Origin of the sequence: Dialister micraerophilus DSM 19965 (assembly GCF_000194985.1) — a bacterium.
GTDB lineage: Bacteria > Bacillota > Negativicutes > Veillonellales > Dialisteraceae > Dialister > Dialister micraerophilus.
This window is the reverse complement of sequence record NZ_GL878519.1, coordinates 883,898-941,568: the sequence shown is the minus strand read 5'-3', so window position 1 is coordinate 941,568 and position 57,671 is coordinate 883,898. Positions and strand designations below refer to the sequence as shown.

The window sequence follows — 57,671 nt, the reverse complement described above, 5'->3', positions numbered from 1 at the left end:
TTACGGAAATATTTCTTTCCTTACAAATTTCCAAAAGCGGCAACGCAATACGTTCATCACAATCTTTTGCAATAAACACATGCTTAACTTTACCTGTATCAATCGCTCTTTCCGTTTCTTTTAATCCGACTACAAAATCGGATGCACTTAACTCTTCCAAGCTCATTTCATCACCTGTTTTTTGCACATCAAAATCACATACAATGGAATTATAGCATTACACTGAAATCCTGTCAAATATTTACACTCATTTTATTCAGTATTTATTGATAACTTTTTTACAACGTATCCGTGTGTGTCATTAATGCTTTTTTTCATTATCATTTTTTTACATTTTCCCCAAAATGTTTTATTTATCTTAAAAGTTCTGTATAATTAAGTTAATATGGTATTGTTTGACACAAGGAGTAATCATGACTAAGAAAAATATTGTGATTTATTGCGGTTGTCATCCTGGAAATAATTCCGTTTTTTCAAAAGTTGCCGAAGACGTAGGTACTCTTATAGCAAAAAAAGGTCATAACCTCATTTACGGAGGAGGAAAATCGGGCCTTATGGGAATTGTTGCAAATTCCGCAATGAAATCAAAAGGATTTGTAACCGGTGTTATTCCGGAAGTTTTTGTCAAAAAAGAACAAGCTCATTACGAGCTGCAAAAACTTTTCATTGTAAAAAATTTATCACAACGCAAAGAATATTTTCTCAAGCATGGTGATATTTTCATCATATTACCCGGAGGACTGGGTACTCTTGAAGAATTGGCAGATACCGCTTCATATATACGAACATACAAAGATTGTCTTGAAAACTACCCTATATATGTTTTAAATATAAACGGTTTTTACGATCCGCTTCTGAAATTATTTGAAACATATACACAATATTCATTTATTCCGCGCAATGAATGGGCAAATATCATTTTTTGCAATTCCGTAGAAGAACTGAATATACATATTTCAAAATTTGAAAATAATTGAAAGGAAATTTTATGAGAAACAAAGAGCTTACGGAAAAAGGTGAAAAAATCAAACAGAAAATAATTGATGTAACATCAAGAATTTTACGTAACGAAGGTTTCAAAAAAGCGACAATACGAAGAATTGCAAAGGAATGCAATACAAATATCGCATCTGTAAATTATTACTTCGGGTCAAAAGAAGAGTTGATAGGTGCCGCTTTGGAAAAAATGATTTTCAACTTTGAAGCCATAGTAAGTTACTTGGATAAAACAGATTTGCCGGTAAAAGAACGTTTAAGAAAATACATACTCGGATACTTCAAATTGGCTCATCAACATCCTGCACTGTTCCGTTCAATTTCAACTCCTTCAAGCAATGATGCAAAAGACACCTACTTCATTTACTTGAATTTATTACATAACCAATCATGGGATAAGTTTTTAAGAAATGTAGGAGAATTGTCAAAAATTAATTCTCAACCTGATTTGGAGATGAAATGTATGCAAATTTTTTCGGCAATGGAGTATCCCATAATAGTTGAAATTAATCGCAAAAATTCATTTCTGTCAAAATATATTAAAAATAATGAGCAATTGGAAAAATATGTAGAAATATTACTCCAAAGTATTGCGCACATATAAAAATACAGCAGATAAAATCTAATGTTTTATCTGCTGTATTTATTTTTACATAAATATTATAAAAAAAGGAAATCTCATTACAAGATTTCCTTTTTTATCACTTTTTATTCTTCGTGATTCATTTCGAATTTATCTGCAATAAATCCGTAGAAAGGCCAGCCCAAGAATGTAACCAATGCACCATATGTCATAGCTTCAAATCCGGATGCATAGCATGCATACAAGCTGTAAATAATTCCTAAAACTGCAGCTACCATAGCTTTGGATGTTTCACCGCCGCTACGTTTTGCGACCTTCATAATTATCAATACTGCTGCCATGGACATAATGTATGGCACCAAGTTTGTAATAACTGCCAAGTTTGTCAACTGTTCGAACTGTTCATTCAAACTCGGGCTGATTGTCATCAAGGATAACAATGTTTGAATTATGCCCAAAACAATCATTCCTGAAATCGGAGCGCCGTTGCTGCTTACTTTTGAGAATATCTTCGGAAAGTATCCTTCATCCGCAGATGCTTTGAATACGTTGGCTACTGTAAACTGCCAGCCGAGTAAAGAACCGATGCAGGCAATTGTCATAAGAGCCATTGCAGTCTTACCTGCAACTCCGCCCCACATTGTAGCAAATGCTAATCCGAAAGGCGCATTACTCTTGACAATTTCCGTTGCCGGAAGCATACCGAACATAACGTTTGTTGAAACGATGTATACAACTGCACAAAGAAGTGTTCCTGCCAATACTGCAAAAGGAACGGATTTTTCAGGATTTTCTACTGCGTCCGCATTTGCACATGCAGATTCCAATCCCAAGAAGGACCAGAGTGTCATTGTAATAGCATTTACTGCAGCTTCGCCTATCGGCAAGTTGTTGTAATTCCAGTTAGCTGAATACTGATCTCCTGAGAAATAGAACCAACCGCAAATGGAAATAGCGAAAATCGGTCCGATAACACCCCAAATTGTTACTGAGCCGATACGTCCGGTGATACTTGCACCACCGAAGTTGGCCAATGTGGTCACCCACAAAACTGCAATTGTTGCAAGACATGTCATAAGCGGATCCAATGAAATATTAAAGAATGTAGAGCCGTAACCAACCGCTGAAATAGCGATAGCAACGTTTGCAATTACCAAGGAAATACCATATGTAAATCCACACATAAAGTTACCGGATTTTCCGAAAGCGTATTCAGCGTAGCCGCCCATTCCGCCGCCTTTTCTACTGTACATACCGCACTTTGCGAATGCAAATGCCAAAAGCATGGAACCTACAGCGGTAACTACCCAAGATACAATTGACAAACCGCCAACCTGTGCTAACTTGGACGGGAGCATGATAATGCCGGAACCCATCATGTTAACAGCAGTAATAATTGTCAATTGTCCTACGCTCATCTTTTTAGTTTCAGACATAATTTAAATCTCCTTTAAAAAACAATTCGTGCTGCCCGGCTCTCACCGAGCAGCATGAATGTGCATCTTTCTATATTTTACGAAATCGTTTCGTATTATCTATTATTTTACGAAATTCTTTTCGCATTCTTTCTTCAATACATAGCCGTATGCGTGCTTCTTGCCGTCTTCACCCATCTGAACGTATACGCCCTGAATTTCCGGTGCGAATCCCGGCAACATGTTGATACCTTCAACTAAGTCAAGGAAGTATGTGCAAGCGGTCTTTGACCATTTTTCACCCGGGTGTACACAGAGTACTCCTGGCGGATACGGTAAAGCACCTTCCAATGCGATTCTTCCTTCAGCTTCTTCCAAGTCTACCAATTCACCGTGTGCACGCATGAATTCATACTGTGCTACTTGTGGTGTCATTACGTATTCAGGGAAGTAGTCTTTCAAGAACAACTTCTTCTGCAAAGTGAATACTTTTCTGTCTTTGTAGAAGTCATGCATTTCCTGACAAATCTGACGGATTGTGTATCCTCTGTACTTGTCTTCATTGTTCTTGTAAACTGTCGGCAATACTTCGGACATCGGAGCATCTTCGTCAACCAATTTTTCGAAACGAACGAGTTTAGCTACGAGGTCGTCCATCTTTGTCTTGTCTTCTGCCGGAGTCATGAGGAACAGTATGTCGTTCAAGTCACATTTTTCCGGAATAATTCCGTTGTCACGGAGGTAGTTTGCAAGAATGTTGCCCGGGATACCGAATTCTTCATATCCGCCGTTTTCAATGTCAATACCGCAAGTTACAAACTGTAATTTCATCGGGTCGATGAAGTACTGACCTTTACCGTAGCCTTCAAATCCGTGCCATTTAGCGCCGGGTTCAAATGCCCAGTAATTAATGTCGTTTGCCATCTTTTCGGTGTCGCCGTCTTCCCACTTCTTACCGTAAACTACCGGCGGAACGAGCGGACGGATGTAGTGGCAGTTACGTAATACCTGTTTACGTGTTTCAATAACTGTCTTGACAGCTTCTGCCCACAATTCTCTTCCCGCTTTACCCTCATGCATCTTGGCGTTTACATCCAATGCTGCAAAGAGCTGGTACAACGGAGATGTTGAAGCGTGCATCATGAATGCATTGTTCAAACGTTTGTGCGGAATGTAACGAGCCTGACCCTTAATATGGTGGTCTTTCTTATGAATCTGTGATGTCATAGAGAAACCGGCCTGTTGTTTGTGAACAGACTGAGTTACGAAGATACCCGGATCTTCCGGTCCCAAATCGAGGAGCAACGGGCTGCAATCCTTCATCATAGGGATGAACTGTTCATATCCTACCCAAGCGGAGTCGAACAAAATGTAATCACAGAGGTGACCGATCTTGTCAACAACCTGACGAGCGTTGTAAATACAGCCGTCATATGTACCGAGCTGTATAACTGCCAAACGAATCGGACGTTTAGCCTTAGCTTTTACCGGATCCTTTTCAGCAACCAGCTTACGAATGTATTCTTCATTGAAGCAATGTTCCAAAATACCACCGATGGAGCCGAATGCGTTACGAGCAGTTTCCAGATATACCGGAGTTGCACCTGCTATAACCAAAGCACCATGGTCGATAGATTTGTGGTTATTTCTATCATAAAGAACGATGTCGCCCGGAGCCAAAGCTGCATTCAATACAACCTTGTTGGAGCTTGATGTACCGTTCAATACGAAGTAAGTCTTGTCTGCGTTGTATACAGCTGCAGCGTGTTTCTGAGCTGCGCAAGCAGGACCTTCATGAATGAGCAAGTCTCCCATAGCAACGTCTGCGTTGCAGAGGTCGGCTCTAAATGTGTTTTCGCCGAAGAAATCATAAAAAGCACGTCCGGCCGGATGCTTACGGTAGAATGCACCGCCCTGATGGCCTGGGCAATCAAACTGAGCATATCCGTTTTCAACATATTTTTTCAAATCTTTGAAGAACGGCGGTAAAATGTTAGCTTCATAATTATCAGCAGCACTGATAATCTGACGTTCAAACAAAGCATGATCGGTTTCCTTCAAGTCAATTACACGGAATACCTTTCCGATTACTTCATCACTGACATTTTCACTACCGGTTCTAATCAAGAATACAGGGATGTCGAATGCGCCAATCTTCTTATGAGTCTTAAGTGCATCTGCATCTCTATCAGTAAGTACTACTGCTGCCACATCAGTAAAATCAGTCGATTCAATGTCAACAGTTTCACGACCACATACAGCTCCGAATAATTCGAGAGCCTTTTCAGTGTAGGCAATTTTCAAATGCGTCACAATAAATGACCTCCCTCATCAATAAAGGTTTAGTTTTACAGTAATTTGCGCGCGCTACCGTTCCACTACGTCTAAAGCAAATAATTATTGCTTTATCCATAATCATGATAATCAATATTTACTGCTTTTACTAATACTGAATATGTATTCTATTTAGTTATCATATCTTTAGCATAACAAAATAGGTATTTAAAAAAATTGATAACTTTTTCATTCTATGAATAATCTTACATAAAAGTAAAACTGTTAAAGTTTTTATATTTTTTAATTCAAAAACCGATACTCTACATCAACATAAAAAATAAACACCGACAATATCGCTATGCCGAAATTTTTATTCAATTAAAAACTGAATTTGCAAATTTAAAACAATAAAAGAAAGCAGGCTTTAATATTAAAATTAATTCCATTTTATCTATCTGTTTCTCACCTTTTTGTTATTAATTTAACAAAATTATAACACTATATATATCAATACGTTAAGATTTAATTTTAGCAAAAGCACTTGAAATATTTGTTTTTTATGAAATACTTGCCGATTAAAATATTTATATTTCCCTTAATCAAATTATTATTAAATTATATTTCAATGTGTGATTATATAGACATCTGTATATAAATACAAAAGCGACTTTTTTAGAAAAGTCGCAAAAAACACATATAATTATTTTTTATAACCCTGACATTCAAAATAATGATGACTGCTTTCTTGTACGCTTTATTTCAAAAGGTTTCAATTTCAAACCTATCTTTTCCATCATCTCAGAAGGATTTGAAGAATTGGTTTCAAGTAAGGCATGACGTACAATCCATTCACATGCACGTGCATCATCCAAAGCCTGATGATGATTGAATTCAAAATTCAAAAACTCTGCAACGGTATTTAATTTATGATTAGGCAATTTTTTCCACAAAATACGTGAAATTTCCACAGTATCGCCCCAATAAAAATTTATATCCGGCAACTCGTAGCGATCTATAGTATTTGCAAGTACACCGAAATCAAAAGGCGCATTATGTGCAAAAGCAACCGTACCGTTTAAAAGACCGGAAATTTTATTCCAATAATACGGAAATTCCGGTTTATCCTTTACATCTTCCGGATGAATTCCGTTCACACGTATACATTCTTCATCAAAATTTAAATGCACAGGACGTATAAGATCGTACCATTCATCTGTCAATTTACTTCCGTCACTTATTACAATACCCAACGAACACGCATTCCCTTTTCCCCAAAATGCAGTTTCAAAATCAATAGCCGTATATTTCATATAGTACCCCTTTTTTATATCTATAATAATATTTTATCACATAGTAACTAAACATATATTATAGTTTTTATATTGTAATATGTGGTAAACTTATATAAGAAACTTCAGAGTTAAAGAGAGGGCTTTCATGAAATTAAATTTTACTACACTTATTTATTTTAAAAAAATAGTTAAACATAAAAATATTACTAAAGCTGCAAAAGAATTAAATATTGCGCAATCTTCACTGAGCAGAACTATAAAAAATTTGGAAAAAGAATTAAAGGTTCCGCTTTTAATGTATAACGGTTATGAAATGCTGCTTACACCTTACGGAGAAAAATTTTTATCACACGCCAATACGATACTTAATGAAATTTCAGTTTTTCAAAAAGAAATAATGATGATTGAAAAACATTCACAAAAAACCGTATCACTTTCAATACGTTCCGCCTCCAAACTTTTACCTGAATTTTTATCACAGTTTAAAATACAATATCCTGAAATTAACATAAAAATTTATTCTGTTTCAGAAACTTCAATCAGCGACCATAGTAAGGATATAGTAGATCTTGAAATTTATTCGGCAATAAATCCTAAGAAAGAAAAAAATACAATTTCACTGTTTACCGAACCGTTATTACTCGCAGTACCAAGCAGCAGTTCTCTTGCAACAATGAAAGAAGCAAAATTAAAAGACTTCAAAGAACATAAATTTATTTGTTCCTATCCGAATCAAGCTCTAAGAGAAATTGTAAATTACTATTGTAAAAAAGTAGGATTTAACCCTCAAATTGCAATCGAAAGCGACAGTCCGGAAACAATCAGTGAATTTATACGTGTAGGACTTGGAATCGCACTCATACCCAAAATTACATGGAGTCGATTCTGCAACTCCGAAATAACTCTCATTCCAATATCCGATCCCGTTTGCACAAGAGATATAATGCTGAAATGGAAAAACTCCGACAATATATCCGATTCAGCATCGCTCCTGAAAAATTATATTTGCAACAACTTCCCTGAATACGCACACGGTAACCTTATAATAAGTAATAAAAATGATTAACAGATATATCAAGAGTAAGAATACATTTTCTTACTCAATTTTTTTATAAAAAAATCACAACCGCTTTAGTTTCACCTTGCAAAAAATAGATGAAATTTACTAAGCACCCTACAGTTATTAAAATTTATACACCTGAAATAACCTTATATAAGCATAAAACATAAAAACAACATCGGAATTATACAACCATATTCTCTTATTTACTGAAATAAATAAATAATATACCATATCAATTACAAAATAAATTTTGAAATATTAAAACCAAAATGAATCCTTATAGAAATTTCTCATCATTTATAAATGCTTGAATTAATCATATTCGTTAATTGATTTACTCCGGCATTTACAAAGAAAATCTCAATAATCACAATAATAAGAAATATTCGTATAAATAAAAAAAGACCATCATTTCTGATGGTCTTTAATTTTCTTGCATAGACTGTTAGTCTTTTTTCATTTCGAATCTGTCTGCAATGAATCCGTAGAATGGCCAGCCTAAGAAGGTAACCAATGCACCGTATGTCATAGCTTCGAATCCGGATGCGTAGCAAGCGTACAAGCTGTAGATTACACCGAGAACTGCTGCAACCATGGACTTGCTCATTTCGCTTGTTCCACTCTTGCCGGCTGTCTTCATGATTACGTATACTGCCGCCATAGACATGATGTACGGAACCAAGTTGGTAATAACTGCCAAGTTTGTCAACTGTTCGAACTGTTCATTCAAGCTCGGGCTGATTGTCATCAAAGCCAAAAGTGTCTGAACGATACCGAGGATAATCATACCCTTAATCGGCGCACCTGCGGAAGTAACTTCTGTAAATACCTTCGGGAAGTATCCTACATCTGCAGATCCCTTGAAAACGTTTGCAACTGTGAACTGCCAGCCGAGTAAGGAACCGATACATGCTAATGTCATCAATCCCATTACTGTCTTACCTGCAACTCCGCCCCACATTGTAGCAAATGCCAATCCGAAGGGAGCGTTACTCTTAACGAGTTCTGTTGCCGGAAGCATACCGAACATAACGTTTGTTGAAACGATGTATACAACTGCACAACCCATTGTACCGATAAGAACTGCCATCGGAACTGCCTTTTCCGGGTTTTCTACTGCATCTGCGTTTGCACATGCAGATTCCAATCCCAAGAAGGACCAGAGTGTCATTGTAATAGCGTTAACTGCTGCTTCTCCGAGCGGCAAGTTGTTGTAGTTCCAGTTAGCTGCGTACTGATCTCCGGAGAAGAAGAACCATCCACAGATAGATATAGCGAAAATCGGTCCGATAACGCCCCAAATTGTTACTGAGCCGATACGACCTGTAATGCTTGCACCACCAAAGTTTGCAAGTGTTGTAATCCAAAGTACTGCAATTGTTGCTATACATGTGCTAATCGGGTCTAATGTAATATTTAAGAATGTAGAGCCATAACCAACCGCGGATATAGCGATAGCAATGTTTGCAATAACTAATGAAATACCATATGTGAAACCACACATAAAGTTACCGGATTTTCCGAATGAATATTCAGCATATCCACCCATACCGCCGGCTTTCTTACTGTACATACCGCATTTTGCGAATGCGTAAGCCAATAATGTGGAACCTACTGCTGTAACCAACCAAGATACAATTGACAATCCACCTACCTGTGCCAACTTGGACGGGAGCATGATAATACCTGAACCCATCATATTAACAGCAGTGATAATCGTTAACTGTACAACGTTCATCTTTTTAGCTTCTGCCATGATATAAAATCTCCTTATATATATCTTCCGATCCGGCCTTTTCGGCCGGATCATCAGATATTTTAACACTTAAAATTCAGATTATTTCTGGAATTTCGGGTCATATTCTTTCTTCAAAACGTAGCCGTAAGCTCTCTTGCTTCCGTCCGGTTCAGTTTCGAGGTATACACCCTGAATTTCAGGTGTGAAGCCCGGTAACAAGTTAATACCTTCTTGCAATGCAAGGAAGTAGTTAACACATGTTTCAGACCATCTTTCACCTGGATGAATTGTCAGAATTCCTGGCGGGTACGGGAGCGCACCTTCCAATGCGATTCTGCCTTGAGCCTGATCCAACGGAATCAATTCGCCGTGGTTAGCTACGAATTCGAAGTTTGCCTGCTGAGCTGTCATTGCCCATTCAGGTAAGTAGTCTGCGTGGAAGAGACGTTCCTGAAGAACGTTAACTTTTCTGTCTTTGTAGAAGTTGTGCATCTTCTGGCAGAGCATCTTAATTGTGAATCCTTTGTAAACATCCTTGTTTGCTGCATAGATGTTCGGAAGTAATTCTTCCATCGGAGCATCTGCTTCGTACAACTGTTCGAAACGAACGAGCTTAGCAATCAAGTCATCCATCTTGGACTTGGTTTCAGCCGGTGTAAGAACGAAGAGAACTGCGTTCAAGTCCGTCTTTTCCGGAATAATTCCGTTTTCACGGAGGTAGTTGGCTATAACGTTAGCCGGTACACCGTTTTCTTCATATTCGCCTGTTTCGATGTTGATACCTGCTGTCAAGAACTGAAGTTTCATCGGGTCTACAAAGTACTGATCTTGGCCGTAGCCTTTGAATCCGTGCCATTTAGCACCCGGTGTAAGTTTCCAGTATTCCAAGTCGTTTGCCATCTTTTCGGTGTCGCCGTCTTCCCATTTCTTGCCATATACTTCTTTCGGGAGTAACGGACGAACGTACTTGCAGTTACGCAATACAGCCTTACGAGCTTCAATTGCGTTCTTAACTGTATCTACCCACATACGAATTCCGGCTTTGCCTTCGTGCATCTTAGCGTTTACGTCCAAGGATGCGAAGATCGGGTAGCACGGTGATGTGGATGCGTGAAGCATGAATGCGTTGTTTACACGTTTGTGCGGAATGTAACGGTCCTGTCCCTTAATGTGACGGTCTTTCTTGTGGATCTGAGATGCCATTGAAATACCTGCCAACTGTTTGTGAACGGACTGAGTTACGAAAATACCAGGGTCATTCGGGCCGAGTTCCAAGAGCATCGGGCTGCAGTCTTTCATCATCGGAATGAACTGTTCATATCCTACCCAAGCAGAGTCGAAGAGGATGTAGTCACAGAGGTGACCGATACGATCTACTACCTGACGAGCGTTGTAGATACATCCGTCATATGTTCCGAGCTGAATAACTGCGATACGAATCGGACGTTCTTCCTTAGCTTTTACCGGATCTTTTTCGGCAATGAGCTTACGAATGTAGTCTTCTTCGAAGCAGTGACTCTTGATACCACCGATGGAGCCGTACGGGTTACGAGCGTCTTCCAAGAATACCGGAATAGCGCCTGCCTGTACCAAAGCCCCCTGAGAAATTGATTTATGGTTGTTTCTGTCGTAAAGAACGATGTCGCCTGGAGCGATAGCTGCATTCAATACAACCTTGTTGGAGCCTGAAGTACCATTTAATACGAAGTAAGTCTTGTCAGCTTTAAATACGCTGGCTGCATACTGTTCAGCATCACATGGAGCACCTTCGTGAATCAAGAGGTCACCCATCTGAACGTCAGAGGAGCTTAAGTCTGCTCTGAAAAGGTTTTCCCCAAAGAAATCAACGAAAGCTTTTCCTGACGGATGCTTACAGAAATATTGTCCACCGTGGTGACCCGGTGTAGCATAGTTACCGAAACCTGCTTCAACGAAGTCCACCAATGCTTTGAAGAATGGCGGCAAGAGTTTGTTTTCATATGTTGTAGCCGCATTTTCAATCTGGTCGTTGTAGAACTGAACTCCGGATTTATCCAAGTCAATTACGCGGAAAACTTTTGACAATAATTCATCAGAAATTGGTTTTCCTTCTTCTGCAATCAAGAATACCGGAATCTTAAATTCTGCAACTGCCGGTTTCAACAAAGCTTCATCATCAGCTGTGATGATAATTGTTGCAATGTCCAAAAAGTCGGTTTTAGCTAAATCAACGATTTCACGTGCTGTTCTAATTTCAAACAATTCGCGAGCTTTATCCGAGTAGGACAATTTCAATTTTTTCATCGTACTCCTCCTTGAAATAAAACACCATATTTTATGCGCATAAAACAGATAAGACTTTCTTAAGAGTTTTCTGAAAACCTCATCTGTACTTAAAATATCATAAATCATCACCCCCTGACTAATACTTTTAAATATTGCTTTTTAATCATCTTTTATTTTTATTACAATAAAGACAATACAAACGGTGTATAAATATAATCAATAGAAATTCATTATGATTTAATCATCGCAATAACATTCTATGCATTGCAAATTTTAAAAAACATCCTTTTCTCCCTCCGACAGTGCCGTTACTTACATTTTTGATAATCTTGTTTTAATAAATATCGGTTGAAATTGTTTCTTTACATAACTTAAGAGTTATAGTTATTCTCAATTTTAATTCATACGGTATACTTTATTTTATTATTTTTATGCACTCTTCTTTTCACGATAAATTCATATGCGATGCGAGCTTTTTAATATTGAATTTACAAAACAGCCTCTTTACAAATAAGAAGACAGTTCTTTGTTTTTGATAAAAAATGCGGGAACGAAACTTGCCAAAGTTCCGCAAATTGTCATAATCGGAATTACAAGCATTCCCTGCCAAAGCGGAGACGTGTCCATAACAATCGCCGCTTCATTTGAAATCATATGAGCAACAAGCAAAGTCGCCGCCCATGCACCGAGCCAACCTAGAACCGATCCGACGAAAAGAAGAATCGCCTGTTCTCCGATAACAATTTTCACGATGCCTTCGTTTCCGGCACCCAAAGCTTTCAAGAGAGCAAATTCGTGCACTCTGTTTTTACCGTTTAAGTACATTACCGAAAGTGTAATAAGAATGCAAAACGTTATAAGAAATGCAATCAGAATTTCCCAAAACTCCTTGCTTTGTCCTATTGTATGGTACAAAGAAATAACCGGTTGAGAAGGAAATACAAGTTGTACTTCTTTATTATTTTGATATTCGGCTAAAAGTTGCATCGCTTCTTTGTAACCTTCGGGACGAATCAGAAGCGCGGTGACTTCACCTTTTTCCATCCATGCTGGCAAATGATGAACTTCCCACACATCGCGTATATCGGTAAAAATTGCAGTGTCGTAAGGACCTCCGAGGGGAGCCAGTATCCCGGCCACTTTATTTTCACCGGCATGTTTTTTGCCTTTTTTCGCAATTCCGTGTATCGATGCGAAAGTATCTCCGATTTTAAGACCGGAAAGACGTGCGGCTTCACTTCCCAAAACGACTTCTCTTTTTTCGGAGAAAATTTTTCCGTTTTCAATTGTAAGCCACGGTGCTTTTTGCAAATCGGGTTTGTATTGAAAAATTTCTTTTTCTACGCCTACGATAGGAAATCCGCGATAGTTGTCGCCGAACGCCAAAGGATAAACCGCATGAGCTTTTCCGCTTTTTCTTATATCTTCAACGGTTTTATAAGAAATGTTTCCTAAAGGTCTGTCTTTTAAAAACACCGTACTCAATACAAGCTGATAAGCCGAACCTTTCGATCCGGCTATAATGGGAAACGGTTCGACCGCACGATTAATTCCGCGATACAAACCGCCTGTCATTTGTAAAAGAAAAACGGGGAGAGCCGTGACCGCAGCAATGAAGAAAAGTATTATGCAATGTTTCAATGCGCGGCGCCAAAGAGAAAGGAATGCCAATTTCAGGTACATGGTACACGCTCTCTTTCCAAAACAAATTTACGAGAAAAATATTTTTGCACTTGTCGATCGTGAGTCGCACATATGAGCATGCATTCACTTTCTTTTTGATAATCGAGAAGCAGTTTCATAAGAATGCGACCGTTTTCCATATCAAGCGATGCGGTGGGTTCGTCCGCAAGAATAAGTTTCGGCTCTTTAATAATTGCGCGAATGAATGAAACTCGTTGCTGTTCTCCTCCGGAAAGTCCGGAGGGTTTTCTTTTTCCGTAACCTTCAAGTCCTACTTTCTCAAGCCAATTTTCTATTTCTTTTTTCGTTTTCTTTTTTCCCGCCATCTCCGCAGAAAGAGAAATATTTTCATAAACGTTTAGATACGGAATCAGAAGTGCTTTTTGAAATATATATCCTACGAATGTCGCGCGCCATTTTTCTTTTTCTTTGCTTGTCATCGTTTCTACGCTTCGTCCGTCGATGAGAATAATTCCGGATGTCGGAGAAAGGAGAGCGGAAAGACAGTGCAAAAAAGTTGTTTTTCCACTTCCCGACGGTCCTATGAGTGCCGTTTTTTCTCCTTTTTCCAGCTTGAACTCTTTAACCAACAAGGCTTTTACCACATATCCCGAAGAATCGGAGAATGTACGAGTCAAATTACTTACTTCAATCAAGAGTTTCTCCTTTCCTTTCATCAATATGTAGAAATATCGTATGCTCTTATCCTGAGTTGACTGACGAATCCGGTTTCATAATCTATTTCACTTCCTATTTCCAAAGTTCCGGTTACGGAAATCGGTACGTCATAGGGAAGTGCGGTAATCGAATTCTGTACTTTAACTACGATAATATTGTCCGGCCAATCAGCGTCGCTGCTGCAAAAGGGACAGATTGCCATGGGCACTTCCGTCAGTACGAAAAATCGAATTGTCGGTGTAAGCGGCGGAGCCATGTACCCCGTAACGGTGACTTCACGCCCTTCCAGACTTTCGAGTTTTTGCGAATAGATTAATGCGCCAGATGACCATCCCGCATACATTTCATCGAATTCTAGTTCGGTCGCGGATGCCGAGAATTTAAAACATAGAAGCAACAGTATCGTCAGCAAAAGTAAAATTATATTTTTTTGAAATTTTGTCATTTTAAGTTTTTATTCGCATCTATTCCGAGCGCGCGGAGAATTCCGAAGAATACTTCCGTGTTGTCCATCATACCCTTGAAGTATTCGGATCCCGGACCACCCGCATTGAGAAGAATGTCGTCCGCGGAGTGCACTTCCTGAGGATCTGATTTCGGAATGTTTGCCGGTACAAGCTCCGGTTTTCCGCCTAAGGGAATGCGTGCCGGATTTGCTTTCGAACTTGCCTGCAATACTTCTTTGTATTCTACTTTATCTCCTGTACGTACCGCTTCTTTCACGGTTTCATTTATTGCAAGCGCCGGAGGTGTAGGAACTTCCATGAAGTGATAGTTTTCGTAGTAACTCGGGTGGTTTGCGTATTGTACCGCCAAAGTTACGTCCGGATCGGGATTTTCAGGGAATCCGTCGCCGTCCAAATCCTTGAATGTCGGTAATATGGAATCTGCATAAATACGTACCGCTTCGGCGCCTTTCTTGCCGTCTTTTTCATGGTATGTACCGCTTATGGAAATACCGTGAGCATGGTCCGCAAGCACGATAATCAACGTATCGTCGCCGCGTTTCAAACTCCAGTCGCGCGCATATTCTATCGCTTTGTCGAATTCGATTGTGTCATATGTAGCTCTGTGCCAGTCCATATCGTGTAATTGTTTGTCGATGGAAGCGCCTTCTATCATCGCGAAGAAACCGTTTTCGTTTTTGGATAAAATTTCCAATGTTTTCTTCGTCATGTCTATTAAGTTGGGCTGATTTGGGAAATTTTTCAAAACTTTCGGATTTTTAAACATTTCTCTGTCGATATAAACGTTCATTGTAGATGTATGGAAGAGTCCCAATAGCGGTTTATCTCCCGATGCGTTCAAAAGTTCCTCTTTGTCGGAAGCGAAAGTGTAACCTTTCTTCTTGAATTCTTCAATTACATCTATATTGTCTTTACGTTTCGAACCCGGAAGATCTTTCGGAATGTATCTGCGAGAGCCGCCGCCCAAAATTACATCGGGACGATGATAGTCTTCCAAGTAGTCTTTTGCAAGATAATCCTGATTTGCACGTCTTCTTGTATGTCCTACCATTGCGGCCGGGGTCGCGTCGGTTGATTCCGCCGTCGTTACAAGACCGATTGACATACCTCTTGTTCTTTTCAAAATTTCCGCTATGTTTTCAACTTTCGGGTCGTCAAAAGGATCTTCGGTGGAGTTTTCATATACGCCCATTGCATTTACCACGGATTTATGTCCGGTGGCATAAGCGGATGCCGAGTTTGCCGAGTCGGTAACGAGCGAATCGTAGCCGCTTGTCGTAATAACGGCGTTGTTTTCAAGTTTTTCCATTGCAAGATAATCATTGTACTTTCCGTTCGTCATTCCTTTTGAAATAATTCTTGCAATTTGTCTTGCCTGAAGCGACATGCCGTCACCTATGAAGAGAATTACGTTTTTCGCTTTCTTGTTCGCTTTTTCGGAAACTACGGAATAATCCGCGTTTGCAGTGTATGTTTTTCCGTTTTCATCCGCCTTCACGGTTACAACGGCTTTACCCGGTTTCTTGAAAGTTACGTCGTTTACTCTGAAAGAAGTAACTCCGTTTCCCAAATCTTTTTTTACAAGCGGTTTTTCGAAAAATTTATCCGCTGAAATGCCGTTAATTTCTATTTTTACATCTCCCAACGGTTTTTCCGTCGCCACTTCCACGTCAAAGTCGAAGCGGGCGCCCGCCCAGAACTTCGCCGTGTCTATCGGTAAAATTCTTATGTCCGCAGCGGATATTCCCGCTACATTTCCCAAAGCGGACATACAAGCCAATATACCGCACAAAAGAAGTTTTTTCTGAGTTTTTCTCATATCGCATCCTCCTAAAAATAACTCTCTTTATTCAATATACAAACCGTTTATCAAAATCCAATCAAATGCATGTATAAAATTTGAAAATTAAATTAAAATTATTCAAAAAGAAATGCTCTATTGTAAAATCCGTATAAATTTCAAAAATAAATTTATGTAATTCATACATATAAAAAAAGTTTTAGTTTCATCTTTTTACACAATTGCAAAAATCAAATTCAGAAAATTCATTTCACGATTATTATATTTTCACACAAACAAAAAAGAGTAAGGTTTCCCTTACTCCTATTCTGCAATCAAAAAGAGTAACCGATATCGTATCGGTTACTCTTATTATTCTTATTTTTCAGTTTCTTCGTCTTCACCGTAACCTTCCGGCTTCATTGTCGGGAAGAATATTACGTCACGAATGCTGTGTGATCCTGTCATAAGCATAAAGAGACGATCCAATCCGATACCCAATCCGCCTGTCGGAGGCATACCGTATTCCAAAGATCTGATAAAGTCTTCATCCATCGGATGTGCTTCGTCATCGTCACGGTCTGCAAGCTGAATTTCGAAACGCTTACGCTGATCAATCGGGTCGTTAATTTCCGAGAATCCGTTTGCAAGTTCACGTGTAAAGATGTAAGATTCAAATCTGTCTGTGAATCTGTGGTCGTCCGCACTGAGCTTGGACAACGGTGAAACTTCAATCGGATGACGTGTAATATGAATCGGCTGTACGAGCTTGTCTTCAACGTATTCATCGAATACATCTGCCAAAATCTTACCCGGACCTTCGTATTCACCGTATTCTACATTCAAACGATCTGCAATTGCACGTGCTTCTTCCAATGTCTTTGCAGCGTCGAAATCTTCGCCTGTGTACTTCTTTACAGCTTCCGACATTGTAAGACGCGGCCACGGAGGAGTTACATCCAATTCAACACCTTCGTATACGAACTTTGTAGAACCGTAGCAAATTCTTGCACATTCCGCAACAATTTCTTCCGTCTGATGAATTGCATCTTCGATATCACCGTATGCCTGGTATGATTCCATAGCTGTAAATTCAGGATTGTGCTTTGCATCCATACCTTCATTACGGAAGTTACGTGTAATTTCAAACACTCTGTCGATACCGCCGACAACCAATCTCTTCAAGTAAAGTTCCGGTGCAATACGTAAGTACATTGTCATGTCCATAGCGTTCAAATGTGTAACGAACGGACGAGCATTTGCACCGCCGTACAACGGCTGCAATACCGGTGTTTCAACTTCCAAGAATCCGTGATCGGTGTACCACTTACGAATAGCATTGAGCATCTTCGTTCTCTTGATAAATGTATCCTTAACTTGCGGGTTGCAAATCAAGTCTACGTATCTCATACGATAACGCTGTTCCTTATCTGTAAGTCCATGCCACTTTTCAGGCATCGGACGTAATGTCTTAGTTAAAATTGTGTATGTGGAAACACGAATCGTAGTTTCTCCGGTATGTGTCTTGAATACCGTACCTTCAACTCCGATAATATCTCCCATATCCAAGAGCTTGTACAATGCCCATTCATTTTCTGTAAGTTCATCCTTACGGAAGTAAAGCTGAATGTCGCTTCTGTCATCACGAAGTACTGCAAATGCAGTCTTACCGTGGTCACGAATAAGCATCAAACGTCCGGCAAGTCTTACATGTTCACCGGATTCTTCCAATGCCTGAGCATTTTCCAAAACGTCTGCAGCACGATGCGTGAATGCAAACTTCTGACCGAAGGGGTCATATCCTAATGCACGAATCTGATCTAACTTTGCAATTCGAATTTCTCTTTGTTCATTGGTATCGTTAACTCTGTTATTTGACATAATAAAAACTCCTTTATTTACAATACATAACTAATCAAGTGACTAACGTTCTGTTGAACGTGTTTTTTTCATATCCGAGTTTAATTTAATCTGAGCCGTAAGGCTCATTTGACTTTCGCACCGTCGATACCTGTTATTTTATACTTAATAATACCTGTAGGAGCATCAACTTCCACGATATCTCCCAACTTTGAGCCCATAAGTGCACGTCCTGCCGGAGATTCGTTTGAAATCTTACCTTCAAACGGATCGGATTCCGTACTGCCTACAATGGTCACGGTCTCTTCGGAACCGTCACTCATATCCTGTATGGTGACAGTTGATGCCAAATCCACTCTGCCGCCTTTTTTCTTTTGAGAAATAAGTACTGCAGTTCTGATCTTCGTTTCAAGTTCCAAAATTCTACCTTCAACGAAAGACTGTTCATTCTTTGCATCATCGTATTCGGAGTTTTCCGAAAGATCTCCCATTGAAATGGCTTCTTTTAAACGCTGTGCCACTTCGCCACGTTTTTTGGAGCGAAGCTCGTCCAATTCTTTTTGCATTTTTTCAAGCCCTTCACGGGTGACAAGCGTACGTTGCATATCAGCCATAGCAATTTCTCCTTTTCATTAAGAATACTTTCGAATCATCGACCGTTAATATTGTAGTTAAGTATAAACAAAAGAGCCTCAAAAGTCAACAAATATATTAAAATCCGCCGGTTTTTATTAATATGAATAAGGTCTTTAATACATTTTCCGACATGTTTATATGATTCATTTACGTTGAACGCTTACATTGAAAAATATTTTTTCATTTTTCTTTACATTTATCGCTTTTTTTCGTTTTTACTTCGTATTTCTTTACTTTACTCAAAATTAAAATGAAAATATTTTTTTGATTTCAAATGTTTTATATTTTGCATATATATGCAAACAACGAATACTTTTCTCTCTTCTTTTTCTTTATTTTCGCACAAAACGGATATTTTTTCTTATAAAAAAATTTTTATATTTGTATAAAAAAATATCTCTTCAACTTTTCATACGGTTATATTTTAATATTAAGCCTTTTATGCTCGTTTTAAGCTGAATAAAGCTATTTAAGGTTTTTTTAACACTGAAATATTTTTCAGATTTTATTTATTTTTGTATATTCTTTCCGTTTTTCTCGCATGTTTTTAATTTTTATTGCATAAAAATTCCGTTTTATAACGCCTTTATTCTTTTGACTTTTAAATTTGTCTTCCCATTTCTTCCAAATTCTCTATTTTCTGTTCTCAAAAAAAATTTAAAATTTTTTATTCATTTTTCTCCTCAAAATAAGTATTGTATCAACTTTTTTTATATGTTATATTGCTTTAGCAATAACGTGAATTAGCGATACTCTCTATTTGATTATTTCGCTTTTCGCATACCGGAAAGAAAGAAGGATGATATTATGGCTAACGCAAAAAAAATGGGTGTTTTACAGCTGACTACCGTTACTGCTATCAATATGATGGGTTCGGGAATAATTTTGCTGCCCTCCAAGCTTGCCGAAATAGGTACTATTTCAATATTTGCTTGGATTTTGGCTTCTTTGGGAGCTACTATTTTGGCTTATGCTTTTGCAAAATGCGGTATGTACAACAAAAAAGGCGGCGGTTTAGGGGGTTATGCGGAGTACGGTTTCGGTAAATTGGGCAATTTCCTTGCCAATTTCACTTATACGATTTCTCTTATTATCGCAAATATAGCTATTTCTATAGGTGTTGTAAGTTATGCTTCTTATGTGTTCGGTTGGAATCTTTCGCCTGTAGGATCTTGTTTGACTACTATAGTTGTTCTTATACTTTCGGCTTCCATAAGTTTTTTGGGGTCAAAAGGTACCGGACGTTTCGGTTCAATAGGTGTAATTTGTGTAATGATTCCTATTATAGGATTACTTTTGTTCGGATTCACTTCTTTCAGTATGGACACTTACATGCAGGCGTGGAATCCTAGAGGATTACCGTTTATCGTAACATTGAAAGATTCTATTGCAATTATTCTTTGGTCTTTCTTAGGACTTGAAACTGCGTGTGCAAATTCCTCTGCTGTTGAAAATCCTGAAAAAAACGTTCCTATCGCAGTTTTATCCGGAACATTGCTTGCAGGTATTATGTATACTTTGTCTACTGCAATTATCGGAGGTATCGTACCTTATACGGAACTTATCGGTGCAAATGCTCCTTTCGGACTTGCTTATGCGGCAATGATGGGTAATACTACCGGTCATATCGTTTCTTGCATGTTGGTAGTTTCATGTTTCGTTTCTTTAACTGCTTGGCAATTCACAATTGCCGAAGTCGTACGTAATTCGGCATCGCTCGGACATTTCCCGCATTACTTGCAAAAAGTAACTTCAAGAGGCGCTCCTTATATGTCTATCTTTACCGTACTTATCATTCAGCTGGTTTTGTCTTTGATGACTATAAGTCCAACTTTGATTAATCAGTTCAACATTTTGATTAATTTGGCGGTAACTATAAACCTTATACCTTATGTACTTTCCATGGCCTCCGTTCCTGCGATGCAAAGAATAGAAGGTATAGAGAAAAGCAAACGCGGTCTGACAAACTTTTCCGCATTTATCGGCGCAGTATATAGCATTTATGCAATTTACGGTTGCGGTTGGAGTATAATCGGTGACGGAGTAATTGTCGCAATTATAGGCATTATAATTTTTTATATCAAAAAGAGATTTCACAACAACGTAAAAATTTCCCATGTATAAGTTAAAAGTCGTTCACATTTGACGAGTGAACGACTTTTTTGTTTCATATATTAATTTGTACTTTTAAATTTTCCGTATTTTCTTTCCAAGTATATAAGTCTTGCAGTTAGTAATGTTGCAGATGCACCGACTCCGCTTACAAGTCCTTGCCAATATGCAAAAGGTCCGTGATTAAATACGTGATCCATAATCAATCCGACAGGAAGACACACGCACCAATATGCAATCACCATCATAATAAACGGTATTTTTACATCTTTATACCCTCTCAATATACCTTGTATCGGAGCAGCTACGGCATCAAACATTTGCCAACACGCGCAATATACAAGAAATTGTGCAACCAATTCCAAAACTTCGGCTTCATTTGAATACAGTCTTGCTATATAACTTCGAAATGCTATTGTCGATATAAGTGTAATTACCGCAATTGCAAGTGTAAGTACAATTCCGCATCTTCCGTATTTTTTCGCTTTTTTATATCTTCCTGCACCCACTTCAACTCCTATCAAGATAGTCATTGCTATCGAACAGCTTAAAGGTATGGTGTATATCAAATTTGAAAAATTTAGTGCCGCTTGATACGAACCGATTGCAACGGTACCGAATTTCGCCATAAATATTATCAAAAATCCGAAAAGACTTGTTTCCATAAATATTCCAAGTCCGTTCGGTATTCCTATTTCACAATACTCTTTCCAATCACGTATGTAAGTTTTTAAACCTGAAAATATTTTTTTACTTTGAAATACGGGATCTTGTCGTATTGCAAATAAAAACATACCAAGAACAAGCATGTATGTAATTGCAGTTGCAATTCCGGCTCCTACTCCTCCGTATCCTTCCATACCGAACGCACCGAAGATAAAAAGGTAATTCAAAAGTCCGTTTATCGGAAGTGCCGTTAAAAAAAGTTTCATGGACAATGCAGTACCTTGAACGGTATCCGTTAATGCTCGTATCGATATGAGCGGCGCTTGAAAGAACACTGCAACCACCATTGCAAGAAGGTACATTCGTGCAATTTTCTCTACCGACGGTGTAAGCGCAAGTGCGTTCATTATATTGTCTATAAAAATAAAATATGCCGTTGCAAATACAAGTGCGATAATTATTCCAAGCAAAATACCGGTTCTTACCACATACGGTATTTTTTCATTTTCTTTTTTACCTACCAATTGTGCAATTATCGGTGTAGATGCTGATAAAATACCCAATGAGCATGTAAGTACCGGCATGAACAATCCTGCGCCTACCGCAACTCCCGCCAAATCATCCGCACTTACATGACCGCTCATCGTGCTGTCCATAAAGTTCATCCCTACCATTGAAAGTTGTGCTATAAGCACCGGAATCATGGTAGTCGCAATTTTTCTCAAATCTTGTTTGAATTCCATATATACCTTTCTTAAATAAAAAATCGCCCCGTTCGAGACGATTTCATTATTATCAATCATGAATACGAATTTTTTTGTAATCCTCTTGAAATTTTTTTATCCCTTTTTCCGTAAGCGGATGGTACAACGCATCTATAAGCACTTTATACGGTACGGTAGCTATATCTGCACCGGCAAGTGCACATTGTTCCAAATGTAAAGGCTTTCTGATTGAAGCGGCAATGATTTCCGTATCTATATCATGAAAATTGAAAATTTCAGAAATTTTACTTATAAGTTCCACACCGTCCCAGCCGATGTCTTCAATACGTCCTACAAACGGACTTACATATGATGCTCCTACACGTGCTGCAAATAATGCCTGATTTGCGGAAAATACCAAAGTAACGTTTGTCTTTATACCTTTTTTCTTCAATGCGGAAACAACTTTCATTCCGTTTTCGGTCATAGGTATTTTTATGACGATATTTTTATGAATTGCCGAAAGCTCCAACGCTTCTTTCATCATTCCTTCTTCATCATCAGACAAAACTTCCGCTGAAATCGGTCCGTCTACTATTTCTGAAATTTCTTTTATTCTTTCGTGGAAATTTACACCTTCTTTTGCAATTAATGACGGATTTGTGGTAACACCCGAAATAAATCCCAATTCAACAGCCGAACGTATTAAATTTATATCTGCAGTGTCGATAAAAAACTTCATAATGTCTCATCTCTCTTTACTTTTCATTTTCACCTATCTATATTAACACAAATTTTAAAAAGTATATACTAAAAACAAATTTTTATTTATTTTAAAATTTTATGATTTCAGAAAATAAAAAATGCACACCTGGATGTGCATTTTTAAATTTTATTCATTAATTACTTTGCAACTTTCTGTGCTACTGCTGCAGTTACATCTTCACCGCCGTCAATTACAGCTGCCTGATCGATAATAATGTCCAATCCTTTTTCTTTACGAACAGATTTAATCGCATTTACGATATCACGCTGAATCGGAGCCATTACGGACTGCTGCTTTTCTGCCAATTGTCTCTGTGCTTCTCCGAGCAACTGCTGCTGCTGCTGCGGTGTTTTGTTCTTTGCGTTCTTTTCTAAATCAGCACTCAATCTCTGTTCAGTGCTCTGAAGTTCGAGTTGAGCTCTTTCAAATTTCGGATGTGCGCGAAGTAATGCTGCTACGTTTACATATCCTACTCCGGCTGCTGAAGCTGAAACAGCTGCACCCATCGTAATCATACCGGCTGCCACAACGGCTACCAATTTATTCATCTTCATATAATATCCTCCTTACAGGCATTACAAAATGCTTGAACATACAACATTATATTATATAATATTAAACTCTGTCAATATTTTTAAATCACTCTTTAATATTTGTTTTCGCTTCCAGTGCAGCTGTTTCCGCTTCTTCACGCATTGCCTTTTGAGCTTCTTCCAATGCCGCTTCACGCACTTTGTCTTTTTTGTCTTTTCTCTTTTTGAATTTTGAAATCAAATCGGGAACCAAATTGATTATTCGATCTACGGTATTTCCGGGTGCAGCATTTTTTACGGAGAATATTTCCACTCTTTCTCCATGTATAATCAAAACCGCTGTAGGAACAACTTTTCCGCCGCCTCCGAATCCTTGACTGCCGTTTGAAGATTTTGACGTACCGCTGCCGAATCCGAAATAAATTTCTACAAAAGGAACTATAACGGTATCACCCAAGTAAACCGGTTCACCTACTACAGTTTCAGTAGTAATCAAATCTTTGAATTCCTTAAACAATTCTTTCTTCAATTCATCATTCATCGGTTTTCCCCCTTGTATATGACAAAAATTCACGAACAGGCTTGGACATGAAAGCTATACCTATAATCCAAATTGCTTTTATCGGCATTACGGAACCTTTGCAATTTGCCTTCAACTCAAAAACTTTTTCCAAATATTTCCAATCTATCTCTACGGCAAAATCAGGAAAAATCGCATAAGTTGCTCCGACAAGTATTCCGGTATCGGAAGAATCTCCCAATCCTATTTTCCCGGATACATTCAACTCATCAGGCTTACTTATGTAGAGAAGTTTTTTCAAACTTTCCAATACTATACGCACCGTTCCGTTTTTTGTCGCAAAACGAAGCTTATCCATAAAAGTAATTTTTTCGCTTTTTTCTTTAAACGAATCATTTTCTTTTTCCTCTTTTGCACCTCTTTCGGAAAACTTCGTACTTTCATTATCCTTCATTTCAAGATTTTTTTCTACATTTTCAGTGTTTTTTATCGTATCTTCAATAAATTTTTCATCTTTTTCGGCATACGAGTTTTTTTCTTTGTCTTTACTTTCAATATTACTTTCGATAAATTTCGAAAAATTTATTTCATATTTTTTACTTAAAATTCCGAATAACCAACTTCCTTTTATACATATATGTTCGTTATCCGCAAAAATACTATAACGTAAAGGAATTGAAAGAAGGATAAGTATAAGTAATATTATGGCGATTACTGCAATTGCTACAATGCCGAGCCACATACTACACTCCTCCATACATACGTGAAAGATTTTTTACATCGTCACGTATTTTTTTTACCAAATCGGCAGGAGAAATTACACGCACGAAAGAGGAATTTCTCATTGCCAAACCGTAAACCGCCGATACAAATGCTTTTATTTCAATTTTTATTTTATTCGGAGTTACTTCAGTTACATGTACGGATTTTCCGAAAACTTCAATTACATCAGTCAGAAATTCAGGTGCTATTTCACATACGCATACATCTTCATTACCTACATAAATTTCAGGATAAACTCCGACAAGTTCATTTAACTTCACTCCGTTTTTAAAAGCGTTTACAGTTTTCTGAACTCTTGCATCGTATTCAGATATTTTTATATTTGCCATGCGTTCCATTGTGAAAAAATTTACACTTTCTTTACCGTCTTCATTGCCCAAAAGATAGTATCTTCCGTCACTCGCAACTATAAGATACGGACTTACAGAATAAATTTTGTCACTGCCTTCGACATTTTTATCGGATTTCAATTTTCCGTCAATATCATAAATCATGTATGAAAAATCAATACGTTTTTTACCGGTTATCGCATCCGATACAATTTGCAAAGATTTGGACAAGTCGCTTGAACTGTAATTATTGTTGGGAATATTTTTTATAAATACTTTTTCTTCATTTTCACCTTGGAACTGAAATTCTTTTATTTTCGTCAAAATTTTCTTTATTTGTGTCGGAGAATTATGTGAAAAATAAAGCATTTCAGATAAGCGATTGAAATCATCATGTGACAGATGATGTTTCCAATACCAATCCAATGTGAGCGGTACTTTTTTCCCGTTCATGGTTCGCATCACTTGCCTACATTCCACCGGCCAACCCGTTTCTTTCATTCGTGTAAGATTTTTACCTACAGTTTTACGATTAACCGTTACATTGCATTTATTTTTCAATATTTCCAAAATTTTTTGTTGCGACAAAGGATGCCGCTCATCGGAGCCGTGTATAAGTATTTCCGCTATATGCAGCATCGCAAATTTACCGGTATTTTCATGTGCTTCCATTTCAGCCTCTTTTATTTTGAAATATAAGTTCCTTTATTTTATATACCACACTTGCAATAAATACTCCGCCCGCCAAGTCGCTTATATAATGTATTCCTGCAAAAACACGTGAAACGGACATTGCAAGCCAAATAGGTACCAACATTTTTGAAAACGGTGCTTTTTCTTTCAAAAGATACATCAATACTATTGCGCCGTTCATTGTGTGATTGCTCGGAAATGATGCGTTGGCTTTATGATTTGTTATGTCTTTTATATTTTTATCTTTTACAAACGGACGGTTTCTATAAAATTTTTTCCCGATAAAAAAAGAAATTATCGAACTTATGCATATCGAAGCAAGAATCAAAATACAATTTTTCCGCCTCTCCCTCTGTGTTCTTCCGGGAAGCAGAAAGTATATAGCTCCGTAAATTACAAACAGCAAATGTCCGTATTTTGCAATATACTTTGTAATTTTCATTCTTTTTTCATTACTTCTTGCAAATTCATTCGCTTTCTTTACTATGTATGTTTCTATATCCAAATTTTACTCCCGATTGCCGTTTTCTCGACTTTGCAATTCTTCTTTTTTCATGTATTCTTCTTTTTCTTTGCGAATTTTTTCAAAATATCCGCTGCGTTCCAAAACGGTTGATATTACCGCAATTACCGAACATAAAACCAAAAACAGATTAACTGTAGTAAACCCGTTTCCATATATTATTCTGTATCCGGAATAAATCAGTACAAGTACAAGTAACAAATCTCTCAGTTTCATTGTATTTCCTCCATGTCTCATCGTTTCAATGGTACTAAAAAGAAAATATAAAGGCAAGCATAAATAATTTATTTAATCAAAATATGGATAAACAAAGCTCCTTTTTTCATGTATAATGTTTATATAAAATTACTTGGAGGATTTATGATTTCGATTGTAACACCTGTATATAATGAAGAAGAAAATATACCGTTTTTTTACGAAGAAGTAACCAAGGTCATGCAGTCTTTGGGAACGGATTATGAAATTATATATGTAAATGACGGTTCTAGAGATAAAAGTGAATTTCTTTTAAATGAACTTGCACAAAAAGATTCTCATGTTCGTGCTTTGACTTTCGCAAAAAATTTCGGTCATCAGATTGCAATTACTTGCGGTATGGATTTTGCAAAAGGCAATTGTGTAATTACAATGGACGGAGACTTGCAGCACCCGCCGGAACTTATTCCCGTCCTTGTCGAAAAGTGGCGTGAAGGATATGATGTGGTGCAGACTGTCCGTACTGCGACTTCAGATGCAAATTGGGTGAAAAAATTAACTTCAAAAAGTTATTATGCTTTTATAAACACGATTTCCACAACTCCGGTCGTTCCGGGCGGATCCGATTTTCGTCTTATGAGCAGAAAAGCGTTGAATACTTTTCTCAAGTTCAAAGAGCATAACCGTTTTATAAGAGGAATTGTAGGCGGAATGGGCTTTAAGCAAACGACAGTAAGTTTCAAAGCTCCCAAGCGTCATGCCGGTGTATCTAAATTTTCGATGCGTAAAATGCTTCACTTGGCAGTTGACGGAATTTTGGCAAATTCAACTCTTCCTCTTCGTGCATCTTTTTACATAGGTTTGTTGTCCGGATTTTTAGGTTGCGTGATGATTATTCATGTATTGTTTTGCTACCTTACCGATTCAACGGTGCCCGGATGGTCTACGGTAACTATTTTGATTTCACTTTTCGGAAGTGTAAATTTGATGGGTCTGGGTATAATCGGAGAATATATAAGCCGCATATACGAGGAAACACGTAACAGACCTTTGTACTGGCTTTCCGACGATACCGCAAATCACAACAAGGAGAATTAAATGAGTTTTGACACGAATGCCAATAAACGTTTTTCGGCAACTTACAAAATTTCATCAAATTCCTACAACGAAGCAAAGGACATCGCATTTGCAACAGCATTGGAACAAACTGTCGAGTGTCCTTATTCACTTATAGAAAACACTCGCATAGAAAACACTTTATTGGGAAATGTAGAATCTCTTGAAAAAATTTCCGACAATTGTTTCCTTGCAACTATTTCATATGATTCTTCAATTTGCGAAAGTGAATGTGTAGGATTATTAAATACATTGTTCGGAAATACATCTTTAAAATCGAATATACGTCTTGAAGATATTTCATTGACGGATGAAATGTACAAAATATACAAAGGTCCCAAATTCGGACGAGAAGGTATACGAAAACTTTGTAATATACAAAACGGTCCTATTTTCATGTCGGCAATAAAACCGGTAGGATACAACATAAATGAGCTTCAAAATCTCGTCTACAAATTGGCAAAAGGCGGATGTACGATTATAAAAGACGATCACAATCTCATAAATCAAAGTTATGCACCTTTCAAAGAACGTGTAAAAGCTTGCGTAGATGCCCTGCAAAGAGCAAATAGCGAAACCGGTCTTAATTGCATTTACGTTTCAAATATTTCCGCCGATGCAAACGAATTTGAAGAACGTGCATTTTTGTCACAGGAAATGGGAGTTGATGCAGTAATGGCATCTGCCGGACTTGTAGGATTTCCCGCCATTAAAAAATTGGCTTTCGATAAAAAATTCAACAAGCCCATATTCATGCATCCTGCACTCACCGGTGCATGGACATTATCGGACTCCTGCGGAATTTCTCCGTATTGTTACTACGGCAAACTCACTCGAATTATGGGTGCGGATGCGGTGATATTTGCAAGTTACGGAGGAAGATTCGGTTTCACGAAAGAAACTTGCATTTCAGTAAAAAAAGGTACGGAAACCGAAATCGGAAATCTGAAAAAAGCCTTCCCCGTACCGTCCGGCGGAATGAAGTGGCAAAATTTCAATGACATGGTAAATACTTACGGTGACGACACGATTTTCCTCGTAGGAGGAGCATTACTCACTCACGGTAAAGATTTATGTGAAAGTACAAAATTTTACGTACAAAAACTTAGCGAAGCAAGTAAAAACAAATAAAAAAATTCCATTTAGGCATATACTATGTACCCCTTACGTACATACGATAAGAGAACATTTCAGTATTTCTACTTAAATGGAATTTTTATTTTACATACATCAAAATAAAAATATTTCATTCATATTCATTTTTCCACAGGTTTAAAAAGTTGCCATTTGTAAATAATTGCAAAAAATCTCAAAAGCACTACAACGATAAACCCTGCCCACTCCGCTTCAAATTTGTATCCTAAACTCCAAATCGCACACAATATCACACTTCCTGCAAGCGAGGCAGTGGCATAAATGTCGGCATACAATACGACAGGACGTTTCGGTACCGCCATATCACGAAGCAAACCGCCTCCCACCGCAGTAATCACACCTAAAGTAATCGGTGCGACATATTGCATTTCCGGATACATGTACAAACTCATTGTTGCACCGGTAACGGTAAATGCACCCAATCCTAAGGTATCGGAAATATAAAAAAGAATTTTAAAAATTTTATTCTTCCTGAATGAAAACGCCGTAATTCTGTAAACTATAGATAAAACAAGCGCCAGAATTATGGCAATCAGAAAAGATGCAGGATGTTTGAATATTGTAACGGGTATATTCCCTACCATCAAATCACGCAATATACCTCCACCGACAGCCGTCATTATGGAAAGTACAACTATACCGAAAAGATCCATACTTTCCTTTATACCCACCATTGCACCGGAGAATGCAAATGCAAGAGTACCTACAAATTCAAATACAATCCAAGTTATAACCATAATTCCTCCGAAAAAGAATTTTATAAAACGAAATTTATGCAAATTTACAGTAAAAACATTGCAAATAAAAATGGTATAATAACATTATACACGTACAACAAAGGAGTTGAAAATGGATAAGTTAATCGACAACACGGATTTACAAATTATAGAACAATTGCGTAAAAACAGCCGCATTACAATGAAAGAATTGGGAGAAAAAGTTTTTCTTACCGGACAGGCGACAAAAAATCGTGTAGAACGTCTTCAAGATTTGGGAATAGTTGAGCGCTATACAATAAATACGAACTGTCCCGCTTTCGGTTACAACGTACATGCACTGTTTCACGTCGATATAGATTTCGGCAAAAAATCCGAACTGGTTAAATTTATAAAAAAAGCATCATCACATATATTGCATTGCTATCTGTCGGATTCAAATACGAAAATGCACATAGATGCACACTTCAAATCAATAGAAGAAACCGAAGAATTCAAAGCTTATCTTGCACGTTTCGGAACATGCCACACACACATTATAAATAAAGAAATACGCGGAACTCATCCGGCAGACGAATAATAAAGCATATAAGAAAGCACGAAACTTTTTCGTAAATTTCGTGCTTTTTTTTATTTCGTATTTTTTTATCAAAGTAACAGCGAATAAATAACTTCCCTGCAGTAATACAAGTATGTACCCGCAAGAGGAGAGACTATTTCATCGACTATATCGGTAAATACCAAAAGCATAAGTATGATAAAACCGTATTTTGCAAGAAACTGCTCGAACCGTAACGAAAGATCATAGGGAAGAAAAGCACTTACCACACGAAATCCGTCCATCGGCCAAATCGGTAAAATATTGAAAAAAGCGAGCCATGTATTATAAGTCATTATCCAAAACAAAAGCGTAGCTCCGCCTTCTTTCAAAAATCCTGCAATATCCATTGTCGCCGAAATAAATACAGATACTAAAGCAACAAGCAAATTCATTACAATTCCGGCAATTCCTACAAGAAACATACCGCTTCTCGGATTTTTATAATAAATCGGATTTACCGGTACGGGATTTGCCCAACCGAAACCGAAAATCAAAAGCATAATCGTTCCCAATTTGCTCAAATGTGCCAAAGGATTCAACGTAAGTCTGCCTTCCATACGAGGAGTAGGATCCCCCAATGAATCGGATACTATCGCATGACCGAATTCGTGAACACTCAACGCCACCAAAAGTGCCGGTATACGATACGCCAATGATGTAACTGATAATTCTAACATTGAACACCTCATATCATTTTTATAATTGCTGCCCGAAAAGACAGCATAAACAAAAATGCACTATAAAAAGAAAAGAGGCGATTGCCTCTTAACGAATACCGAATACACGTGAAAAAATACTGCTATGTCTTCTGTTATTTGCTTCTTCAGCCCACAACCGTGCTTGCTCATGAGCATATCTCACTTTGTATTCACGATATTCCCGATACTTTTCCATATCCGCTATAACCGTAATTACGCTGCAAGATCTGTACTTCATTTGAACTTCTTTTTGCATGGAAGGCGCAGGTATTTCCATTTCACGCTCTTCAAGCTCCCATAAATAAGCACAAAGATTTTCTTTCAATTCACTTACAATTTCTTCTATAGAACTGCCTTGCGCTCTACAACCGTTTATATCCGGAAAGATTGCGGTAAAATACTGTTTTTTGTGATTATACTTAAAAACTGCCGGATAAAAATATTGCATATGCAGCCCCCTTGAAAATATGAACAAAAAATTATTACTTCACTTATTGTAATACATTTTGCCCCCTGCTGCCAATATCAAATGATAAAATTCAGCTGCTTTTATAAAAATTTAATATTAAAATAATAAAACTCTTGAAAACGAAAATTCCGAATTCAAGAGTTTTGATTTAAATATCCAAATTTGTTACATTCATTGCATTTTCTTCAATGAACTTACGGCGAGGCTCTACTTTGTCGCCCATCAAAATCGTAAACAAGCGATCGGCTTCCACCGCATCGGTAAGTTCTACACGCATCATCACACGCTGTTCCGGATTCATTGTAGTATTCCAAAGCTGCTCAGGATCCATTTCACCCAAACCTTTGTAACGCTGAATGGTGCAACCGTCTCTACCTATTTCATCCAAAAGTTTATTTTGTTCATCATCATCATATGTATAGTATTTTTGACGACCTTTGCGAACTTGGTAAAGCGGCGGTTTTGCTATGTATACATGACCTTCAGTGATGAGAGGTTTCATATATCTGTAGAAAAACGTCAAAAGCAATGTACGAATATGTGCACCGTCGACATCGGCATCCGTCATTATAATAATTTTATAATAACGCAACTTGCTTATATCAAATCCTTCACTTACACCAGTACCGAAAGCGGTAATCATCATACGAATCGTATCTGAATTCAATACACGATCCACTCTCGCCTTTTCCACGTTCAAAATTTTACCTCTCAAAGGTAAAATCGCCTGATAACGTCTGTCACGTCCGGACTTTGCAGATCCGCCGGCGGAATCACCTTCGACTATGTAAATTTCGGTCTTTTTAGGATCCTTTTCGGAACAATCCGAAAGTTTACCCGGCAAACTGGATACCTCAAGTGCATTCTTGCGTCTTGTAAGTTCTCTTGCACGCTTTGCAGCCTCTCTTGCACGACTTGCGGTAATACCCTTTTCAACTATAAGTCTTGCTTCGGAGGGATGCTCCTCCAAGTAAATATGCAAACCTTCACTTACAATATTGTCCACTACACCCTTAACTTCCAAATTTCCGAGCTTTGTTTTTGTCTGCCCTTCAAACTGAGGATTGGGAACCTTTACGGAAATTACACAAGTAAGTCCTTCACGAACATCGTCACCCGTTAAATTATCTTCATTTTCTTTCAAAAGATTATTCGTACGTGCATAATCGTTTATAGTACGAGTCAAAGCACTTCTGAAACCGGAAAGATGCATACCGCCTTCCGTAGTATTTATATCATTTACAAATGTATACATACTTTCGCTGTAACCGGTCTGATACTGCATTGCAATATCGACGATAATTTTATCACGTTCACCCTCAAAAGAAATTACATCATCATGAACGGCATCTTTACCCTCATTCAAAAACTTAATAAATTCAACTATACCGCCCGCATAATGGAACTCTTCAACTCTTGAAACACCGTCACGATTATCCGATAAAGTTATACGAAGACCCTTATTCAAAAATGCCAACTCACGCATACGAACCTTAAGAGTATCATAATCAAAATCCGTACCTTCTTTGAAAATGAGAGGATCCGGTTTGAAAGTTACTGTAGTACCCGTTTCGGAAGTTTCACCGTATGTACGCATACTCTCGGAAACATCACCGCGGCAAAAAGCCATCTCATGGAACTTACCGTCACGACGTACATTTACCTTCGTCCATTCGGACAACGCATTTACAACAGATATACCTACACCGTGAAGACCGCCCGAAATTGCATAACCCTCACCGCCGAACTTACCGCCGGCATGTAAAACGGTCAAAACAACTTCCATTGCAGGCCTTCCTGTTTCATGCATGCCTGTAGGAATACCACGTCCGTTATCTACAACCGTACAACTTCCATCATCATTCAAACTGACCTCTATATGAGTGCAAAAGCCGGCCAAAGCTTCATCAATCGAGTTATCGACAACCTCATATACAAGATGATGCAAACCGCGAGCAGACGTAGAACCGATATACATTCCCGGACGCAATCTTACAGCTTCCAAGCCCTCCAAAACACGTATATCCTTGGCACTGTAATGCCCGTCCTTCCTACCGGAAGCGCCCGCCTTACGATTTTCTTCGCTCATATACTTCTCCTTACAATAAAACAAACAGGGAAACACATCCCCGTAAGGTTACAATTTTGTATAAAACATTTTATATATTATACCATAAAAGACACCTCCATGCACTTTGGGAATATACGATAAAATCGCACAAAGACATTAAAATTCCATATAAATAATTCATTTGGTATAATACAAAAAGAAAGGAGAATAAATGAAAAAACTTCTCATACTGATTACAATAATAATTGCCGTTTACATAGGATATGAAATGGGAAACGGCATACTCGATACACAAACTGTGCAAACTCAATCGCAAACGCAAACCCGAAAACAGGAAAGTACGGACACGATTTCACAAATCAAAAATATATTTGACAATATAAAAACAAAACTCGAAGGAAATGAAAATACAAACGAAAACAAAAAAGAAACTGCAAAAGCCGGAAAAAACGAATCACAAACATTTTTTGAAAAATTGAACAACATAAGAAATATAAAACCGGCAATAGAAAAATATAAACAAAACGAAAACTTCGTACCGTCAAATGAAATACCGGACCTTCTGAAAAAAGGAGTTGTAGCGACAGAAGACAGACGATTTTACGAACATGGCGCAATCGACATCATCGGACTTACACGTGCACTTATTACAAACTACAAAGCAAATCGTACACTTGAAGGCGGAAGCACGATATCACAACAAACGGCAAAAAATATATTCCTCTCGCACGAAAGAACAATCACAAGAAAAATCGAAGAACTCTTCCTTGCAATGCAACTGGAAAAGTCCTACACAAAAGATGAAATACTTACACTCTATCTGAACACTATTTACTTCGGACACGGAACATACGGAATAAAAGACGCCGCACAAACATACTTCGGCAAAAAACCGTCCGAACTCAACCTCGCCGAATGTGCAATGCTCGCCGGACTTCCCCAAGCACCGACCGCATACGACCCGATAAACAACCCCGACGACGGAAAAAGACGCATGATGACGGTACTCACACTCATGACACAAGAAGGATATATAACAACCGAAAACGCACTCAAAGCGGAAAAAGAGTTTCACGTAAGAAAAGGATAAGGTCAAAACGACCCTATCCTTTTAAAATCATCAAATCTTCAAACTCAATCTCGCCTTCAAGAAACCGCACACAACGAGAGCAACAACTGTACTCATAACACCCTCAATTGCCAACCCCGGCACCTGCTGAAGACTCGCCTCAAACCCGCCGAAAAGAAAAACTCCGAAAAAAGTGTAACCGATAACGGAAGCTGCCGATCCGGCTATAAATGCCAAAGCCGAAGAAATCCAAAAACGACCCTCTCTGTAAACAATCTTCATAACCGTATAAACTGCAAAAGCGACAGCAAACTTCACAACCGCAGTCGGAATAATCCAAATCGGAAATCCGCCTATAAGATCCGCAAGACAAGAACCTACAGCACCGGCAAGACAAGCCTCATGCCTTCTCAAAAAGAAAATAGACAAAAATATTGTAGTAGTCCCCAAATTCATATACCCAAGAGGAATAGGAACCTTCGGAAACATAGTCATACAAAACACAATAGCCGCCCACAACGCCGCCATAACCATCACACGAGTGGACGATATCTCGCTTTTATCTGAAAAAATATCCATAACGATACCCTCTCTTAAACAAATTTATTTAAATACAATTATTATCACAATTACATTATATTTAAAATTTGGTTTTATTTTAATATTCAAAAGAGTATTTTACGATATAACCAGATTAAGAAATAAAAACTCCGACACGCACACCGAGCCATGCAAGTACAAGACCGAAAACAACTTGCAACGCAACATATAAAACGGCAACGGAAACATCTCCGCCCCTCATATATTGCAATGCATCAAGAGTAAAAGTGGAAAATGTAGTAAATCCTCCCAAAAAACCGGTTATGAAAAAAGCATTCAAAAACGCCGGACAATCATTATTTTTGAAAACGGTAAAAAGCAAACCTATAAAAAAACATCCCGCCAAATTTACAAAAACCGTTGAAAACGCACTTGCAAAAGAAAAATACTCACACAACCTTCCGATAAAAAAGCGGCACAAAGCACCGAACCCGCCACCCAAGAAAACATACAATTGCATAAAACTCTCCTTTTAAAAATTAATAAATAAAATATAATAAGAACTTGCATTTCAATGCTATAATTAATGAGTATCCTTCGGACTTTCACTCCGTTTGGAAAAAGGAAATTGATTTCCTAGAATGATGGTTTTAGATTTCAAAAAAATGAAATCTGAGAAAGGATGATTTTATTGGCAAGAAAAAGAGTAATTGCCGCCATGTCGGGCGGTGTAGACAGCACATTGACCGTAAGACTTTTGCAAGAAGCCGGCTACGAAGTATTCGGTGCAACCATGCAACTGTTTGACGGACAAAATCTGAACGATGCAAAAGAAATGGCAAAATTTTTAGGCATCAAACATGCAGTAATCGACATAAGGGAGCTATATAAAAAAATTGTACTCGAATACTTTATAGACTCCTACAAAAACGGTATCACACCCAACCCCTGCATGATGTGTGACTTCAAACTCAAATTCGGAGTATTCTACGACGAATCAAAAGCAATGTTTGACTGCGACTATTTCGCAACAGGACACTACTCACGTATCGTATTTGACAGCGAAAGACAAAAATACGAAGTAAGAAAAGCGGTAGACCTGCCGAAAGACCAATCTTACATGATGTACCACCTGACACAAGAACAGTTATCTCGTATTATATTCCCGTTGGGACGCATATGCAAAAAAGATACAAGAAGAATTTCAAAAGAAAAAGGACTTCCGACATACAACAAAGCGGAATCCCAAGACATATGCTTCCTTACATCCGAGCAATCCTATGTAGATTTTCTCAAAGAAGAAGCACCTGAAGCGTTCAACGAAGGCTTCATAGTAAACAAAAAAGGTAAAATTCTCGGAAAACACCACGGAATACCCAACTACACAATCGGACAACGTAAAGGATTGGGAATATACGCAAAAACACCTCAATACGTTGTATCCATAGATGCAAAAAACAATAAAATAATAGTAGGAGAAAACGAAGACCTGTTCCGCACAAAACTCTTGGCAAAAGACTTGGCATTCACAGACGGAAAACCTCCTGCACAAGAATTTACCGCAGAAGGCAAAGTACGCTACGGTATGAAAGTACATAAATGCCATGTAAAACTTCAAGACGACGGAAGAGCAACCGTCACATTCGACCAACCGCAAAGAGCAATCACATCGGGACAATCGGTAGTATTCTACGAAGGCGACCGCCTAATCGGCGGCGGCACGATTATACGACCGCTGTAAAAATTCAAAAAACTTCCTCACGATATTATCATCGACAATATCAAAGAGGAAGTTTTTTAATGCAAAATTACCGTTTATTTACTGCCCTTGCGCTCTCTTTCCTTAAACAAAAACTTTATATCCTTTGAATCCAACCCCATCAACTTTGCAACGGCAGAAATATTTTCAAAATTCACTTCATTGGATCTGTTCGTTTCAATATATACCTTTTCTCCAAGTGAATAAGGACTTGTCATACCTTTTTCGTCACTGCTCACCCAAATAAAATTACTTTCGGTATACACAAACGGATTTTCTTTATACAAAAACTCGTTGACTTTTATAAATACATCTTTAAAATTAATATCTTTTTTACCTTTTTCCGGTTTTATTCTTTTACCCTTTATTTCAAACTCAACAACATCCTTGAAAGAAGGATTGAAATCGCTGTCCCAATTTACCCATTCCAAAGATTTATTTGTATCAATATCTTTATTCTCAAGATAAACTTCAAATTCATCCGGATCCAAGTCCATATTTAAAATCAATTCTTTAATAAATGAAATAATTGCATTTGCACTTAAATTCGACTCATAAAAAATTCCGTTGTTAAAAATTTCTCTCGGTTTTCTCAAGAGTCTTTTATCATGAGTCAAATATACACTGCTGCACCCTTCGACAATGAAATTTTTATTTGCCAGATTTATCAAAATTCTACTGTCCAAACCATAGCTCAATTCAATAAACTCCGTCAGCAAATTAACCCAATTTTTAACCCTTACAAATTCACCCATAAAAGAAAATCCGCTGGGTGTCGTACCCGAAAAATCATAATATTCCGAAATACCTATACAAGGTTCATCTTTTGTGAAAACATCGACACTGCTCCCTACATAAGGATACATGGATATTAACTTTTCAGATAAAGATTCCGCTCTCCTCAATATATTTTTTTCATTCCACGTATCTACATCAAGAATTTTTTCATTCAAAACATTTGCCTTGGAATGTTCACTTATAATTTTCTTCTTTTCTTTGAAAGGTTTCGTCCCCAACTCACTGTTATATCCGGTAATTGTCAAATTTCCCAATGTATGAAGGTACGTTTCACGAACTCTGCCGTAATCTTCACCTATTTCTTTTCTCCAAATCCGAGAATTTTCTTTCTGAGGAAGAATATGCTCAATCGTTAAATTCTTCAAGTCTATTTTTTCTTTGGATGAATTTTCTATAACGGATAAAATATATCTGCATACGTGTTTATTATTGTATAAAGGCTTATGAATAACAGCTTCTCTGAACTCTTCATCCGAAGGAATTCTGTTCTGTGAATTCACTCCGTTCAAAAACCCTATAAATTTTTCGGAATAATTAACAAAATCATCTTTAATAACCCTTGAATACAAAGATTTGAAAAATCCGCTTAAACCCTTACCCGTTTCACACACGATAACACGAAGAATGTATGTAAATAAATATTCCAAAACCTTACAAACTTCGTATTCATTAATATTTCCGTCTTCAAAATCATCAAAAATCTTAAAAATCAAAGGCAAAACTGTTGTTTGCTTTATCGCACAAAAAGCACGTAAATCGTCTTGAATTCGCTTACTGTAAAATTGATTTGCACCTGCAAAAGCACCATAACACTTTGAAGTTCTTTCCAATTTGAACAATACATCTTCATGCGTCAACTTATTATTTTCACAATGTTTTTTAAATAAATCATATGCATTTTTACTGTTGACCGAATTTTTCACCTGAGCATCGACAAATTTTATTATAAAATTTCTTAAATTTTCATATCCTACATTCTTTTCCAATTCCACCCAATATTTTGAATACAACTCATCTTGATTCTTATCGTCCATAAGCAAGTAATTTCTTACCAAGTCGGCCAAACTCAATTCCAAACCGGTAGAGTTTATAGATTCAAAAATTTTTTGCGGCTCATCGCCCTGATTTTTATCTAAAATAATTTCTACAATTTCAAGCTTTTTTATTCCTTCTAAAATATCACTTAACTCAAAACCCTCCGAAACGGTTTCTTCTATCAAACGTTTAAACGTAACAAAGTTTTTATAAACATTTGAATTTTTGTTCATTTTTTCAATTTCATTTTTAAGTAAAAGTTGCAATTGCTCATTATCCGATTTTACCGGCTTCAACTTAACCTTGTACTTATCATCACAATTTCTGTTAAACATAACATCTTTCAATTCGGATTCAATACGATAAGATACATTTTCGGAACTCTCATACAAAGCCTTCAATAAAATATAAACCGTCGTTATTCTTTGCTGTCCGTCAATTATCAAAACTTCATTCAATCCGCTGCCCCTGTCGACATCCGTTATGTATACTACAGTTCCCGTAAAATGCTGACGATTACGTTTACTTGCCGACATAATATCTTTATATAATTTTTCACATTGTTCACCTGACCAATCATAATTTCTTTGATAAACAGGCACTTTAAAAATTCTTTTATTCTTTTCCAACAAATCACCGAAAAATTTACTTTGTTCCGCTCGCATTGAATACACCTCAATATTAAACGAATATTTATTCTACATTATGTTTATATAGTAATATTTTATGCATAAAAAATCCAATAAATCTATCACACAAGCTTTTATAAAACTTTAAACTGTGTTTTCACATTTATGCAATCAAAAAAAGCTTTCGATTTACGAAAGCTTTTCAGTTCGATTTATGCGAAGAAGTGTCCTGCTATGAACCATGCGAGTGCAAGTATTACTATTGAACATATGAATGCTGCGGCGAAGGGTTTTGCTCCTTTTTTTATTATTACTTTGAAATTTACGTTTATTCCGAGTGCCGCCATAGCCATTCCCAAGAGTATATAAGCGATATTTACCAAGTTTTGTGTGATATTGTCGGAGAGTTGAAGGTATGATCCTACTGCACTTGCCAGTATGAATCCTCCCATGAACCACGGTACGGGTATTGATATTTTTTCTTCCGCATTTTTGTTCTTTTTGTATTCTATAAGTCCTACTATAAGTGCAACGGGTGCCAAGAGAAGTACTCTTGAGAGTTTTGCAATTATCGCGCTGTCCATTCCTATTGAGCCGCCCGCACCTCCTGCCGCTACCGCATGTGCAATTTCGTGAAGGCTCAGTCCTGCCATTACTCCGAATTGACTGTCTGTAAATCCGAGTAACGGTTGCATAAATACTTCTACCAGTGTGAAGAGTGTACCGAGTATGCATACTATTGCTATTGCAAGTACGGATTGATCGGCTTTTGCTTTCATCGGAGCGGATACTCCCATAACTGCCGCTGCCCCGCAAATGCTGCAACCGCATGCCGTAAGCATTGCAAGTGTATGGTCCACTTTGAAAAGTTTTGCGACAAAATAATTAAGTACGAGCATTATCGCTACGACAACTATTGCCGCTTTCAAACTATCGAGTCCGGATGTTAAAAGGAAAAATAAGTTCAGTTTAAATCCCAAAAGAATTATTCCGGCTCGTAAAAATTTGTTCGCAATAAATCCTGTACCTGTTTTCGAGCGGTTTGATACGGTTTTCCAAAGTTGTACGAGCATTCCTAAAATCAATGCCAACACCAAGTGTCCCACGAGAGAAAATCCGGGAAATGATGCAAGCCATTTCCCGGCGAGGGAGCAAATGAGCGTGACAATAATAGCAAAATCAAAACTTCTATTGTATAAGATATTTTCAAAAAACGATTTCATACGCATCTCCCTTATTGTTATAAAAAAACATAAATACATCAAAATTATATCACAATAAAATATTCTGAAGATGAGTTTGTTAAATATTTTATAAATTAAATAAACATTTTTTATTTTGTGGCTTTAAAATTTTTAAAAAGAATGTTACCATAATAAATCATAGTATTATTACCTTTTGTAATTTATAAAGGGGGCATTTATGGATCCTATTTTTCAATATTTATTTATTTGTACTCTTGTTTTTATTGCGGGATTTATAGATGCAGTTGCGGGCGGTGGCGGTCTTATTTCCATTCCTGCATATATTGTAAGCGGTGTACCTGTGCATGCAGCTATTGCAACTAACAAGATGAGTTCTTCGATGGGTACTTTGTGGGCGACTTATAAATTTTCAAGGGACGGTTACATTCCTTGGAAGCTTGCTCTTTCGTGTGTTGTGTTTGCATTTATCGGTTCAATTTTCGGTGCAAATATCGCTCTTGCGATTGATGCGAGAACTTTTCTTTTTTGCATGCTTGTTCTCATTCCCATAACGGGTTTGTATGTACTTCGAAGTAAGTCGCTGATAAAAGAGAAAATCCCTTTTTCTTTCAGTAAGACTGCAATTTTGAGTATTGTAACTTCATCTCTTATAGGTGTTTATGACGGTTTTTACGGTCCGGGTACGGGAACATTTCTCATTTTAATTCTTACCGGAGTTTCTCATGTTTCTTTGAAGCAGGCCAACGGTATAACGAAGGTTATAAATTCAACTACAAATCTTGCGGCTTTGAGTGTGTTTCTTTTGAATAATCAGGTTCTTCTTCCGCTCGGAGTTGTAGCAGGACTTTTCGGTATAGCGGGCAATCATTTGGGTGCAACGTATTTCAAGGGAAAAGGTGCCAAGGGTGTTCGTCCGATTATACTTACGGTTCTTACAATATTTTTCTTTCGTGTAGTTTACGATTTATTTATTAAATAATCGGTAAATGAATTTGAATAAATTTTGTATCGGAAAATAAAGTGAAAAATTAATTTCCTTCACTTTATTTTTTTATTTTGAATTGCTTATAAAACTTACGTTTGCTATACTGAATTTTATAAAATATTTTTAATTTTTAATAATGGGAGGTGCGGGTATGAACGCATCTGAAAAGGGCAACGGTTTTGCACTTTTACCGTTCGTTGTTTTTATAATAATTTATCTCGGCATGGGAGTTTATTTCTCCATACAGGGCGTTGACATGGCTTTCTATCAGTTTCCGTCTGTAACTGCCATGTTTATTGCGGTCATATCCGCATTTTTCTTGGGTAAGGAAAGTATAAGCGAAAAGTTTAAAATTTTTTCAAAAGGTGCCGCAAATGAAAATGTAATGACTATGCTTATTATTTACATTCTTGCAGGTGCGTTTTCCGCTGTGGCTTCCGCTATGGGCGGTCGTGATGCTACTGTAAATATGGGTATCAGTTTGATACCGGTCGAGTTTTTGACTGCCGGAATTTTTATTATTTCCGCTTTTTTGGGTACTTCGACGGGAACTTCGGTCGGTACCATTGCCGCAATTATTCCTATTGCTGTAGGTATAGGTGAAAAAGCCGGCATTTCCATTCCTTTCATTGTTGCTGCTTGTGTGGGCGGTGCAATGTTCGGTGATAATCTTTCCATGATTTCGGACACGACTATCGCTGCGACACGTACTCAGGGTTGTGAGCTTAAGGATAAGTTCAAAGTGAATTTTTTAATCGCTTTACCGGCTGCAATCGTCACTTTTGTTTTATACTTGTTTTTCGGTCGTCCGGATGTAGTTTCAAGTATAGGAAATCTTGATTACAGTTTGATAAAGGTTTTCCCTTATATTTTGGTTCTTGCTCTTGCACTGCTCGGTACGAACGTATTCATTGTTCTTATTATCGGTATTTTTTCTGCAGGTCTTATCGGTATTTTTGCCGGAAATTTGACTGTCGTTTCACTTTCACAGCAAATTTGGATCGGCTTCAACAATATGAATGAAGCTTTCTTCCTTGCTCTGTTCTGCGGCGGTATTTCAGAAATTGCAGCACATTACGGCGGAATTACTTGGCTTATACATAAATTGAGAGTAATGATTAAGGGAAAAAAATCCGCCGAACTCGGAATTTCCGCATTGGTTTCATTGGTTGATTGTGCTACTGCAAATAATACCATTGCAATTATAATTACAGGTGATATTTCAAAAAATATCAGTAAGGAGTACGACATAGACCCGAGAAGGTCCGCTTCACTTCTTGATATTTTTTCTTGCGTTTTCCAAGGTACTATACCTTACGGTGCTCAACTTCTTACGGCTTCCGCATTGGCATCCAAGTTCGGTTTGCCGGTAAGCATGATTGAGATTGTTCCTTATGTGTGGTATTGTTGGATTCTTGCAGTTTTCGCACTCATTTCAATTTATATTCCTTATGACAATTGGGGTTCTTCAAAAAAACAACAGTTTGAAAAATAAAAACGAAATTTATATTTATTTTCATTTATAAATTACAACCGATACTTTGCAAATTTCCGTAAGTATCGGTTTTTTATTTAAATTGAATGTTTTATTTGTTTTTGCAATTTGAACGGAGAATTTATTTCCGTTTCAAATAATATTTTGTTTTAAGAATAAATTTTATAAAAATAACTCGGCTCAACTATTATTGAACCGAGTTTTATTTTTGTCTTTTTAAGTTTATCTTCGTTCTTTATTTATTCAGCTTTTTTCTTTCTCATGTATTGAATAATTCCTACTATTGCAAGTAATGCTATGCCTGCAACGTCCGTCATCAATTTCGGATCTATGAGACAGAGTCCGCCGATGGTGAGAACTATTCTTTCCCATGCTTTACATTTATCTGCAAATTGTCCGATCATTGCTCCGGAGAGTCCCGCCATTCCGATAAGTGCGGTAAGTGTGGAGAAAATCATTCCCGTAATTGTCGCATTTATTCCTAAAAGTACGGGTGAGAATACGAATACGTAGGGTATAATAAATGCCGCTATACCGAGTTTCGATGCATTCACCGCAGTTTTCATGGGATTGCCTCCTGCTATCGCACTTCCTGCATAAGCTGCAAGTGCCACCGGAGGTGTAATATCCGCAATAATTCCGAAGTAGAATACGAACATGTGCGCCGCCAAAATCGGAACTCCGGCACCTACAAGCGCCGGTGCGACTATTGTAGATGTTATTACATAGTTTGCAGTTGTCGGAACTCCCATTCCGAGTATAAGTGATGTGAGCATTGTGCAAATAAGCAATAAAAGGAAGTTGCCTGATGCAAGTTGTACAAGTGTGGATGCCATTTTAAGTCCGACACCGGTTTTTGTAACTATACCGATAATAATACCGGCAGCCGCACATGCTATGAGTACACCCAGACATCCGCGTGCACCTTGCACGAGTCCGCCTATTATATCACTCATCTTCATTCTTGTGTTTGCACGAAGCATCGCTGTACCTATGGAAATAAATATTCCCCACAGTGCCGCTTTCATCGGAGTGTATCCCGAGGAAAGCAATCCGATAATGACCACAAGAGGAATTGCAAGATGTCCTTGCTCTTTCATTATTTTTCCAAATGAAGGAAGTTGACTTCTCGGTGTACCTTTCAAATTATTTCTTTTCGCTTCAAAATGAACTCCCAAAAATACTCCGATGAAGTATAAAATTGCCGGTACGATTGCGGCTTTTACCACTTCCATGTACGGAATACCCACAAATTCCGCCATAAGGAATGCCGCCGCACCCATAATAGGAGGCATAATCTGTCCGCCGGTAGATGCTGCCGCTTCCACCGCTCCGGCGAAGTTTTTTTCATATCCCAATTTTTTCATCATGGGAATGGTAAATGCACCGCTGCCGACAACATTTGCTACCGAACTTCCCGAGATTGTACCTTCAAGTGCGCTTGAAAGCACAGCAACTTTTGCCGGTCCGCCAGATGCCCAGCCTGCAATTGCATTTGCTATATCTATGAAAAATTTTCCGAGTCCCGTTTTTTCAAGATAAGCACCGAATAAAATAAACAAAAATATAAATGTGGAGGAAACTCCCATAGGAATGCCGAATACCCCTTCAGTAGTAAAGAAAAGATGTCCGACCATCTGATTTATTGTCAAACCTCTGTGTGCCAATGCGCCCGGCATGTAGGGACCTAAAAATCCATATGCCATGAAAGCAAGCACAACGCACACTATAGGCATACCTACAATACGTCTTGCGGCTTCAATAACCATAACAAGTCCAAGCACTCCCATAACCGCATCCAAAGGAGTAACTGTACCTGCTCTCAAAATCAAGCTCTTGTATTGAACGAGAATATAGCATGACGGTACAACGGATAATATTGCAAGTCCCAAATCAAGTAAGTGTATCCGTCCTTTTTTCACCCAAGATCTTTTTGTAGGATTGAGCAAAAATACCAATGCTATACCGAATGACAAGTGAATGCAACGCTGAATCATTGCGTCCAAAACTCCGAAAAGTCCGGTATAAATCTGAAATAACGAAAAGACTATACAAATCAACGCAATCAGCTTTGCCCAGATACCTGAATATTCCGCAAAGTTGGATTCTTTATCAAGCTCTTTCAAAGTCTCTTGCAAATCTTTCCCCTTTTTATTGATCTTTTTTGCATTTGTATCCAAGTCAGCCAATTGATTCAACTCCTTATCATTATAAAAAACAAACTTTGTACAACGGTACGACACAAATATCCAATTTCGTCCCTATCGGCATTTCATCTTTCAAGTTGTATACAGAATTACCTACATGAACTTTTTCCTCATTTGTAACTCCGTTACGAATTGAAAGTACGGGATATTTACGATTTATGGAATCGAGAACAAACCAATCTTTTTCTTTTCTGAAGTGACCGTCCGTTTGTAAAAACGGAAGTCCGGCTCCATATGATTGATACTTTGTAGATTTCAAAACGAGTCCGCTTACATTGCCGTCAATTTCCAAATTTTCATAAATCATCGTTCTTTGTACCGAATGTCTGTACTCAAGTACAAGAGGCATTCCGGCGTATGCACGTTTTACAAACAAAATACCTTTTTCGGATTTACCTACTATGTATTTTTGATTTAAAAAGTAAACTGCAATTGCAAGAATTATCAGACATATAATCACTATTGTTTTTTTACTTTTTGAAATACGCCGAAAGCTCTCCATATTTACCGACAAATGTCGTTCACCTCGTATTATTCTTCAAAAAACTTTTTTGCTCCTTCGTTCATAGGAATAGACATACCTTCCATTCCGGTAGCTTTGCTTATGTATTGTCCTACAGCATGTGCCGCTTTCATACGATCGAGATTTTCATAAATTACTTTTACAATCTTTTCACCCAATGATTTTTCCATTTTATCCGTGGTTACCAAGAGGCATTTTACCGATAACGTTACAACGTCTTCATTCTGATTTGAATATGTGCCTGCCGGAATAATCATCTTTGTGTAGTACGGATATTTCTTAATAAGATTGTCTATTATAGATTCATCCAAAGGAATAATTCTTATCAATTTGCTTGCGGACAAGTCTTGAATTGCCGCTGTCGGGAAGCCCGCAACTACAACTCCTGCATCTACGTTTCCGTCTTTCAACGCATCGGAAGCTTCACCGAATGACAAATATTGTTCATCTATGTCGTCATATGTAATTCCGTATGCCGCAAGAATTTGTCTTGCATTTGCTTCGGCACCCGATCCCGATGCACCGACCGCAACTTTTTTACCTTTCAAATCCGCTATTGAACGAATTCCCGATCCTTCGGTAGTTACGAATTGAATTGTTTCAGGATACAATGCCGCAAGCCCTTTCAAATTTCCCACTTTGTTGTCTTTGAACATTTCCAATCCGTTTACCGCATAGTAGGAAATATCATTCTGTACGAATGCCACATCTACAGATCCGTCTTTAAGCATATTTATATTTGCAACGGAAGCCCCTGTTGACTGTGCGGATGCATTCATGTTTTCAATGTTTTTATTCATCAATTCGGCCAATGCACCGCCGAGCGGATAGTATGTACCTGCAGTACCGCCGGTAGCAATATTAATAAAATTCTTGTCACCGCTGCATCCTGTCAAAATAATCGTACCTGCCAGACAAACAGCTGTGACAGCTGCCAAACGTTTCATCCAACGCTTCATAATATTTCCTCCTTTTTACAAAAAAAGCTACAGACTGTATGCGCACATACAATTCTGTAGCTTCATCGCTTTTTTATTAAGTTGCTTTTAATTATACTACTTCTCAAAATCTTTGTAAAGTAGGCTGGGTTGAATTCCTTTATTATTTTGATATTTTCCGCTTGTGTACTTGTCCGCTTCACCTAAAACGGTATGAAAATATATCTGACAAATTTCCACTCCGGCATATATTCTTATCGGTTGAACGCAAAACATTTCAAGTGTCCAATAACCGGCAAATCCTACATCTCCGAATCCCGCCGTCACGTGAATAAAAAGTCCCAAGCGTCCTATAGAGGATCTTCCTTCAAGCATCGGAACGAAACATTCCGTTCGTGTGAACTCATGTGTTCTTCCCAAGTATAATTTATTCGGTTCAAGAAGGTATCCTTCTTTAGGTATTTTTATCAATTTACCGACATTTTTCTTTTTCATGTCGAGTTCATAATTGTCATATACCATAAGTTCGTCCGACAATGTAAGGTTGTAACTGTTGGGATTTACTCTTGACGGATCGAAAGGTTTTATTTCGATTTCATTTCCCAAGTGTCTTACTATTTCTTTACCCGATAAAATCATTTCGTTCCCCTGCTTTCCTGATTAAATTTTTTACGATGTAATTGCATTCTTCTGTTGCTGAACGGCATTTTTGCCGGCATTCCGTTTTCAATTTTGAGAATTTTACGTTCTTCTTCGTCTATTTTGTCGGAAATTATAAGTTTTCCGTCTTTGTCAAATGATATCAAATGTGCCGAAAACAAAGCTGCATGTGTCGGACAGAAACATAAACCTTTGTGTTTTTTATCACTTTTCCCGTAAGGTTCCATGCGAAGAAGTGAAAGCCTTTTTATTCCGCATACCGTACATTGTGAATTTTCCGTCAGTGATTTTCTTTCAAATTTTCTTTCACTTTCTATATATTCTTTTATATTTTTCACTGTCGTTTCGGATGTTTGAGAAAATAAATTTCCTTCCACTCCGAAGGAAGAAATGTCTTCGGATAAAATTTCTTCAAGTCCTATATAGTTTATATATCCCGATTCTTCCAATTCACGAAATGCCCGTACCGCATTCTCTTTAAGTATCCACAGATATGTTCCGTCTTCATCTTCTTTTCCGTTGAAAACATATTCCCAAGGTGCCATTTTCAAAGAGGCTTTTTCGGTTGTAGAACAGGTTTCAATCTTTTTTTCTCTGCACAGATTTTTTATTTTATTACCTGCCCAACCTACCGCCGCATTCAATGCACGATATTCGGTGTGTAATTTGTGTGCAATTTGTTTGGCGTTGTCCGTATAGTTCGGTGAGCGATATAACGAAAAAAATATTTGCATCATCAAATCGGAAATCACTTCGGTATTTCCCAAAATAGACATCCAACCTTTTTCCGTTATTATGTTCCACTCTTTCCGACCTTTACGCCTTGCCACGGAATACACCTTCTTTCGGTATTTCTGATTAATTATAGCATACTGCACATAATTTTTAATTATGACTTGAATTTTTTAAATATAAAAGCAATCCGACTTTTTTATCGAATTGCTTTTCTTCTATTCTTCAATTGACGGTTTCGGATATTTATCGAAAAATCTTACGTCTTCGGCTCTGTCTCTGTGGTGTGCGATGAATTTTTCCATTATCGCCAGGTCGAACCATTGATGAAATTTGTATCCGCTTTTTTCCAAAAATCCCACTTTTGTAAATCCCATGTATTCATGAAATTGCAAACTGTTTCTGGTTAAATGTTCGTTTTCAATTTTCGGTACAGCTACACGTGCATACATATTTGTAATTCCCATACGGCTCAGTACGGATTCAATTGCACGGTACATTCTTTTACCTACTCCGCTTCTTCCGAGTCCATGTCTTACGTAAATTGAAATTTGTACACAGTGATTTATCGCTTCACGTTCTACAAGAGGTGATGCGTAAATGTATCCGACTATGTGTCCGTCTCTTTCCGCCACTATATAGGGATACTTGCTTGAAATTTTTTCCACTCTTTTTTGAAATGCGTATTCATCGGGAAGTGTGCATTCCGTTGTAATGCAAGTATTTTCTACATAGTAGGAGTATATGTCTCTCAATATTTCCGAATCTTCAGGTTCTACGTAACGCAAATTTATCATTTTTATCAACTCCTTTTTTTCTCTCTGTTTTCAGCTTTACTATTTTACACTCTGAAATTTTATTATGCAATATCAAAATATGCACGACTGCCTTTTTTTGTTTTGTCTACACGCAATTTTGCCGGTATTCTTTCTTCAAGTCCTTCCACATGGGAAATTATACCTACAAGACGTGGACTTTCTTCGTTTTCGTCGACGGTTGTCAAAGTTTTTAATGACAGGTCCAAAGATTCCGAGTCGAGTGTGCCGAATCCCTCATCTATGAACATCGCATCGAGTTTTATTCCGCCGGAGTATTCTTGAACTACATCTGCAAGTCCCAATGCCAGCGACATAGATGCCAAAAATGTTTCTCCTCCCGAAAGTGTCGATGCCGGTCGTGCTTTACCCGTATAGCTGTCGAATACTTCAAGATCCAACCCTGCGGTTTTTCTCGCATCGAGTCTGTCGCCCAAGCGTCTGTTCAGTTCGTATCTTCCTCCGCTCATCGTGTCCAGTCTTAAATTTGCTTTTTGTGTAACTTCGTCAAGCAATGCACCCAAAACGAAACGTTCAAGATTTATTCCCGTTTCTTTTCCGCTTACCAATTCGGAAAGTCCTCCTACAAGTTTGTACTTTTCATCAAGTTCCTTTCCATGTTTTGCAAGTATGTCCAATTCTTTTTTCGCTTTTCCGTATTGTGAAATTATACCTTTCAGACGTTCTTCTTTTACCGTTGCTTCTTTTACATCGGTGAGTAATTCGTTGCGTTTCTTTTCGAGGGTTTCCATATCCGGACAAGTTTTTTCTCCGATATAGTTGTGTTCTTTTTCAAGTCTTTTGCTTATCGCTTTGCACAACGATATGTATTCCGTATATTCTTTTTCCATTTTCGAAAGTTCGTTCACACGTCTGAAATATTCGGCACTTTCTTTTCTGTCTGCAAATCCTTCTTCCTTCGATCTTGCCTCAAGTTCGTTTCTTCTGTCTTCGTATTTTACTCTCAAAGATTTCACTTCTTCATCAAGTCGTGCAAGTTCACCTTTCAAAGATGCCGTGATTTCCGATGTTTTTTTCAATTCCTCCTCTACGTGTTTGTATCTTTCTTCGTAATGTTTGTTTGCTTTTTCCGAATTTTCGATTTTTTTGTCGAGTTCTTCTATATTTCTATACTTTTCTTCTACTTGATTTTCCGTTTGAATTAAAACTTCTTGAGCTTTCACAAGTTGAAGTTTCAGAGGATTTATTTTATCCGTCAATTGTTTGTTCGCTTTTTCTTTCAAGTCTTTTTCGTTTTTCATTGCTTGTTCCGCTTCGCTTGATGCTCTGTCCACATCTTTTTTATCCGGCAACAATTCATTGCTATGTGCCGGCAGCGGATGCTCGGTCGAGCCGCATACCGGACAAGGACTTCCGTCTTTCAAATGCGATGCCAAGTATGCCGATTGCCCTTTCAGAAAAACTTCCTGAAGTGCGACGGCGGTCTTTTTTTTGTTCAAACTTGTTTCTTCCGCCAGCTTTATTTTTATTTTTATTTCTTCAAGTATTTTTTCCTGTTTTTCCAATTCGCTTTTCAAAAGATTGCATTTCAAAACGGATTCACTGTACCCCTGTGCCAAAGGTCGTATGTTTTTAAGTAAAAGCAGCTCTTGAACGTTTTTATTATGTTGCTCTTCTTCTTTATCCAAAAATTCTTTTTCTTTATAAATTTCCTTTTCCGAATTATATGCTTTTTCATATATTCCGTATTTCTCATCAAAAAGTTTTTTCTTTTCCACGCCTTCCGTTTTTATTTCTTCTATTAATTGAAATGCTTCTTTCAAATGCGATGCACGTTTTACTTTTTCCATGTCGGAATAAAGTTTTTTCATGTCCGGTTCTTTCAATTTTAAAATTTTTTCTTCTTTTTCAATTTCATTTATTCGCATGTATGCGTCATATATGCTTTTTTCCCAATCATATATTTTTGTGAATTCTTGTTGCTTTTCATTTGCAATTTTCAACTTTTCACTTTCACTTTCAAGTTCGGTTGACGCATTTTTTTCTTTTGCTTTCAATTCCTCTTCATTTTCGGCATCACAATTTGCAAGTATCGTATTGTACCTGATTTTGTCTTCTTCATAAAATTTCTCGATTTCACGATATTTCTTTTTCAGCAGATTTTCCACGGAGGCATACATTTGCGTTTTGAAAAGTTGCTGCATTATGCCTTGTCTTTCTTTCGAGTCTGCAAGTAAAAGTTTTCTGAAATCGCCTTGCGGCAGAAGTATTATCTGTCTGAACTGATCCACACCTACTCCGATAAGTTTTTCGATATGGTAATCTACACCTTTTGCCGCTATAAGTTTTATTTCATTTCCGTTGTCATCTATTTCAAAAAGTTCCGCTTTACCTTGTCGTGTGACGGATTTATTCAAATCACCTTTTTTCCTTGTGTGTTCCTGTGTAGGTTTTCTGATTACACGATAAAAATCATTTCCTATCGCAAAATCAAATTCGACTTTCGTTTCGGTATCCAAATCGGCATAACTGCTTCGCATCGTTTCACCGTTTCGCAATCCGCCTCCCGTTTTTCCGTAAAGCGCATAGCACATGGCATCGAGTATAGTAGTTTTACCGGCACCCGTCTGTCCACAAATCAAGAAGAGTTTTTGATTTCCGAGTAAAGTGAAATCCAGCTCCTGCTCGTCCGAATACGGTCCGAATGCGCACATTTTCAGTCTAATCGGTTTCAATCAAATTCTCCTCCTTTCAATTCTTCAAAAATTTTTTGCATGTATTCCGCTTCCGTTTTATTCATCGGCTCATCACGAAATTCATCTACAAATGTTTTCATCATATCAATAGGATTTACTCTTTTTTTGAAATCGAAATTCCTTGCTCCTTCACCCGTTTGTACACGTTTTTTCGTCTGCAATGCCATTACGTACGGAAAATGAGTGCGAAGTCTTGCCATTGCATCTATAACGGGTCCGTCATTTGTAAGTTCGATTTGCAGAAAATCATCTGTAAATAAAGATTCGTTTTTCATCAAATCTTCAAACAGTCCGGTTATAATTCGTACATCACGGCGAGGTTTCAAAGGTACGAATTTTGTCTTTACTTCTCCGTCTTTTGAAAGTTCTCCGACAATAACACCTTTCTTTTGCGTAACTTCACTGAATGAATACTTCAAAAGACTTCCGCTATAACGTACATTGTCAAAACCTGCACGCTGCGGAGAATGCAAATGTCCGAGTGCCGTATAATTGTAAGGTTTGAAAATTTCCGCACGAATCAAATCCGTACCGCCGATTGACAAAGGACGTTCGGAGTCGCTTGTACTTCCTCCGGCGACAAACTCGTGAGTTATTGCAATTTTTCTTATATTTTTATCTATCTTTGAAAGTAAGTAATTTGAAAGTGAAAGCACAGATTCTTCATGCGTTTTTACCGTTTCATCTTTCATAACGGTACGTACCGTCCCCGGTTCGGCGTACGGAATGGGTGCAAAAGCCACCGCACCCCACTCATCTTCCAATACAATCGGTTTTACACTGCGTTTTATATCTCCGACCATGAAAAGTCCTCCACTTTCCATCAAACGTCCGCCGAAAGACAGACGCTGAGATGAATCGTGGTTACCGCTTATAACTATGAACGGTATTTTGCGTCGACCGACTATTTCATAAATCATCTCGTCCAAAAGCTCCACCGCTTCAGACGGCGGAACCGAGCGATCGTAAACATCACCGGCAAGCAAAACAACATCGGGCTTTTCATCATCTACAAGAGGGAGAAATCGGTTTTTCAAAATCCACTCCTGTTCTTCCGTCAAATACTCGCCGTAAAACAATTTACCTATGTGCCAATCTGCAGTATGAATAAACTTCATAACGCCTCCAACTGTTTTTCAAGCAAAAATCCGCTTACATGAATTTTTATATCTTCACTTTTATCTACATAAACATCTGAAAAATACAAAGTATAGTTTTCATCAACTTTATAAATCATGCGCTCTTCAATATTTTTGTTTTTTACTTTATCCGCTTCTTCCAAATATTTATTTATGTCCACATTATAAGTACCGCTCTCGGTTTCAATGCTCAAAACATTATTCTTCAAATATTCGTCAAACACATACATACGATTGTAACCGGAAACGGAAATCGTATTCCAAGTGTGAGTAAAATTCAATTTCCCGTCCTCTTTTTCGGAATATATAAATTCACGAAAAGGCGCACTTTCACTCAATGTCTTAACACATGGAAAGCGCCATGCACCTTCATTTCCCGAAAGATACGAAAAGGAACTTTTCAAAATTTTTTCATCTTCACTTGTAATATTCATCGGCACCGAAACGGTTCCGTTTTTTACGATACCGTACTTTTCAACAACAAACTTCAAACGCATTCCCTGATCATAGGCAGGTACATCAATCAAATTGAGAGGAGTCAAAGTTGAAAAAAGAACGATAACAATTGCCGCCGGCAAAAGTTTTCTCGCAAAAATTCCGAAAATTCCGGAAATCGCAACACAAATCCCGAAAATCATACAGGCTATGGAAATATAACGCATCGAAGTAAGTCCGTAAGCAAAAATACGTATATACAAACCTGCCGCCTGAACGATAAATATCGGAATCATCAATGCTCCTCCGACACGAAGAAGCATACGAATTCTGTCGTTATTCTCCCGATGCAGAGAAAAATAAAACAACGCATAAAATACAGTTGCAAACAAAGCGTAACCGTTCATCACACCAATCGGCATTTCTTGTAAATAAGCAATCTTTGCAATGTATCCGTACAAAATAACCATATGAATTATGTATACTGGAAATAAAATGCGTTTCAAAAGCCACAAAAGGGAATTTTCCTCATGTAACTCCACATCAAAACGAGGCAAGTACGACAAAAACAAATTCGCAAAAAGTACGCCGAATGCAAATGTAAATAAAACTGCAATCCAATTATCGGAAAGATTTGCAAACAAAAGATTTTTCAATCCTTGCAAACAGATAAATCCCGAAACGAAAGCAAGTAATGAAATACCGAAAGCTTTCCAAAAAGATTTAAAAACAAATCTGAATAAAACTTTTCCGTTTTCATAAGTCCAAAGCAAAAATACGGATACGAAAAAAACAGCTGCCGCACCGCCCGATATATACATAAGAAGATAATCGTTGAGCGGCATATTTATAAAGTAAAAATAAAGAAGAGCCGCAATCGGTACATTCAAAAAATCACACACGAAACGATTGAACTTAAACCGCTCCGACAAAATCCTCAAAAATATCGAAGAAAAGAAAGTGCAGGAAAGCGACATGAGAAGTGCCTGCAAAAAAATCGGAAAAACAGTACTCCACAAAGCACCGTCCGCAGAAATATACACACGGAAAAATACCGTAAGAAAAATTAAAATTGTAAGTACGAAAGAAATAAAAAATCGGCAAATACCCAAAACACGTCCGGTAAAAAAATCGGTCATCAAAAACTTCATAAACTGCTCCTTTATCGAACAAATATTTATTTCATTATATCATGGTAAATAATTGAAAATTGAAAAATGTCCTTAACACAATTTTTCTACTTGCTGAAAAATACAAGCTTTATCTTTTCAATAAAAAAGAGAAATGAATTGTTTTTATCTTTCATTTCTCTTTTTACCTTTTATTTGTATCCAAACTTGTAAAAAATTTCTTACACGTAGCATTTTTTTATTATTCTTTTTATTTTATCTACCGGATAAGGTGCATCGTATTTTTCGAAGTATTCTATATTTACCACTTGCACTATTTTTCTTTCATTTTCAGGCCCTACCGGAACTATTACATAGTCACCGACTTCTATGCTTTCGTCTTCCGTCAGGTAATAGTAGCTTTTCACAGTTCCCGGAAATACCACGCTTGCAAACATGTATTTACCCTTGCAACCTTTTCCTTTGTAATAAAATTTTTTATCGAAAATGTCACCCTCATTGTAAATTTTCAAAAAATCGGAAACCGCATTGATAAACTCGTCATAATTATCCGGCAAACCTATGAAATCGAAGATTCCACCAAGTTCTTTTTCTTTATCGTTTTCATAATATATCGTAAGACTGTAGTACGACTCTTCACTTACAGGTAAACCTGCATCAATCTCTTCTTCCATACTTATGGATGAACATAAATCGGCTTCTTCCAATTTCATACGTTCAAAAACTCTATTGTTTTCAAAATAACTCAGCAAAATATCTATGCATTCCCCGACTTCATACTTGTGATAAACTTTGTTTCCGTTTTCAAATTCTCTTGAAAATTCAATTGTTTTTGTTTTTCCGTTTATTGTCAAATATTCGGAATATTTTCGCTCAATATGTTCGGTCGCATCAAAGAAAGGTACTTCTGCCATTCTGCTGTAACTCAACGTTATTTCTTCTATTCTGTCCATGTAAAAATTACCGTCCAAAAGCATCAAATTATTTTCTTCGAGCATGCACCTTACAAACTCGGATAATTTTCTTGCATTTTTTAAAAAAGAACACTCATAAAATTCAACTTTTCCGTTTTCACGTGTAATTTTTACTTCCCAATATCCCGTACCCGTCGTATGTACATCATCAAATTCGTTTTCAAAGTAATCTTCAAACGCTTCAAATATTGAAGCTATTTTCTATTAGCATCTGCACTTGCCCTAATGGGATATTAAATATTATCCCGTAAATAGACATTCCAAGTAGCAATACTGCAACAACTATGCCTATTCCATAAAGACATCCGTTACTAACTTTAGCTTTTTTAACTTTTATATTTATATAGCTATATATGAGAAATACTGCAAATATAAAAACTAAAATATAATTTGGTAACATACTCATTATACTTTACCTTTTAGTTGCAAAATTTATTCCAAAACTCAACCCAGTTACTGTGTTCTTCTCTTTGGTCAACGTAAGTGAATGTTTCTTCGTCATACCAATCGTGATTTACTATATCGTCAATAGTCTTAGGAACAAAAAAGTTGAAAAATTCTTTCTTAAATGAGTTTCCGTATTGTAGATAATAGGAACCTACCATCTTGGTGAAATTAGTTTTCTTTACATCTTGCGGTCTATAAAGAAGTGCTTCACCAACCTGAGTTAAATCAGGGCTTACCTCAAGAAAAACTAAACTTAAATCACTTTCCTTATAGCCAAGTATAAAACTTCTATACTTATAGGAAACCGTACGAAGTACCGCAAAATTAGCTCCACCTATATCTTCTGAATAAGCATAGATTATTTGATATTCTGAGCCATTATCTACTTTCCTATCAAAGATTTCTCTCATTAATGCCTTGTTTTCATCGCTTTTTGCTTTATCTAATTCAACTTCTTTTTTTCCTCCAAACAGTCCGAATAAACCCATTTTTCTATTCCTCCATTTACTTTGTTTTCAAGTATAATTATACTTATAATATACTATTTTTTAGTTATTTTTTCTATCATTTTTATATGGATTCAATTATTTTTGTCTTTCATATTGTAGGAGTGGTATACCTATTTATTGTTTTTCATTCTTTTTAGAATGTATTACCTTAAATAGCTTATCTTGAAATGTTTCCTTACTCTTTTTATCAAAATATATTTCTGTTACAAGTGTCTTTCCATTTATCTTTTTTGTAAGAATGCCATCAGGCTTTTAATCTTCTTCTGTCTGTATTTCTTTAATATCTGTTTTCTCATTTTCTGCCATTTAGTTCCTCCTTTCGACTTGTACACAAAAAGCTTACCTGTAAATCATATGCAATATCGTTTCATTCAAGACTCAAACTGCATTAATATTATTCCGCCTGCGAAAACATTTCTCGACAAATGAAAACTCCCTTATCTTTTTATGATAAAGGAGTTGTTTTTTATTCGTTGAAACTTTCCTTTTCCAAAATCGTTTCAGCCGAAATTTTAAGTTTTTCAAGTTCGTCTTCTCTTAAATCAAGTTGTACTTGTTTTACTATACCTTTTCTTCCTACCACTGCCGGATAAGATAAGTAAGTGCCGTACTCATCTCTGTAATTTGAAACGGGGAACACTTCATGCGAATCGGACATAATTGCACATACCAAACGCACTGCGGAAGCCGCCACTCCGTAATTTGTATACAATTTTCCGGCAAAAACCGTAAAACCTCCGCTGCGTGTTTCCTTTTCTATAGCTTCCAAATCTATTCCTGATTTCGCTGCAAGTTTTTCAACAGGTAAATCAAGAACCTTCACCGTAGACCATGCAACAAACTGAGAATCTCCATGCTCTCCCAAACTGTAACCTTGAACCGATTTAGGATTTACATTGAAAAATTTACCGACTGCACGATGCAACCTTGCAGAGTCGAGTAACGTTCCCGTACCCATAATATTTTCACGTGGAAGATTTGTAGCCTTCTGATACAATCCGCAAATCGCATCACAAGGATTTGTAATATCCACCAAAATACCTTTAAATCCGGAATCTTTAATTTTTTTACCTACCTCTGCAACTGCCAATTTATTTACACGAAGTTCCGCAAATCTGTCCGCCTTCTCAAGCGTAATCAAATGAATATTTCCCAATGCGGAAACAATCACATCTGCATCCTTCAACCGTTCATAATCGTTGACGGTAATATTCACATGAAAAGGCAAATTATTCATTGCATCTTCAAAATCCAAAGCATCGGCTTTCACTTTCTTTTCGTTCTTATCATACAAAAGAAGTTCATCCGTACAACCTTCAACAACAAGCTGATGAGCAACTGCCGCACCGACATTACCCATACCGATAACTGCCACTTTTCCTGCCATAGTATCCGTCCTTCCTTAAAATTCAATACTCTTGAAATATTATATTTCTTAAGATATTTACTGAATTTTACTACTTAAGATACTCGAATGCAAATATTAAAGATTAAAATTTATAAACGATAATTTCCCAATAAAAAACTCGATATGCATTTTTAAAATA

52 protein-coding genes (1 of these 52 cut by a window edge) are annotated in these 57,671 nt (G+C 37.4%); 11 read left to right on the top strand and 41 right to left on the bottom strand.

Annotated elements, in window-relative coordinates; all coding sequences use genetic code 11:
* On the bottom strand, window positions 1-166 hold the 5' portion of the coding sequence (locus tag HMPREF9083_RS04375; RefSeq protein WP_256998186.1) for a ribosomal L7Ae/L30e/S12e/Gadd45 family protein. Its footprint begins 77 nt before the window's first position; 166 of the gene's 243 nt are visible here — the first part of the coding sequence; the start codon lies at window positions 164-166; its stop codon lies off the left edge, out of view.
* Between the two features lie 247 nt (window positions 167-413).
* Here HMPREF9083_RS04375 and HMPREF9083_RS04370 point away from each other — a divergent pair, with 247 nt between their 5' ends.
* On the top strand, window positions 414-977 hold the full coding sequence (locus tag HMPREF9083_RS04370) for an LOG family protein (protein ID WP_007556209.1): 564 nt from the start codon (window positions 414-416) through the stop codon (window positions 975-977).
* A gap of 11 nt (window positions 978-988) precedes the next feature.
* Window positions 989-1,600 (top strand): TetR/AcrR family transcriptional regulator, encoded by a 612-nt coding sequence (locus HMPREF9083_RS04365; RefSeq protein WP_035062686.1) that lies wholly within the window; start codon window positions 989-991, stop codon window positions 1,598-1,600.
* 104 nt (window positions 1,601-1,704) lie between these two features.
* On the opposite strand, the gene potE (HMPREF9083_RS04360) is transcribed toward HMPREF9083_RS04365, so the two are convergent.
* The 3 genes from potE (HMPREF9083_RS04360) to HMPREF9083_RS04350 form a co-directional block, all read right to left on the bottom strand.
* Entirely contained in the window at window positions 1,705-3,015 is a 1,311-nt protein-coding gene (potE, locus tag HMPREF9083_RS04360; RefSeq protein ID WP_007556207.1) for a putrescine-ornithine antiporter, read from the bottom strand.
* Window positions 3,016-3,117: 102 nt separating this feature from the next.
* Window positions 3,118-5,307: an ornithine decarboxylase SpeF gene (speF, locus tag HMPREF9083_RS04355; RefSeq protein WP_007556206.1), complete on the bottom strand. Its 2,190-nt coding sequence runs from the start codon at window positions 5,305-5,307 to the stop codon at window positions 3,118-3,120.
* A gap of 686 nt (window positions 5,308-5,993) precedes the next feature.
* A complete protein-coding gene (locus tag HMPREF9083_RS04350; protein WP_007556205.1) occupies window positions 5,994-6,581 on the bottom strand; it encodes a 3'-5' exonuclease in 588 nt (195 codons plus the stop codon).
* A gap of 127 nt (window positions 6,582-6,708) precedes the next feature.
* Between HMPREF9083_RS04350 and HMPREF9083_RS04345 the strand changes: the two genes are divergently transcribed.
* Window positions 6,709-7,629 (top strand): LysR family transcriptional regulator, encoded by a 921-nt coding sequence (locus tag HMPREF9083_RS04345; protein ID WP_007556204.1) that lies wholly within the window; start codon window positions 6,709-6,711, stop codon window positions 7,627-7,629.
* A 442-nt stretch (window positions 7,630-8,071) separates the two neighbouring features.
* On the opposite strand, the gene potE (HMPREF9083_RS04340) is transcribed toward HMPREF9083_RS04345, so the two are convergent.
* From potE (HMPREF9083_RS04340) to greA, 8 genes are all read right to left on the bottom strand, one after another.
* Complete coding sequence (gene potE / locus HMPREF9083_RS04340; protein WP_007556203.1) at window positions 8,072-9,382, bottom strand: putrescine-ornithine antiporter; 1,311 nt, start codon at window positions 9,380-9,382, stop codon at window positions 8,072-8,074.
* Between the two features lie 81 nt (window positions 9,383-9,463).
* Window positions 9,464-11,647 (bottom strand): ornithine decarboxylase, encoded by a 2,184-nt coding sequence (gene speC, locus HMPREF9083_RS04335; protein WP_007556202.1) that lies wholly within the window; start codon window positions 11,645-11,647, stop codon window positions 9,464-9,466.
* A gap of 486 nt (window positions 11,648-12,133) precedes the next feature.
* The gene (locus HMPREF9083_RS06165; RefSeq protein ID WP_007556201.1) at window positions 12,134-13,312 is read right to left on the bottom strand and encodes an ABC transporter permease; all 1,179 of its coding nucleotides are present in this window, start codon (window positions 13,310-13,312) and stop codon (window positions 12,134-12,136) included.
* The gene (locus tag HMPREF9083_RS04325) at window positions 13,303-13,968 is read right to left on the bottom strand and encodes an ABC transporter ATP-binding protein (protein WP_050784963.1); all 666 of its coding nucleotides are present in this window, start codon (window positions 13,966-13,968) and stop codon (window positions 13,303-13,305) included. Before HMPREF9083_RS04325 ends, HMPREF9083_RS06165 begins: the two co-directional genes overlap by 10 nt.
* Before the next feature lie 20 nt (window positions 13,969-13,988).
* Window positions 13,989-14,435: a hypothetical protein gene (locus tag HMPREF9083_RS04320; RefSeq protein ID WP_007556199.1), complete on the bottom strand. Its 447-nt coding sequence runs from the start codon at window positions 14,433-14,435 to the stop codon at window positions 13,989-13,991.
* Window positions 14,432-16,276: an alkaline phosphatase gene (locus tag HMPREF9083_RS04315; protein WP_007556198.1), complete on the bottom strand. Its 1,845-nt coding sequence runs from the start codon at window positions 16,274-16,276 to the stop codon at window positions 14,432-14,434. The genes HMPREF9083_RS04320 and HMPREF9083_RS04315 overlap by 4 nt, the downstream gene beginning before the upstream one ends.
* Window positions 16,277-16,615: 339 nt before the next feature.
* Entirely contained in the window at window positions 16,616-18,118 is a 1,503-nt protein-coding gene (lysS, locus tag HMPREF9083_RS04310) for a lysine--tRNA ligase (RefSeq protein ID WP_007556197.1), read from the bottom strand.
* Window positions 18,119-18,222: 104 nt separating this feature from the next.
* Window positions 18,223-18,711 carry a transcription elongation factor GreA gene (gene greA, locus HMPREF9083_RS04305; protein WP_007556196.1) on the bottom strand — a complete coding sequence of 163 codons (489 nt, stop codon included), beginning with the start codon at window positions 18,709-18,711 and terminating at the stop codon, window positions 18,223-18,225.
* Window positions 18,712-19,540: 829 nt separating this feature from the next.
* Between greA and potE (HMPREF9083_RS04300) the strand changes: the two genes are divergently transcribed.
* Window positions 19,541-20,857: a putrescine-ornithine antiporter gene (potE, locus tag HMPREF9083_RS04300; RefSeq protein ID WP_007556195.1), complete on the top strand. Its 1,317-nt coding sequence runs from the start codon at window positions 19,541-19,543 to the stop codon at window positions 20,855-20,857.
* 50 nt (window positions 20,858-20,907) lie between these two features.
* Here potE (HMPREF9083_RS04300) and HMPREF9083_RS04295 read toward each other — a convergent pair whose 3' ends face one another.
* The 8 genes from HMPREF9083_RS04295 to HMPREF9083_RS04260 form a co-directional block, all read right to left on the bottom strand.
* Window positions 20,908-22,254: an MATE family efflux transporter gene (locus HMPREF9083_RS04295; RefSeq protein ID WP_035062837.1), complete on the bottom strand. Its 1,347-nt coding sequence runs from the start codon at window positions 22,252-22,254 to the stop codon at window positions 20,908-20,910.
* 52 nt (window positions 22,255-22,306) lie between these two features.
* Window positions 22,307-22,957, bottom strand: a complete 651-nt coding sequence (gene fsa / locus HMPREF9083_RS04290; protein WP_007556191.1) for a fructose-6-phosphate aldolase — start codon at window positions 22,955-22,957, stop codon at window positions 22,307-22,309.
* Between the two features lie 161 nt (window positions 22,958-23,118).
* Window positions 23,119-23,535 carry an OmpH/Skp family outer membrane protein gene (locus HMPREF9083_RS04285; RefSeq protein ID WP_007556190.1) on the bottom strand — a complete coding sequence of 139 codons (417 nt, stop codon included), beginning with the start codon at window positions 23,533-23,535 and terminating at the stop codon, window positions 23,119-23,121.
* A gap of 85 nt (window positions 23,536-23,620) precedes the next feature.
* The gene (locus HMPREF9083_RS04280) at window positions 23,621-24,055 is read right to left on the bottom strand and encodes a GerW family sporulation protein (RefSeq protein WP_007556189.1); all 435 of its coding nucleotides are present in this window, start codon (window positions 24,053-24,055) and stop codon (window positions 23,621-23,623) included.
* On the bottom strand, window positions 24,048-24,776 hold the full coding sequence (locus HMPREF9083_RS04275) for a hypothetical protein (RefSeq protein WP_155800628.1): 729 nt from the start codon (window positions 24,774-24,776) through the stop codon (window positions 24,048-24,050). Before HMPREF9083_RS04275 ends, HMPREF9083_RS04280 begins: the two co-directional genes overlap by 8 nt.
* A 1-nt stretch (window position 24,777) precedes the next feature.
* Window positions 24,778-25,818: a WYL domain-containing protein gene (locus tag HMPREF9083_RS04270; protein WP_007556187.1), complete on the bottom strand. Its 1,041-nt coding sequence runs from the start codon at window positions 25,816-25,818 to the stop codon at window positions 24,778-24,780.
* A gap of 1 nt (window position 25,819) precedes the next feature.
* On the bottom strand, window positions 25,820-26,344 hold the full coding sequence (locus tag HMPREF9083_RS04265; protein WP_007556186.1) for a phosphatase PAP2 family protein: 525 nt from the start codon (window positions 26,342-26,344) through the stop codon (window positions 25,820-25,822).
* A gap of 3 nt (window positions 26,345-26,347) precedes the next feature.
* Complete coding sequence (locus HMPREF9083_RS04260; protein WP_155800625.1) at window positions 26,348-26,578, bottom strand: RNA helicase; 231 nt, start codon at window positions 26,576-26,578, stop codon at window positions 26,348-26,350.
* A gap of 144 nt (window positions 26,579-26,722) precedes the next feature.
* Here HMPREF9083_RS04260 and HMPREF9083_RS04255 point away from each other — a divergent pair, with 144 nt between their 5' ends.
* A complete protein-coding gene (locus HMPREF9083_RS04255) occupies window positions 26,723-27,655 on the top strand; it encodes a glycosyltransferase family 2 protein (RefSeq protein ID WP_035062683.1) in 933 nt (310 codons plus the stop codon).
* Window positions 27,656-28,804 (top strand): RuBisCO large subunit C-terminal-like domain-containing protein, encoded by a 1,149-nt coding sequence (locus HMPREF9083_RS04250; RefSeq protein WP_007556183.1) that lies wholly within the window; start codon window positions 27,656-27,658, stop codon window positions 28,802-28,804.
* 125 nt (window positions 28,805-28,929) lie between these two features.
* Here the strand turns inward: HMPREF9083_RS04250 and HMPREF9083_RS04245 are convergent, their stop codons facing one another.
* Window positions 28,930-29,565: a trimeric intracellular cation channel family protein gene (locus HMPREF9083_RS04245; protein WP_007556182.1), complete on the bottom strand. Its 636-nt coding sequence runs from the start codon at window positions 29,563-29,565 to the stop codon at window positions 28,930-28,932.
* A gap of 112 nt (window positions 29,566-29,677) precedes the next feature.
* On the opposite strand from HMPREF9083_RS04245, the gene HMPREF9083_RS04240 reads away from it, so the two are divergent.
* Entirely contained in the window at window positions 29,678-30,124 is a 447-nt protein-coding gene (locus HMPREF9083_RS04240; RefSeq protein ID WP_007556181.1) for an Lrp/AsnC family transcriptional regulator, read from the top strand.
* Between the two features lie 68 nt (window positions 30,125-30,192).
* On the opposite strand, the gene HMPREF9083_RS04235 is transcribed toward HMPREF9083_RS04240, so the two are convergent.
* From HMPREF9083_RS04235 to gyrB, 3 genes are all read right to left on the bottom strand, one after another.
* Complete coding sequence (locus HMPREF9083_RS04235; RefSeq protein ID WP_007556179.1) at window positions 30,193-30,822, bottom strand: site-2 protease family protein; 630 nt, start codon at window positions 30,820-30,822, stop codon at window positions 30,193-30,195.
* An 88-nt stretch (window positions 30,823-30,910) separates the two neighbouring features.
* Entirely contained in the window at window positions 30,911-31,291 is a 381-nt protein-coding gene (locus HMPREF9083_RS04230) for a type II toxin-antitoxin system HicB family antitoxin (RefSeq protein ID WP_007554855.1), read from the bottom strand.
* 169 nt (window positions 31,292-31,460) lie between these two features.
* Complete coding sequence (gene gyrB / locus HMPREF9083_RS04225; RefSeq protein WP_007556177.1) at window positions 31,461-33,401, bottom strand: DNA topoisomerase (ATP-hydrolyzing) subunit B; 1,941 nt, start codon at window positions 33,399-33,401, stop codon at window positions 31,461-31,463.
* 193 nt (window positions 33,402-33,594) lie between these two features.
* Here gyrB and HMPREF9083_RS04220 point away from each other — a divergent pair, with 193 nt between their 5' ends.
* Window positions 33,595-34,473, top strand: a complete 879-nt coding sequence (locus tag HMPREF9083_RS04220) for a transglycosylase domain-containing protein (protein ID WP_007556176.1) — start codon at window positions 33,595-33,597, stop codon at window positions 34,471-34,473.
* A 30-nt stretch (window positions 34,474-34,503) separates the two neighbouring features.
* On the opposite strand, the gene HMPREF9083_RS04215 is transcribed toward HMPREF9083_RS04220, so the two are convergent.
* On the bottom strand, window positions 34,504-35,031 hold the full coding sequence (locus tag HMPREF9083_RS04215; protein ID WP_007556175.1) for an ECF transporter S component: 528 nt from the start codon (window positions 35,029-35,031) through the stop codon (window positions 34,504-34,506).
* Between the two features lie 115 nt (window positions 35,032-35,146).
* Window positions 35,147-35,512: a fluoride efflux transporter FluC gene (locus tag HMPREF9083_RS04210; protein ID WP_007556174.1), complete on the bottom strand. Its 366-nt coding sequence runs from the start codon at window positions 35,510-35,512 to the stop codon at window positions 35,147-35,149.
* 162 nt (window positions 35,513-35,674) lie between these two features.
* Here HMPREF9083_RS04210 and mnmA point away from each other — a divergent pair, with 162 nt between their 5' ends.
* Entirely contained in the window at window positions 35,675-36,733 is a 1,059-nt protein-coding gene (gene mnmA / locus HMPREF9083_RS04205; RefSeq protein WP_007556173.1) for a tRNA 2-thiouridine(34) synthase MnmA, read from the top strand.
* Between the two features lie 74 nt (window positions 36,734-36,807).
* Here mnmA and HMPREF9083_RS04200 read toward each other — a convergent pair whose 3' ends face one another.
* Complete coding sequence (locus tag HMPREF9083_RS04200) at window positions 36,808-39,249, bottom strand: DUF262 domain-containing protein (protein WP_007556172.1); 2,442 nt, start codon at window positions 39,247-39,249, stop codon at window positions 36,808-36,810.
* A 176-nt stretch (window positions 39,250-39,425) separates the two neighbouring features.
* A complete protein-coding gene (locus HMPREF9083_RS04195) occupies window positions 39,426-40,436 on the bottom strand; it encodes a YeiH family protein (RefSeq protein WP_050784962.1) in 1,011 nt (336 codons plus the stop codon).
* Window positions 40,437-40,635: 199 nt separating this feature from the next.
* Here HMPREF9083_RS04195 and HMPREF9083_RS04190 point away from each other — a divergent pair, with 199 nt between their 5' ends.
* On the top strand, window positions 40,636-41,397 hold the full coding sequence (locus HMPREF9083_RS04190) for a sulfite exporter TauE/SafE family protein (RefSeq protein ID WP_007556170.1): 762 nt from the start codon (window positions 40,636-40,638) through the stop codon (window positions 41,395-41,397).
* Window positions 41,398-41,554: 157 nt separating this feature from the next.
* The gene (locus HMPREF9083_RS04185) at window positions 41,555-42,898 is read left to right on the top strand and encodes a Na+/H+ antiporter NhaC family protein (RefSeq protein WP_007554935.1); all 1,344 of its coding nucleotides are present in this window, start codon (window positions 41,555-41,557) and stop codon (window positions 42,896-42,898) included.
* 239 nt (window positions 42,899-43,137) lie between these two features.
* On the opposite strand, the gene HMPREF9083_RS04180 is transcribed toward HMPREF9083_RS04185, so the two are convergent.
* The 13 genes from HMPREF9083_RS04180 to HMPREF9083_RS04120 form a co-directional block, all read right to left on the bottom strand.
* Window positions 43,138-45,087, bottom strand: coding sequence for a TRAP transporter permease (locus tag HMPREF9083_RS04180; protein WP_155800622.1), 1,950 nt, complete (start codon window positions 45,085-45,087; stop codon window positions 43,138-43,140).
* A 19-nt stretch (window positions 45,088-45,106) separates the two neighbouring features.
* Window positions 45,107-45,607: a DUF1850 domain-containing protein gene (locus HMPREF9083_RS04175; RefSeq protein WP_007556167.1), complete on the bottom strand. Its 501-nt coding sequence runs from the start codon at window positions 45,605-45,607 to the stop codon at window positions 45,107-45,109.
* A gap of 29 nt (window positions 45,608-45,636) precedes the next feature.
* Complete coding sequence (locus HMPREF9083_RS04170; protein ID WP_007556166.1) at window positions 45,637-46,587, bottom strand: TAXI family TRAP transporter solute-binding subunit; 951 nt, start codon at window positions 46,585-46,587, stop codon at window positions 45,637-45,639.
* Window positions 46,588-46,683: 96 nt separating this feature from the next.
* Window positions 46,684-47,205 carry a dCTP deaminase gene (gene dcd / locus HMPREF9083_RS04165; RefSeq protein WP_007556165.1) on the bottom strand — a complete coding sequence of 174 codons (522 nt, stop codon included), beginning with the start codon at window positions 47,203-47,205 and terminating at the stop codon, window positions 46,684-46,686.
* Complete coding sequence (locus tag HMPREF9083_RS04160; RefSeq protein WP_155800616.1) at window positions 47,202-48,056, bottom strand: type II restriction endonuclease; 855 nt, start codon at window positions 48,054-48,056, stop codon at window positions 47,202-47,204. Before HMPREF9083_RS04160 ends, dcd begins: the two co-directional genes overlap by 4 nt.
* 120 nt (window positions 48,057-48,176) lie before the next feature.
* Complete coding sequence (locus tag HMPREF9083_RS04155) at window positions 48,177-48,755, bottom strand: GNAT family N-acetyltransferase (RefSeq protein ID WP_007556163.1); 579 nt, start codon at window positions 48,753-48,755, stop codon at window positions 48,177-48,179.
* Window positions 48,756-48,817: 62 nt separating this feature from the next.
* On the bottom strand, window positions 48,818-51,469 hold the full coding sequence (locus tag HMPREF9083_RS04150) for an AAA family ATPase (RefSeq protein WP_071777870.1): 2,652 nt from the start codon (window positions 51,467-51,469) through the stop codon (window positions 48,818-48,820).
* On the bottom strand, window positions 51,466-52,608 hold the full coding sequence (locus HMPREF9083_RS04145; RefSeq protein WP_007556161.1) for an exonuclease SbcCD subunit D: 1,143 nt from the start codon (window positions 52,606-52,608) through the stop codon (window positions 51,466-51,468). The genes HMPREF9083_RS04150 and HMPREF9083_RS04145 overlap by 4 nt, the downstream gene beginning before the upstream one ends.
* On the bottom strand, window positions 52,605-54,215 hold the full coding sequence (locus tag HMPREF9083_RS04140) for a DUF4153 domain-containing protein (protein ID WP_035062680.1): 1,611 nt from the start codon (window positions 54,213-54,215) through the stop codon (window positions 52,605-52,607). Before HMPREF9083_RS04140 ends, HMPREF9083_RS04145 begins: the two co-directional genes overlap by 4 nt.
* A 200-nt stretch (window positions 54,216-54,415) precedes the next feature.
* Window positions 54,416-55,192, bottom strand: coding sequence for a hypothetical protein (locus tag HMPREF9083_RS04135; RefSeq protein ID WP_007556159.1), 777 nt, complete (start codon window positions 55,190-55,192; stop codon window positions 54,416-54,418).
* Between the two features lie 395 nt (window positions 55,193-55,587).
* A complete protein-coding gene (locus HMPREF9083_RS04125; protein ID WP_007556157.1) occupies window positions 55,588-56,103 on the bottom strand; it encodes a hypothetical protein in 516 nt (171 codons plus the stop codon).
* Window positions 56,104-56,238: 135 nt separating this feature from the next.
* Window positions 56,239-56,349 carry a hypothetical protein gene (locus tag HMPREF9083_RS06790; protein WP_420864488.1) on the bottom strand — a complete coding sequence of 37 codons (111 nt, stop codon included), beginning with the start codon at window positions 56,347-56,349 and terminating at the stop codon, window positions 56,239-56,241.
* Window positions 56,350-56,590: 241 nt separating this feature from the next.
* Window positions 56,591-57,511, bottom strand: coding sequence for an L-lactate dehydrogenase (locus tag HMPREF9083_RS04120; RefSeq protein ID WP_007556156.1), 921 nt, complete (start codon window positions 57,509-57,511; stop codon window positions 56,591-56,593).
* Window positions 57,512-57,671 lie beyond the last annotated feature (160 nt).

Coding starts and splice junctions, on each gene's coding strand:
- HMPREF9083_RS04370 (WP_007556209.1), top strand. CDS start 414: ATGACTAAGAAAAATATTGTGATTTATTGCGGTTGTCATCCTGGAAAT.
- HMPREF9083_RS04365 (WP_035062686.1), top strand. CDS start 989: ATGAGAAACAAAGAGCTTACGGAAAAAGGTGAAAAAATCAAACAGAAA.
- potE (WP_007556207.1), bottom strand. CDS start 3,015: ATGTCTGAAACTAAAAAGATGAGCGTAGGACAATTGACAATTATTACT.
- HMPREF9083_RS04350 (WP_007556205.1), bottom strand. CDS start 6,581: ATGAAATATACGGCTATTGATTTTGAAACTGCATTTTGGGGAAAAGGG.
- HMPREF9083_RS04345 (WP_007556204.1), top strand. CDS start 6,709: ATGAAATTAAATTTTACTACACTTATTTATTTTAAAAAAATAGTTAAA.
- potE (WP_007556203.1), bottom strand. CDS start 9,382: ATGGCAGAAGCTAAAAAGATGAACGTTGTACAGTTAACGATTATCACT.
- speC (WP_007556202.1), bottom strand. CDS start 11,647: ATGAAAAAATTGAAATTGTCCTACTCGGATAAAGCTCGCGAATTGTTT.
- HMPREF9083_RS06165 (WP_007556201.1), bottom strand. CDS start 13,312: ATGTACCTGAAATTGGCATTCCTTTCTCTTTGGCGCCGCGCATTGAAA.
- HMPREF9083_RS04320 (WP_007556199.1), bottom strand. CDS start 14,435: ATGACAAAATTTCAAAAAAATATAATTTTACTTTTGCTGACGATACTG.
- HMPREF9083_RS04315 (WP_007556198.1), bottom strand. CDS start 16,276: ATGAGAAAAACTCAGAAAAAACTTCTTTTGTGCGGTATATTGGCTTGT.
- lysS (WP_007556197.1), bottom strand. CDS start 18,118: ATGTCAAATAACAGAGTTAACGATACCAATGAACAAAGAGAAATTCGA.
- greA (WP_007556196.1), bottom strand. CDS start 18,711: ATGGCTGATATGCAACGTACGCTTGTCACCCGTGAAGGGCTTGAAAAA.
- potE (WP_007556195.1), top strand. CDS start 19,541: ATGGCTAACGCAAAAAAAATGGGTGTTTTACAGCTGACTACCGTTACT.
- HMPREF9083_RS04295 (WP_035062837.1), bottom strand. CDS start 22,254: ATGGAATTCAAACAAGATTTGAGAAAAATTGCGACTACCATGATTCCG.
- fsa (WP_007556191.1), bottom strand. CDS start 22,957: ATGAAGTTTTTTATCGACACTGCAGATATAAATTTAATACGTTCGGCT.
- HMPREF9083_RS04285 (WP_007556190.1), bottom strand. CDS start 23,535: ATGAAGATGAATAAATTGGTAGCCGTTGTGGCAGCCGGTATGATTACG.
- HMPREF9083_RS04280 (WP_007556189.1), bottom strand. CDS start 24,055: ATGAATGATGAATTGAAGAAAGAATTGTTTAAGGAATTCAAAGATTTG.
- HMPREF9083_RS04275 (WP_155800628.1), bottom strand. CDS start 24,776: ATGTGGCTCGGCATTGTAGCAATTGCAGTAATCGCCATAATATTACTT.
- HMPREF9083_RS04270 (WP_007556187.1), bottom strand. CDS start 25,818: ATGGAAGCACATGAAAATACCGGTAAATTTGCGATGCTGCATATAGCG.
- HMPREF9083_RS04260 (WP_155800625.1), bottom strand. CDS start 26,578: ATGAAACTGAGAGATTTGTTACTTGTACTTGTACTGATTTATTCCGGA.
- HMPREF9083_RS04255 (WP_035062683.1), top strand. CDS start 26,723: ATGATTTCGATTGTAACACCTGTATATAATGAAGAAGAAAATATACCG.
- HMPREF9083_RS04250 (WP_007556183.1), top strand. CDS start 27,656: ATGAGTTTTGACACGAATGCCAATAAACGTTTTTCGGCAACTTACAAA.
- HMPREF9083_RS04245 (WP_007556182.1), bottom strand. CDS start 29,565: ATGGTTATAACTTGGATTGTATTTGAATTTGTAGGTACTCTTGCATTT.
- HMPREF9083_RS04240 (WP_007556181.1), top strand. CDS start 29,678: ATGGATAAGTTAATCGACAACACGGATTTACAAATTATAGAACAATTG.
- HMPREF9083_RS04235 (WP_007556179.1), bottom strand. CDS start 30,822: ATGTTAGAATTATCAGTTACATCATTGGCGTATCGTATACCGGCACTT.
- HMPREF9083_RS04230 (WP_007554855.1), bottom strand. CDS start 31,291: ATGCAATATTTTTATCCGGCAGTTTTTAAGTATAATCACAAAAAACAG.
- gyrB (WP_007556177.1), bottom strand. CDS start 33,401: ATGAGCGAAGAAAATCGTAAGGCGGGCGCTTCCGGTAGGAAGGACGGG.
- HMPREF9083_RS04220 (WP_007556176.1), top strand. CDS start 33,595: ATGAAAAAACTTCTCATACTGATTACAATAATAATTGCCGTTTACATA.
- HMPREF9083_RS04215 (WP_007556175.1), bottom strand. CDS start 35,031: ATGGATATTTTTTCAGATAAAAGCGAGATATCGTCCACTCGTGTGATG.
- HMPREF9083_RS04210 (WP_007556174.1), bottom strand. CDS start 35,512: ATGCAATTGTATGTTTTCTTGGGTGGCGGGTTCGGTGCTTTGTGCCGC.
- mnmA (WP_007556173.1), top strand. CDS start 35,675: ATGATTTTATTGGCAAGAAAAAGAGTAATTGCCGCCATGTCGGGCGGT.
- HMPREF9083_RS04200 (WP_007556172.1), bottom strand. CDS start 39,249: ATGCGAGCGGAACAAAGTAAATTTTTCGGTGATTTGTTGGAAAAGAAT.
- HMPREF9083_RS04195 (WP_050784962.1), bottom strand. CDS start 40,436: ATGAAATCGTTTTTTGAAAATATCTTATACAATAGAAGTTTTGATTTT.
- HMPREF9083_RS04190 (WP_007556170.1), top strand. CDS start 40,636: ATGGATCCTATTTTTCAATATTTATTTATTTGTACTCTTGTTTTTATT.
- HMPREF9083_RS04185 (WP_007554935.1), top strand. CDS start 41,555: ATGAACGCATCTGAAAAGGGCAACGGTTTTGCACTTTTACCGTTCGTT.
- HMPREF9083_RS04175 (WP_007556167.1), bottom strand. CDS start 45,607: ATGGAGAGCTTTCGGCGTATTTCAAAAAGTAAAAAAACAATAGTGATT.
- HMPREF9083_RS04170 (WP_007556166.1), bottom strand. CDS start 46,587: ATGAAGCGTTGGATGAAACGTTTGGCAGCTGTCACAGCTGTTTGTCTG.
- dcd (WP_007556165.1), bottom strand. CDS start 47,205: ATGATTTTATCGGGTAAAGAAATAGTAAGACACTTGGGAAATGAAATC.
- HMPREF9083_RS04155 (WP_007556163.1), bottom strand. CDS start 48,755: ATGATAAATTTGCGTTACGTAGAACCTGAAGATTCGGAAATATTGAGA.
- HMPREF9083_RS04145 (WP_007556161.1), bottom strand. CDS start 52,608: ATGAAGTTTATTCATACTGCAGATTGGCACATAGGTAAATTGTTTTAC.
- HMPREF9083_RS04140 (WP_035062680.1), bottom strand. CDS start 54,215: ATGAAGTTTTTGATGACCGATTTTTTTACCGGACGTGTTTTGGGTATT.
- HMPREF9083_RS04135 (WP_007556159.1), bottom strand. CDS start 55,192: ATGCTCGAAGAAAATAATTTGATGCTTTTGGACGGTAATTTTTACATG.
- HMPREF9083_RS04125 (WP_007556157.1), bottom strand. CDS start 56,103: ATGGGTTTATTCGGACTGTTTGGAGGAAAAAAAGAAGTTGAATTAGAT.
- HMPREF9083_RS04120 (WP_007556156.1), bottom strand. CDS start 57,511: ATGGCAGGAAAAGTGGCAGTTATCGGTATGGGTAATGTCGGTGCGGCA.